Source organism: Pseudonocardia oceanicola, assembly GCF_047200735.1.
GTDB lineage: Bacteria > Actinomycetota > Actinomycetes > Mycobacteriales > Pseudonocardiaceae > Pseudonocardia.
In genome coordinates this window covers 54,049-110,743 of the sequence record NZ_JBJZON010000004.1, presented here as the reverse complement: position 1 = coordinate 110,743, position 56,695 = coordinate 54,049, and the positions used below count along the sequence as shown (strand labels likewise).

54 protein-coding genes, 2 tRNA genes and 2 pseudogenes (2 of these 58 running past the window's edge) are annotated in these 56,695 nt (G+C 72.4%); 34 read left to right on the top strand and 24 right to left on the bottom strand.

What is annotated here, in order from left to right; translation table 11 throughout:
* The 3 genes in view from ACL02T_RS08630 to ACL02T_RS08620 are tightly spaced (at most 44 nt apart) and all read left to right on the top strand, a layout consistent with a single transcriptional unit that may run on beyond the window.
* Positions 1-2,256, top strand: the 3' portion of a protein-coding gene (locus tag ACL02T_RS08630) for a cation-translocating P-type ATPase (RefSeq protein WP_412830085.1). Its footprint begins 543 nt before the window's first position; only the last 2,256 of its 2,799 coding nucleotides appear in the window; its start codon lies beyond the left edge, outside the window; the stop codon is at positions 2,254-2,256.
* Positions 2,257-2,282: 26 nt separating this feature from the next.
* Positions 2,283-2,981, top strand: coding sequence for a response regulator transcription factor (locus tag ACL02T_RS08625; protein WP_412830084.1), 699 nt, complete (start codon positions 2,283-2,285; stop codon positions 2,979-2,981).
* A gap of 44 nt (positions 2,982-3,025) precedes the next feature.
* On the top strand, positions 3,026-4,408 hold the full coding sequence (locus ACL02T_RS08620; RefSeq protein ID WP_412830083.1) for a sensor histidine kinase: 1,383 nt from the start codon (positions 3,026-3,028) through the stop codon (positions 4,406-4,408).
* An 18-nt stretch (positions 4,409-4,426) separates the two neighbouring features.
* Here the strand turns inward: ACL02T_RS08620 and ACL02T_RS08615 are convergent, their stop codons facing one another.
* Both ACL02T_RS08615 and ACL02T_RS08610 read right to left on the bottom strand, forming a co-directional pair.
* Positions 4,427-6,310 carry a sensor histidine kinase gene (locus ACL02T_RS08615; protein ID WP_412830082.1) on the bottom strand — a complete coding sequence of 628 codons (1,884 nt, stop codon included), beginning with the start codon at positions 6,308-6,310 and terminating at the stop codon, positions 4,427-4,429.
* Positions 6,311-6,754: 444 nt separating this feature from the next.
* Positions 6,755-7,036 (bottom strand): DUF1876 domain-containing protein, encoded by a 282-nt coding sequence (locus tag ACL02T_RS08610; RefSeq protein WP_412830081.1) that lies wholly within the window; start codon positions 7,034-7,036, stop codon positions 6,755-6,757.
* Between the two features lie 236 nt (positions 7,037-7,272).
* On the opposite strand from ACL02T_RS08610, the gene ACL02T_RS08605 reads away from it, so the two are divergent.
* Positions 7,273-7,485 (top strand): hypothetical protein, encoded by a 213-nt coding sequence (locus ACL02T_RS08605; protein ID WP_412830080.1) that lies wholly within the window; start codon positions 7,273-7,275, stop codon positions 7,483-7,485.
* A complete protein-coding gene (locus ACL02T_RS08600; RefSeq protein WP_412830079.1) occupies positions 7,482-8,636 on the top strand; it encodes a CapA family protein in 1,155 nt (384 codons plus the stop codon). Before ACL02T_RS08605 ends, ACL02T_RS08600 begins: the two co-directional genes overlap by 4 nt.
* Before the next feature lie 80 nt (positions 8,637-8,716).
* On the opposite strand, the gene ACL02T_RS08595 is transcribed toward ACL02T_RS08600, so the two are convergent.
* The 3 genes from ACL02T_RS08595 to ACL02T_RS08585 all read right to left on the bottom strand — a co-directional run bounded on the left by ACL02T_RS08595 (position 8,717) and on the right by ACL02T_RS08585 (position 11,426).
* Positions 8,717-10,057, bottom strand: a complete 1,341-nt coding sequence (locus ACL02T_RS08595) for a phosphoribosyltransferase family protein (RefSeq protein ID WP_412830078.1) — start codon at positions 10,055-10,057, stop codon at positions 8,717-8,719.
* Between the two features lie 124 nt (positions 10,058-10,181).
* Positions 10,182-11,069 carry a class I fructose-bisphosphate aldolase gene (locus ACL02T_RS08590; protein WP_412830077.1) on the bottom strand — a complete coding sequence of 296 codons (888 nt, stop codon included), beginning with the start codon at positions 11,067-11,069 and terminating at the stop codon, positions 10,182-10,184.
* Positions 11,070-11,255: 186 nt separating this feature from the next.
* Entirely contained in the window at positions 11,256-11,426 is a 171-nt protein-coding gene (locus tag ACL02T_RS08585; protein WP_412830076.1) for a DUF6307 family protein, read from the bottom strand.
* A 328-nt stretch (positions 11,427-11,754) separates the two neighbouring features.
* On the opposite strand from ACL02T_RS08585, the gene ACL02T_RS08580 reads away from it, so the two are divergent.
* Positions 11,755-12,438, top strand: coding sequence for a DUF2267 domain-containing protein (locus ACL02T_RS08580; protein WP_412830075.1), 684 nt, complete (start codon positions 11,755-11,757; stop codon positions 12,436-12,438).
* Positions 12,438-13,235 (top strand): ribosome hibernation promotion factor, encoded by a 798-nt coding sequence (locus tag ACL02T_RS08575; protein WP_412830074.1) that lies wholly within the window; start codon positions 12,438-12,440, stop codon positions 13,233-13,235. The genes ACL02T_RS08580 and ACL02T_RS08575 overlap by 1 nt, the downstream gene beginning before the upstream one ends.
* Positions 13,236-13,284: 49 nt before the next feature.
* On the opposite strand, the gene ACL02T_RS08570 is transcribed toward ACL02T_RS08575, so the two are convergent.
* Positions 13,285-13,893 carry a CBS domain-containing protein gene (locus ACL02T_RS08570; protein WP_412830073.1) on the bottom strand — a complete coding sequence of 203 codons (609 nt, stop codon included), beginning with the start codon at positions 13,891-13,893 and terminating at the stop codon, positions 13,285-13,287.
* A 283-nt stretch (positions 13,894-14,176) separates the two neighbouring features.
* Here ACL02T_RS08570 and ACL02T_RS08565 point away from each other — a divergent pair, with 283 nt between their 5' ends.
* Together ACL02T_RS08565 and ACL02T_RS08560 are read left to right on the top strand one after the other, a co-directional pair.
* The gene (locus ACL02T_RS08565) at positions 14,177-14,419 is read left to right on the top strand and encodes a hypothetical protein (protein WP_412830072.1); all 243 of its coding nucleotides are present in this window, start codon (positions 14,177-14,179) and stop codon (positions 14,417-14,419) included.
* Positions 14,420-14,623: 204 nt separating this feature from the next.
* On the top strand, positions 14,624-15,553 hold the full coding sequence (locus ACL02T_RS08560) for a tyrosine-type recombinase/integrase (RefSeq protein WP_412830071.1): 930 nt from the start codon (positions 14,624-14,626) through the stop codon (positions 15,551-15,553).
* Positions 15,554-15,615: 62 nt separating this feature from the next.
* Here ACL02T_RS08560 and ACL02T_RS08555 read toward each other — a convergent pair whose 3' ends face one another.
* Positions 15,616-16,050 carry a hypothetical protein gene (locus tag ACL02T_RS08555; RefSeq protein ID WP_412830070.1) on the bottom strand — a complete coding sequence of 145 codons (435 nt, stop codon included), beginning with the start codon at positions 16,048-16,050 and terminating at the stop codon, positions 15,616-15,618.
* A 438-nt stretch (positions 16,051-16,488) separates the two neighbouring features.
* On the opposite strand from ACL02T_RS08555, the gene ACL02T_RS08550 reads away from it, so the two are divergent.
* The 12 genes from ACL02T_RS08550 to ACL02T_RS08495 all read left to right on the top strand — a co-directional run bounded on the left by ACL02T_RS08550 (position 16,489) and on the right by ACL02T_RS08495 (position 26,287).
* Positions 16,489-16,785, top strand: a complete 297-nt coding sequence (locus ACL02T_RS08550; RefSeq protein WP_412830069.1) for a hypothetical protein — start codon at positions 16,489-16,491, stop codon at positions 16,783-16,785.
* Positions 16,786-16,991: 206 nt separating this feature from the next.
* Positions 16,992-17,603, top strand: coding sequence for a helix-turn-helix domain-containing protein (locus ACL02T_RS08545; RefSeq protein WP_412830068.1), 612 nt, complete (start codon positions 16,992-16,994; stop codon positions 17,601-17,603).
* A gap of 273 nt (positions 17,604-17,876) precedes the next feature.
* Complete coding sequence (locus tag ACL02T_RS08540) at positions 17,877-18,689, top strand: hypothetical protein (RefSeq protein ID WP_412830067.1); 813 nt, start codon at positions 17,877-17,879, stop codon at positions 18,687-18,689.
* Positions 18,690-18,964: 275 nt separating this feature from the next.
* A complete protein-coding gene (locus ACL02T_RS08535) occupies positions 18,965-21,319 on the top strand; it encodes a phage tail protein (protein WP_412830066.1) in 2,355 nt (784 codons plus the stop codon).
* An 86-nt stretch (positions 21,320-21,405) separates the two neighbouring features.
* Positions 21,406-21,624, top strand: a complete 219-nt coding sequence (locus ACL02T_RS08530; protein WP_412830065.1) for a helix-turn-helix domain-containing protein — start codon at positions 21,406-21,408, stop codon at positions 21,622-21,624.
* Between the two features lie 393 nt (positions 21,625-22,017).
* Positions 22,018-23,034, top strand: coding sequence for a hypothetical protein (locus ACL02T_RS08525; protein WP_412830064.1), 1,017 nt, complete (start codon positions 22,018-22,020; stop codon positions 23,032-23,034).
* Between the two features lie 455 nt (positions 23,035-23,489).
* Positions 23,490-24,197, top strand: coding sequence for a VG15 protein (locus tag ACL02T_RS08520; protein WP_412830063.1), 708 nt, complete (start codon positions 23,490-23,492; stop codon positions 24,195-24,197).
* Positions 24,190-24,384: a hypothetical protein gene (locus tag ACL02T_RS08515; RefSeq protein ID WP_412830062.1), complete on the top strand. Its 195-nt coding sequence runs from the start codon at positions 24,190-24,192 to the stop codon at positions 24,382-24,384. Before ACL02T_RS08520 ends, ACL02T_RS08515 begins: the two co-directional genes overlap by 8 nt.
* On the top strand, positions 24,381-24,734 hold the full coding sequence (locus tag ACL02T_RS08510; RefSeq protein WP_412830061.1) for a hypothetical protein: 354 nt from the start codon (positions 24,381-24,383) through the stop codon (positions 24,732-24,734). The genes ACL02T_RS08515 and ACL02T_RS08510 overlap by 4 nt, the downstream gene beginning before the upstream one ends.
* On the top strand, positions 24,735-25,043 hold the full coding sequence (locus ACL02T_RS08505; protein WP_412830060.1) for a DUF5403 family protein: 309 nt from the start codon (positions 24,735-24,737) through the stop codon (positions 25,041-25,043).
* Between the two features lie 74 nt (positions 25,044-25,117).
* Positions 25,118-25,615: a hypothetical protein gene (locus ACL02T_RS08500; protein WP_412830059.1), complete on the top strand. Its 498-nt coding sequence runs from the start codon at positions 25,118-25,120 to the stop codon at positions 25,613-25,615.
* A 144-nt stretch (positions 25,616-25,759) separates the two neighbouring features.
* On the top strand, positions 25,760-26,287 hold the full coding sequence (locus ACL02T_RS08495) for a hypothetical protein (protein ID WP_412830058.1): 528 nt from the start codon (positions 25,760-25,762) through the stop codon (positions 26,285-26,287).
* Positions 26,288-27,353: 1,066 nt separating this feature from the next.
* On the opposite strand, the gene ACL02T_RS08490 is transcribed toward ACL02T_RS08495, so the two are convergent.
* The 7 genes from ACL02T_RS08490 to ACL02T_RS08460 all read right to left on the bottom strand — a co-directional run bounded on the left by ACL02T_RS08490 (position 27,354) and on the right by ACL02T_RS08460 (position 32,171).
* Positions 27,354-27,427, bottom strand: a tRNA-Ile gene (locus ACL02T_RS08490).
* A gap of 203 nt (positions 27,428-27,630) precedes the next feature.
* Positions 27,631-27,691, bottom strand: a tRNA-Ile gene (locus tag ACL02T_RS08485).
* 177 nt (positions 27,692-27,868) lie between these two features.
* The gene (locus tag ACL02T_RS08480; RefSeq protein ID WP_412830057.1) at positions 27,869-28,306 is read right to left on the bottom strand and encodes an SRPBCC family protein; all 438 of its coding nucleotides are present in this window, start codon (positions 28,304-28,306) and stop codon (positions 27,869-27,871) included.
* A gap of 3 nt (positions 28,307-28,309) precedes the next feature.
* Positions 28,310-29,146 (bottom strand): phosphoenolpyruvate hydrolase family protein, encoded by an 837-nt coding sequence (locus ACL02T_RS08475; protein WP_412830056.1) that lies wholly within the window; start codon positions 29,144-29,146, stop codon positions 28,310-28,312.
* Positions 29,143-30,327 (bottom strand): Tm-1-like ATP-binding domain-containing protein, encoded by a 1,185-nt coding sequence (locus tag ACL02T_RS08470; protein ID WP_412830055.1) that lies wholly within the window; start codon positions 30,325-30,327, stop codon positions 29,143-29,145. Before ACL02T_RS08470 ends, ACL02T_RS08475 begins: the two co-directional genes overlap by 4 nt.
* A 21-nt stretch (positions 30,328-30,348) precedes the next feature.
* Complete coding sequence (locus ACL02T_RS08465) at positions 30,349-30,612, bottom strand: DUF8847 domain-containing protein (RefSeq protein ID WP_412830054.1); 264 nt, start codon at positions 30,610-30,612, stop codon at positions 30,349-30,351.
* 287 nt (positions 30,613-30,899) lie between these two features.
* The gene (locus ACL02T_RS08460; protein WP_412830053.1) at positions 30,900-32,171 is read right to left on the bottom strand and encodes a DoxX family protein; all 1,272 of its coding nucleotides are present in this window, start codon (positions 32,169-32,171) and stop codon (positions 30,900-30,902) included.
* 101 nt (positions 32,172-32,272) lie between these two features.
* Here ACL02T_RS08460 and ACL02T_RS08455 point away from each other — a divergent pair, with 101 nt between their 5' ends.
* Genes ACL02T_RS08455 through ACL02T_RS08445 form a run of 3 tightly spaced genes read left to right on the top strand, consistent with a single transcriptional unit; the run spans position 32,273 to position 35,466 of the window.
* Entirely contained in the window at positions 32,273-33,238 is a 966-nt protein-coding gene (locus ACL02T_RS08455; protein WP_412830052.1) for an ROK family protein, read from the top strand.
* Between the two features lie 9 nt (positions 33,239-33,247).
* Complete coding sequence (locus ACL02T_RS08450; RefSeq protein ID WP_412830051.1) at positions 33,248-34,903, top strand: alkaline phosphatase D family protein; 1,656 nt, start codon at positions 33,248-33,250, stop codon at positions 34,901-34,903.
* Positions 34,904-34,905: 2 nt separating this feature from the next.
* Complete coding sequence (locus tag ACL02T_RS08445; protein WP_412830271.1) at positions 34,906-35,466, top strand: GNAT family N-acetyltransferase; 561 nt, start codon at positions 34,906-34,908, stop codon at positions 35,464-35,466.
* Here the strand turns inward: ACL02T_RS08445 and ACL02T_RS08440 are convergent.
* A complete protein-coding gene (locus ACL02T_RS08440) occupies positions 35,438-36,154 on the bottom strand; it encodes a TetR/AcrR family transcriptional regulator (protein ID WP_412830050.1) in 717 nt (238 codons plus the stop codon). The two genes, ACL02T_RS08445 and ACL02T_RS08440, sit on opposite strands and share 29 nt — an antisense overlap.
* Before the next feature lie 76 nt (positions 36,155-36,230).
* Complete coding sequence (locus tag ACL02T_RS08435) at positions 36,231-37,019, bottom strand: maleylpyruvate isomerase family mycothiol-dependent enzyme (RefSeq protein ID WP_412830049.1); 789 nt, start codon at positions 37,017-37,019, stop codon at positions 36,231-36,233.
* A 104-nt stretch (positions 37,020-37,123) separates the two neighbouring features.
* On the opposite strand from ACL02T_RS08435, the gene ACL02T_RS08430 reads away from it, so the two are divergent.
* The 7 genes from ACL02T_RS08430 (at position 37,124) to ACL02T_RS08400 (ending at position 47,627) form a co-directional block, all read left to right on the top strand.
* Entirely contained in the window at positions 37,124-37,573 is a 450-nt protein-coding gene (locus ACL02T_RS08430; protein WP_412830048.1) for a hypothetical protein, read from the top strand.
* A 295-nt stretch (positions 37,574-37,868) separates the two neighbouring features.
* On the top strand, positions 37,869-37,997 hold the full coding sequence (locus ACL02T_RS08425) for a hypothetical protein (protein ID WP_412830047.1): 129 nt from the start codon (positions 37,869-37,871) through the stop codon (positions 37,995-37,997).
* A 192-nt stretch (positions 37,998-38,189) separates the two neighbouring features.
* Positions 38,190-40,955: an ABC transporter ATP-binding protein gene (locus ACL02T_RS08420; RefSeq protein ID WP_412830270.1), complete on the top strand. Its 2,766-nt coding sequence runs from the start codon at positions 38,190-38,192 to the stop codon at positions 40,953-40,955.
* A gap of 34 nt (positions 40,956-40,989) precedes the next feature.
* Positions 40,990-41,952 (top strand): serine/threonine-protein kinase, encoded by a 963-nt coding sequence (locus tag ACL02T_RS08415; RefSeq protein WP_412830046.1) that lies wholly within the window; start codon positions 40,990-40,992, stop codon positions 41,950-41,952.
* Between the two features lie 175 nt (positions 41,953-42,127).
* A complete protein-coding gene (gene icmF / locus ACL02T_RS08410) occupies positions 42,128-45,373 on the top strand; it encodes a fused isobutyryl-CoA mutase/GTPase IcmF (protein ID WP_412830045.1) in 3,246 nt (1,081 codons plus the stop codon).
* 141 nt (positions 45,374-45,514) lie between these two features.
* A complete protein-coding gene (locus tag ACL02T_RS08405; RefSeq protein WP_412830044.1) occupies positions 45,515-46,849 on the top strand; it encodes an NAD(P)/FAD-dependent oxidoreductase in 1,335 nt (444 codons plus the stop codon).
* 31 nt (positions 46,850-46,880) lie between these two features.
* Positions 46,881-47,627, top strand: coding sequence for a helical backbone metal receptor (locus ACL02T_RS08400; RefSeq protein ID WP_412830043.1), 747 nt, complete (start codon positions 46,881-46,883; stop codon positions 47,625-47,627).
* A 69-nt stretch (positions 47,628-47,696) separates the two neighbouring features.
* Here the strand turns inward: ACL02T_RS08400 and ACL02T_RS08395 are convergent, their stop codons facing one another.
* Positions 47,697-49,214, bottom strand: coding sequence for an AMP-binding protein (locus ACL02T_RS08395; protein ID WP_412830042.1), 1,518 nt, complete (start codon positions 49,212-49,214; stop codon positions 47,697-47,699).
* Between the two features lie 108 nt (positions 49,215-49,322).
* Between ACL02T_RS08395 and ACL02T_RS08390 the strand changes: the two genes are divergently transcribed.
* Positions 49,323-50,114, top strand: coding sequence for an IclR family transcriptional regulator (locus ACL02T_RS08390; RefSeq protein WP_412830041.1), 792 nt, complete (start codon positions 49,323-49,325; stop codon positions 50,112-50,114).
* A 9-nt stretch (positions 50,115-50,123) separates the two neighbouring features.
* Here the strand turns inward: ACL02T_RS08390 and ACL02T_RS08385 are convergent.
* The 4 genes and pseudogenes from ACL02T_RS08385 to ACL02T_RS08370 all read right to left on the bottom strand — a co-directional run bounded on the left by ACL02T_RS08385 (position 50,124) and on the right by ACL02T_RS08370 (position 53,474).
* A pseudogene (locus ACL02T_RS08385) lies at positions 50,124-51,129 on the bottom strand (aromatic ring-hydroxylating oxygenase subunit alpha).
* Complete coding sequence (locus tag ACL02T_RS08380) at positions 51,126-52,532, bottom strand: glycine cleavage T C-terminal barrel domain-containing protein (protein ID WP_412830269.1); 1,407 nt, start codon at positions 52,530-52,532, stop codon at positions 51,126-51,128. The pseudogene ACL02T_RS08385 and the gene ACL02T_RS08380 overlap by 4 nt, the downstream one beginning before the upstream one ends.
* 31 nt (positions 52,533-52,563) lie before the next feature.
* Positions 52,564-53,193: pseudogene (locus tag ACL02T_RS08375) on the bottom strand (FAD-dependent oxidoreductase); the annotation flags it as partial.
* The gene (locus ACL02T_RS08370) at positions 53,190-53,474 is read right to left on the bottom strand and encodes a bifunctional 3-phenylpropionate/cinnamic acid dioxygenase ferredoxin subunit (RefSeq protein WP_412830040.1); all 285 of its coding nucleotides are present in this window, start codon (positions 53,472-53,474) and stop codon (positions 53,190-53,192) included. The gene ACL02T_RS08370 and the pseudogene ACL02T_RS08375, both read right to left, overlap by 4 nt.
* A gap of 631 nt (positions 53,475-54,105) precedes the next feature.
* Between ACL02T_RS08370 and ACL02T_RS08365 the strand changes: the two genes are divergently transcribed.
* A complete protein-coding gene (locus ACL02T_RS08365; protein ID WP_412830039.1) occupies positions 54,106-54,603 on the top strand; it encodes an NADPH-dependent FMN reductase in 498 nt (165 codons plus the stop codon).
* The gene (locus tag ACL02T_RS08360; RefSeq protein WP_412830038.1) at positions 54,600-54,983 is read left to right on the top strand and encodes a hypothetical protein; all 384 of its coding nucleotides are present in this window, start codon (positions 54,600-54,602) and stop codon (positions 54,981-54,983) included. The genes ACL02T_RS08365 and ACL02T_RS08360 overlap by 4 nt, the downstream gene beginning before the upstream one ends.
* On the opposite strand, the gene ACL02T_RS08355 is transcribed toward ACL02T_RS08360, so the two are convergent.
* From ACL02T_RS08355 to ACL02T_RS08345, 3 genes are all read right to left on the bottom strand, one after another.
* A complete protein-coding gene (locus ACL02T_RS08355) occupies positions 54,967-55,644 on the bottom strand; it encodes a pentapeptide repeat-containing protein (protein WP_412830037.1) in 678 nt (225 codons plus the stop codon). The two genes, ACL02T_RS08360 and ACL02T_RS08355, sit on opposite strands and share 17 nt — an antisense overlap.
* Before the next feature lie 32 nt (positions 55,645-55,676).
* Positions 55,677-55,961 carry a hypothetical protein gene (locus ACL02T_RS08350; RefSeq protein WP_412830036.1) on the bottom strand — a complete coding sequence of 95 codons (285 nt, stop codon included), beginning with the start codon at positions 55,959-55,961 and terminating at the stop codon, positions 55,677-55,679.
* Positions 55,962-56,131: 170 nt separating this feature from the next.
* Positions 56,132-56,695: the 3' end of a peptide chain release factor 3 gene (locus ACL02T_RS08345; RefSeq protein ID WP_412830035.1), read on the bottom strand. Its footprint extends 1,047 nt past the window's final position; the window shows 564 of its 1,611 coding nt (coding positions 1,048-1,611); its start codon lies beyond the right edge, outside the window; its stop codon occupies positions 56,132-56,134.

Here is a 56,695-nt window from a genome sequence, read left to right as displayed (position 1 = left end):
GGCGAGTCGGTACCGGTGGAGCGCGACGCCGCCGTCCCGGACACCGCCGGCCGGAAGCTGGACTCCCCGGTGCTCGTGTTCAGCGGCACCGCCTGCGTCGCGGGCTCGGCGGAGGCGGTCGTCCACGCGACCGGCCGGCACACCGAGATCGGCCGGATCGCGGCGCTGACCGGACGCCGGGGCCACGACGAGAGCCCGCTGGAGCGTCAGGTCCGCCGCGTCGCCTACCTGATCGCCGCGGTCGCGCTCGGGGTCGGGGCGGCGTTCCTGCCCCTCGGCGTGCTCGCCGGGCTGAGCTGGGCCGAAGCGGCTGTGTTCGCGGTCGGTCTGCTGGTGGCCAACGTGCCGGAGGGGCTGCTGCCGACCATCACCCTCGCCCTCGCCGGCGGGGTCCGCGCCATGGCCCGCCGCGGTGCCCTGGTCAAGCGGCTGTCCGCGGTGGAGACCCTCGGCTCGACCACGGTGATCTGCACGGACAAGACCGGCACGCTGACCCTCGGGCGGATGACGGTGCAGGAGGTGCGCGACGGCGCGGGGCGGCCGGTCGCCGCGCCCGGCCCGGACCTCGCCACCGCGGTCGCCCGCTGCGCGACCGCCGACCCGGCGACCGGGACCGGGGACCCGACCGAGCTCGCGCTGCTGGCGATGGCGGCCGGGGCGGGTGCCGACGTCCGCGTCGGGACCCGCGACCGCGACCGCCGGGCCCTGTTCGCCTTCGAGGCCCGGCGGCGGACCATGGCCACCCTCGACGACGTCCCCGACGACGACCTGCACGGGGACGACCTGCACGGGGACGACCAGCACCGGGACGACCAGCACGGGGACGACCAGGACGGGGAGCGGCCCCGGAGCCGGTGGATCCATGTCAAGGGCGCCCCCGAGGTCCTCGTCCCGCGCTGCCGGCTCGAGCCGGACGACACCGCCGCCGTGGAGGCCGCCGTGACCGGGTTGGCCGACCGCGGCCTGCGCGTCCTCGCCGTCGCCCGCCGCGCCTGGCCCGCCGACACCCCACCCGACCGCGAGGTCGCCGAAGGGCCCGGGCTGGAGCTGCTCGGCCTCGTCGGGCTGCTCGACCCGCCCCGCCCGGAGGTGCCCGCCGCCGTCGCCGCGTGCCACTCCGCGGGCATCCGCGTGCACGTGGTGACCGGCGACAACGGCCGCACCGCCGCCGAGGTCGCCCGCCGGGTCGGGCTGCGGGCCGACCGCGTCGTGGAGGGCGACGAGCTCGACGCCATGCCCGATCCGGCCCTGCACCAGCTGCTGGCCACCGGGCAGGAGATCGTCTTCTCCCGGGCCGCGCCCGAGGCCAAGCTGCGCATCGCCGACGCCCTGCGCGCCGACGGCCAGGTCGTCGCGATGACCGGCGACGGCGTCAACGACGCCCCCGCGCTGCACCATGCCGACATCGGGGTGGCCATGGGCCGCGAGGGCACCGAGGTGGCCCGCGAGGCCGCCACCATGATCCTCACCGACGACAACTTCGCCACGGTCGTCGCCGGGGTCGAGGAGGGCCGTCGGGTCTTCGACGACGTGCGCAAGTTCGTGCTCTACATCTTCGCCCACCTCGTCCCCGAGGTCGTGCCGTTCCTGCTGTTCGCCCTGTCCGGCGGCCTGGTCCCGCTCCCCCTGACCGTGCTGCAGATCCTCGCCGTCGACCTGGGCACCGAGACCCTGCCGGCACTCGCCCTCGGCCGGGAGAGGGCCGAGCCGGGGCTCATGGCCCGCCCGCCGCAGCACCGCGGCCGCGGTGTGATCGACCGGCGGATGCTGCTGCGCGCCTGGGGGATCATGGGCGTGGTCTCCGCGGCCCTCGGCCTCGCCGTGTTCCTGCTCGTCCTCCACCAGGGCGGTTGGACCCCCGGCGCCGACACCGGCCCCGGAGCACCGCTGCACCCGCTGTACCTGCAGGCCACCACGGCCAGCTTCGCCGCGATCGTCGCCTGCCAGATCGGTACCGCCTTCGCCGCCCGCACCGATCACACCTCGTTGTGGCGCATCGGGATCGGCAGCAACCGGCTGCTGCTCGCCGGCATCGCCTTCGAGGTCGCCTTCGCCGCCGCCGTGATCTACCTGCCCGTCCTGCAGACCGTCTTCGGCACCGCCGCCCTGCCCGGTTGGGTGCTGCTGCTCCTGCTGCCGATGCCGGTGGTCGTCTGGGGCGTCGACGAGATCTACCGGTGGGCGGGCCGCCGGAGCGGGAGCGGCTCGGCCCCGCCCGCCCCCGCCGGGCGGGCCGGAACGGACGCGGGCCGATGACCGGGCCGTCCGCGGACGATGCCCCCGTGGGCGCACGCATCCTGCTGGTCGAGGACGACCAGGGCCTCGGGGAGGGCCTGGTGGACAGCCTGACCCAGCACGGCCACGACGTGTCCTGGGCGCACACCGGCCGTGCGGCGCTCGAGGCGGTCGAGACCGGCGGACGGATCGACCTGGTCCTGCTCGACCTCGGGCTCCCGGACGTGGACGGGATCCGGGTCTGCCGGTGGCTGCGCGACCGGTCCGTGGAGGCCGTCGTCGTGATCCTGACCGCCCGCGGTGCCGAGATGGACGTCGTCGTCGGCCTCGACGCCGGCGCCGACGACTACCTGACCAAGCCGATCCGGCGCGACGAGCTCCTCGCGCGGGTGCGCGCCCACCTCCGGCGCGCGCAGCCCTCGGGTGGCGGCGAGCCGGTGCGGCTCGGCGACCTCGAGCTCGACCTGCGGCAGCGCCGGGTCTTCGTGCACGGCCGGGAGCTCGTCCTGCGGGCCAAGGAGTTCGACCTGCTGGAACGCCTCGTCCGCGACGCGGGGGCCGCGTTGAGCCGGCAGACCCTGATGGCCGACGTGTGGGACGACCGCTGGGGCGGTGCCAGCAAGACCCTCGACGTCCACGTCGCGGCCCTGCGCAAGCGGCTGTCCGGCTTCCCGGCCGGGACGCTGGTGCCCCGGATCCGCACGTTGCGCGGCCACGGCTACCGCCTCGAACCCCCGACGGCCTAGCGTGCACCGAGACCCTGTCCCGGGCGACGGGAGGTGACGCCGGCGTGCGCACCCGGATCGTCTCCCTCGCGGTGGTCATCGCAGCGATCGCGGTGACGCTGTTCGGCATCCCGCTCGCCGCCGGGCTCGCCCGCTACGCCGAGGCGCAGGAGGGCGTCACCCTGCAGCGGATCGCCGACCTCACGGCCGCGGCCGTGCTCAACGACCTCGCCCACGACCGGATCCCGCCGGCGCTGCCCGCCGCTCAGGGTGGCAGGCACGACAGGCAGGTCACACTCTTCGACGAGGACGGCGTGCGCCTCCTCGGCGGTGGGCCCCCGGTGGGCGACGAGCACATCGCCGCCGCCCTGCGGGGTGCGGGTCCCGGCATCGTCGAGAGCGGCGGCACCGTGATCGCCACGGCCCCGGTCACCGGCGAGCACGAGATCATCGGCGCGGTCCGGGCCGCGCGGCCGGTGTCGGCGGTGCACGCGGAGCTCGTGCCGATCTGGGCGGCCATGCTGGGCCTGGCGGGTCTGGTCCTGGTGGCGGGCTGGGTGATCGCGAGGCGCCAGGCGCGACGCCTCTCCCGTCCGCTGGAGGACCTGGCGGTGCTCGCCGAGCGGCTCGGGGACGGGGACTTCAGCGTCCGGGCACCCCGGGCCGGGGTCGCCGAGGTCGACGCGGTCGGCACCGCCTTCACGGCCACCGCGGCCCGGCTCGACGACCTCCTCGCCCGCGAACGGGCGTTCTCCGCGGAGGCCTCCCACCAGCTGCGGACACCGCTGGCGGCGCTGCGGCTGCGGCTGGAGAACGCGCGGGCCGGGCCGAGCACCGACGTCGACGCCGCTCTCGACGCCGCGATCACGGAGACCGAGCGCCTGGCGCGGACCGTCGAGGAGCTGCTGCACCTCGCGCGGGCCCGGGGCGGCGGGGGAACCGGGCCGGTCGAGCTGCGCGCCCTGCTCGACGACGTGGCCGAGACCTACCGGCCCCGCTTCCTCGCCGAGGGCCGGAGCCTCGTCGTCGACGTCGGCCAGGACGGCGACGAGCCCGGACCCGCGTCGGACGCGCACCCGGTGCGGGCGGATCCCGGCCCCGTCGTCGGGGGTTCGCGGGCCGCGCTCCGCCAGGCGCTCGCGGTCCTGCTCGACAACGCCCTGCTCCACGGGGCCGGACGGGCCCGGGTCGGGGTGCGGGAGGTCGGCGAGGCCGTGGCGGTCGACGTCGAGGACGAGGGCCCGGGCTTCGACGGTGCCCCCGACCCCGAAGACGTGCCCGACCGGGACGGGGCCGACCGGGACGGGGCCGACCGGGAGGGCGCGGGCGGAACCGGACTCGGCCTGCCGCTCGCGACGCGCCTGGTCGAGGCCCAGGGCGGCCGGCTCGTCCTGACCCGGGAGAGACCCCCGGTACTGACGATCTTCCTCCCGCGCGATCACCGCTGAGGTGGTCGGGCCGCCACGTCAGCTCGCGGGGCGCGCGCCGGGGTCGCCCGGCGTCAGGGGGACCGACCACTCCACCCGGGTGCCGTGGGGGGCGACCCGGGTGATCGTCAGGTGTCCGCCGTGGCGTTCGGCGCGGCGGCGCAGGTTGGCCAGCCCGCTGCGGCGGCCGGAGTAAGGGATGCCGAGGCCGTCGTCGGAGACGACGAGGCTCAGGAGCGCGTCGGGGCCGGGATCGTCGGGGCCGGGATCGTCGGGGCCGGGATCGTCGGGGCCGGTGACGCGGAGGTCGACCTCGACACGGGTGGCGTGGGCGTGCTTGGCCACGTTGGTCAGGGCCTCGCGGACGACGGCGCACAGGTCGTCGACCAGCTCCCTGCGGTCGGTCGGGTCGAGGCCGGCCAGCACGGTGTCGACGGGACCGGAGAACCGCAGCTGCGGGGCCTGCCCGAGGACCGTCGCGGCCTCGGTGACCACGGCGAGCACCGTGGAACGCACCTCGTCGGCGGGCCCGGCGCGGGTGTGCCGGATGGCGAAGACGCTGGTACGGATCTGGGCGATGGTGTCGTCCAGGTCGACCACGGCCGACCGGAGGCTCTCCGCGTGCGTCGGGTGGACCCGCGCGGCGAGGCCCTGCAGAGCCAGCCCCGATGCGAACAGACGCTGGATGACGTGGTCGTGCAGGTCTGCGGCGATGCGGTCGCGTTCGTCGAGCATCGCCGCCCGCTCGCGTTCGGTACGGGCGTCGTCGAGCTCCAGCGCCACGGCGGCCTGAGCGGCGAACCCGGCCGCCATGGTCAGGTCCTCGGGGTCGAACGGGGCACGGCCGGCGAGCCGGGTGACGGCCAGCACTCCCGCGTTCTGGGCGTTCCCGGTGAGCGGGACCACCAGTACGGGGCCGATCTCGACGGCATCGGCCGGCTCCGGAGGCGGCAGGCCGGGATGGTCGCGGGCGTCGGCCAGCCGCAGCGACCGGCCGGTGCTGAACACGTGGCCGCAGAGGCTGCCGTCGACCGGGCTGCGGTACCCGACCAGCTCGACGGCCGCGACACCGAGGGTCGGCCCGCCGACGGCCGTGTCGACCTGCAGGCTGCGCCGTTCCTCGTCGGGCAGCAGGACCGCGACCAGGTCGGCGTCGGCGAGCCGCCGGGCGTGTTCGGCGATCGCACCCAGCGGCCGGCCGACGTCCGGGGTCAGCATCCGCCGGGTGACCGCGGCGGTCGCGGCCGACCACTCCCCGCGGCGGCGGGCGGCGGCGTACCGGCGCGCGTTGTCGATCACGACGGCGGCGGTCGCCGCGAGCGACAGGGCCAGTTCCTCGTCCTCGGCACTGAACCCGCCGCGGGTGCTCTCGGTGAGATAGAGGTTGCCGAACACCTCGTCCCGGATCCGGATCGGCACCCCCAGGAAGCCGCCCATCGGCGGATGCCCGGGCGGGAACCCCGAGGACCTCGGATCGGCCGACAGGTCCTCGATCCTGAGCGGGCGCGGATCCGCGATCAGCGCCCCGAGCAGACCCTTGCCCTGCGGCAGGTGCCCGAGCGCGTCCACGAGCACGTCCGGCATCCCGACGTGGACGAACTCCGCCAACCCGCCCTGACCGTCGAGGACACCCAGAGCGGCGTAGCGGGCGCCCACCACCTCGCGCGCGGCTGTCGCGATGTGTTCCAGCACCGCCGTCGGCGCCAGATCGGCGTTGATCGTCTGGCTCGCCCTCAGCAGCTCGCGCAACCGCTCCTGGGTCGCGATCATGTCCCGAGCGCGGCCGAGCAGTTGCGCCAACAGCCGGTCCAGCTCGGTCCGTGGCCGGTCCGCGAACGTCAGCGCCGGCTCGTCCGGCGCCTCGATCCACTCGGCTTCCCGGTCGCGCGCGCGCTTCCGCCGGGAGTCGGGCTGCTCGCCCATTGGTGTCCTCAGTCGGTCGATCCGCCCCCGGAAGGACGACTGCCGGCCCACCGGCCACGCCGTCCTCCCCTGTCCTCCGACCGGGGCGAGTCCGACTCTTGCCACCCGGCCCGCGGAGGAAGCGAGCCCCCTGACTCTGCCTTCTCCCCGCGCGACGCCGCTCCGACGTCGGTGCTCTGTGTAGCCGGGACCGTCGACACACGGAAGAGCAGAGCCGATTTTGTCGCCACTCGGATCAAGCCGGTACCTCCGATCGCGAGGTCGTTGCGAGCAGAACCAGGCCTCCGCAACCTCCCGGAGACACCGAGTTCACGAGAACCTCTCGAACGCACCGTGTTCACGAATTCCCCGGGTTCGCCGGGGGCTCCCGCGGCTCGCGCCGCGACCCGGCGACCTCGCGGGCCCACCGGCCGTCGTGCGGTCGGCGTGGCAGGTCCCGCCCGCTCAGCCACGCACCCGCGCGGTCGCGTCCACCCGCTCCAGGTCCTCGGCCGCGATCTCGAGCAGGCGGTGGCCGAGCTCCGACAGCGCCCGGGCGACCGCCAGCTCGTCACCGATCTCCGGCACGTCGCGGTCGGTGGGGTTCAACCTCGCCAGGCCCACCCCCACCACGGAATCGGCGTCCCGGGTGTGCAGCCGCGCCACCGCACGCGTCCTCCCGTCGTGCTCGTCGATGTCGATCGCTACCGTCCACCGCTTCGCCTCGTGCACGACGTCCTCCTCCATCGCTCGTCTCCGGTGCCCCCGACGGTCCTCCACGGCGCGCACCAGGACGAGGGCCCTCCTTCCCGGGCCGGGAGGGCCGATGAGCCCGCCGCCGCAGAGCCTTCACGAGGCTGCGCCGACCTCGGCCACTCGACCCGGCCCGACCGGGGCGCGGCGAGCATCGGACCCGCGGGCCACCGACCGCGTGCGGACGTTCGGCCCTGGTCGCCGCCGACCTGCCCGGCGAGCGTCGGGGGATGGACGAGCGGCTCCGCAGCCCCGACACCACGCGTATTGACGCACGGCGTGACCTCCACGGGGCGGACGGCCCCTTCGCCACGGTGTACGTCGACACCCGCGCGACCTCGGTCGAGGAGCTCCTGCCCCGGTGGCGGGCGGTGCAGGCCGACCCCGCCGAACCCGCCGGCCGGCCGCGGGACGGCAGCGGCGCGCTCTGCGGGTTCCCGTGACCTCCCGCGGGCGGGAGCGCCGGGGACACGGCGGGGCCCCGGCACGCGAGGACCTCACGATCTTCCTGAGCGGCGACGTGATGCTCGGGCGCGGGATCGACCAGATCCTCCCCCACCCCGGGGACCCGCAGCTGCGCGAGCGGTCCGTGCGCGACGCGCGGACCTACGTCCACCTCGCCGAGGCCGCCGGCGGCGCCGTGCCGCAGCCGGTGGAGCCGGGGTGGCCGTGGGGCGACCTGGCCGCGGTCCTGGGCGAGACCGCGCCGGACGCGCGCGTCGTGAACCTGGAGACCGCCGTCACGACGTCGTCCTCGTTCGCCCCGCACAAGGCCGTGCACTACCGGATGCACCCGGCCAACCTGCCCACCTTGCACGCCCTGCACCCCGACGTGTGCTGCCTCGCCAACAACCACGTCCTGGACTTCGGCACCGAGGGCCTGCGCGAGACGCTCGACGTCCTGGCCGCGGCCGGGTTGCGGACCGCCGGGGCCGGGCGGGACGCGACCGAGGCGTGGCGGCCGGCCGTGGTCCCGTTGACGGGCGGCAGGCGTCTGGTCGTGCTCTCGGTCGCGCACACCTCGAGCGGGGTGCCGCCGGGCTGGGCGGCCACCGCCACGCGACCCGGGGTCGCCCTGGTCGCCGACGACGTCGACCGGTCCGTCGACGAGGTGGTGGCGAGCCTCGCCGCCGTGCACACGCCCGACGACATCGCGGTCGTGTCGGTGCACCGGGGGTCGAACTGGGGCTACGAGGTCGGCGCCGAGCAACGGCGCTTCGCCCACGGCCTCGTCGACGCCGGCGTCGACCTGGTGCACGGGCACTCCTCGCACCACCCGCGCCCGGTGGAGGTCCATCGCGGCCGGCTCGTCCTCCACGGCTGCGGCGACCTCGTCGACGACTACGAGGGCGTCAGCGGGTACGAGGAGTACCGGGCCGATCTGCGGCTGGCGTACCTGGCCACGCTCGACCCGACGACCGGCGCCCTCCGCCGGCTCCGCATGGTTCCCCTCCGCTCCCGCCGCCTGCGGCTGCAGCGCGCCTCCGCCGAGGACGCCGAGTGGCTCGCCGCGACGCTCGACCGGGCCGGTCGGCCGTACGGGTCCCGGGTCCGGACCGGAGCGCACCACCTGCTCGACCTGGCCACCGTCTGAGGTCGCCACGATCGCCGCACCGCCACGGCTCCTGCAGCGCGCTCACCGGCCGGCAACCCGGTCGACCTGCGCCGGGGGCGTCAGGCGACGGGGTGCGGTGCGGCGACGAGGTGCTCGCCGAACCAGTCCCGGGCCAGCGCCGCGGCCTGCCCGAGGGCGCCCGGTTCCTCGAACAGGTGGGACGCGCCGGGCACGACGGCCAAGCGGCTCGGGCAGCGCAGGAGCGCCTGGGCGCGGCGGTTGAGCTCCAGGACCAGCGTGTCGGCCCCGCCGACGACGAGCAGGGTGGGCGCGCGGACCTCGCCCAGCCGCACTTCCGCCAGGTCCGGGCGCCCGCCGCGCGAGACGACCGCGCCCACTGCCGGGTCGTCCGCCGCAGCCCACAGCGCGGCCGCCGCGCCCGTGCTCGCCCCGAAGTAGCCCAGCGGCAGCCCGCGGCACTCCGGCAGTCCGCGGGCCCACCGGCCGAGCTCGGCGAGCCGGCCCGCGAGCAGTTCGACGTCGAACACGCGGGCGCGGTCGAGCTCCTCCCGTGACGTCAGCAGGTCGACCAGCAGGGTGGCCAGGCGCGCCCGCTGCAGCACCGTCGCCACGTACCGGTTGCGCGGGCTGTGCCTGCTGCTGCCGCTGCCGTGCGCGAACACGACCAGCCCCGTCGCCCGCTGCGGAACCGTCAGGTGCCCGGCCAGTCGCGCCCCTCCGGCGGCCGTCTCCACGTCCTGGTCGACGGCGCCGTCCGGGGCGGGCGAGTCCCCGGCGGCCGGCTGCACCGGCGAGGTCACCGGCGCCGCCCGCTCGAGGAGGTCCACGACCTCCTCGTCGGAGGTCTGCCGGAAGTCGCGGTAGAACTGCCCGACCGCGCCGAACCACTCCGGGACGTCCAGGCAGACCAGCTCGTCCACCTCGTGGCGCAGCGCCCGGGCCGCGTCCGGCGCGCACACCGGCACCGCCAGCACCACCCGTGCCGCCCCGTGCGCCCGCGCCACCCGGCACGCCGCCTGCGCGGTCGATCCGGTGGCGACCCCGTCGTCGACCAGGACCGCGGTGCGGCCCTGCAGCGGCAGCCGCGGCCGGCCCCGGCGGAACCGCGCCGCACGGCGCTCCACCTCCGCCCGCGCCCGCCGCTCCACCTCGGCCAGCTCCGACTCGCTGACGTGCATCGCGTGCACGACGCGCTCGCCGAGGACGAGAACGCCGTCCTCGCCGACCGCACCCATCGCCAACTCGGGCTGGAACGGCACGCCCAGCTTGCGCACCACGATCACGTCCAGCGGCGCGTCGAGCGCCCGGGCCACCTCGTAGGCGACCGGCACGCCTCCCCGGGGCAACCCGAGGATCACCAGATCCTCCCGGTCCGTCCGCAGGTGCCGCAGCCGCGCCGCCAGCCTGCGCCCGGCGTCCACCCGGTCGATGTACGACATGGCGCCCCTCCCCCGCTCCACCGTCGACGGTCTGCCGCTACCGCGCCGCGGCATCAGCCACGGCCGTGACCGGCGGCCGGCGGGGCACAGGTGCCGAAGGACCCGCCCGGCGCCGCAGCGGCCCTCAGGACGGATACTTCGCCAGGATCTCGCGGAGCCGGTCGACGAACCGCAGGGACTCGTCGTGCCCTCGCTGCCAGACGTTGCGCCCGAAGATCAACCCGGTCGCGCCGGCCTCCATCGCCATCCGGGCCTTGTCCAGCATGGCCTCGTCGCCCGTCCGGGAGCCGCCGGAGACCAGCAGCAGGGTGCGGTTCGCCGACCGGACGACCGCGTCGATCGCCTCCTGGGCCTCGACCGGGTGCCGGTACTCCTCGGGCACCCCGGTGTGCTTCTCGGGGTGCGGGAAGTTCACCTTGACCACGTCGGCGCCGAGCTCCGAGGCCACCCGCGCGGCGTAGTCGACCTGGTAGAACGAGTCCTTCCCGCCCTTCTCCGCCACCACCCAGCCGCGCGGGTAGGCCCACACGATCAGCGGCATCCCGAGCCGGTCGGCGTCCGTGCGCACCCGGCGCAGCTGCGCGTAGTCCGCCTCGGCCGACGGGGTGCCGACGTAGAGGGTGTAACCCACCGCATCCGCGCCCAGCCGCACCGCGTCCTCGACCGAGGCGTGCAGCGGCGAGAGGGCGGCGTCGTCCGGCGGGATGTCGGTCTTCCCGTTGAGCTTGAGGACTAGCGGAACCTCGCCGGCGTACTCCCAGGCGAACTTCTCGGCCAGGCCGATCTGGAGCACGATCCCGTTGAAGCCGCCCTCCACGGCCAGCCGCAGCACGTACCGGGGATCCGACGCCGCCGGGTTGACGGCGAAGTCCCGCGGGCCGTGCTCGAGGCCCTGGTCGTAGGGCAGGAACAGGCCGGTCCCGTTGCGCAGGCCGTGCTCGTGCAGGATGCGGTGCAGGCGGGCCCGCTTGCCCGCGGACAGGCCGATCTCGGTCACTCGGGGCCGCGTCATGGCAGGCCTCCCGTCGTGGTGGTGGTGGTGGCGTCGGAACGATCGCGGGCACCGAACCGGCCGCCCACGTCGAGGAGGTGTTCGGCGCAGACCCGCGGAGCGCACCGCGAGGCGCGGCACCCCGGTCGAGCACGGCGGCGGTACCCCGGAGTCCGCCGGTGCGGGCCCGGTCGCGGCGCAACCGCGTCAGCGGATGTGCTCGGGCACGTGGTCGAGGACCTGCAGGATGTGCGTGGCCAGGGCGACCGCGGCGTCGTGGTCGAGCTCCGAGTGATCCGTGATCGCCGATGCCACGAGCTCGACGCGCCGCTCGTGGGGGGTGACGGGGGGCCGGGTGGTGGTCACTGTGGTCGTCATGGGCGGTGACGCTAGGAGGAGCGACGCGCCCGGAGCAGGGGCGGAGGACCCGGCCGCCGAGTGCCCGACGACCCGTCGACGGGTCGCGTCACGAGGCCGGAGAGGGTGGCGACGACCTGGGGAAGGACGCGCCGCACGACCGGCGAGAGCCGGTCATCGAAACCGAACTCCACCCCGGTGACCGTGCCCTGCCCGACGGGGGACACACCACCGATCGTCCCGGACGGCGGGTGGCATTCGGCCCTGTCGTGCTCGGGGAGGTCGGGCCAGGTTCGCGGTACCGCCGGTCCACCCGACCGCCCGGGTCCGTCCCGAGAGGAGCACCCCCATGACCACGGACACCACCCGGCACGTCGACTCCGGCGTCGTCGCCCTGGCCGAGGCCGAGCGGATCGCGCTCGAGTGGGTCGACACCGTCGCCGAGGCCCTCGGGACCACCGACCGCGACCACGCCTATCGGCTCCTGCGGGCCTGGCTGCGCGCGGTGCGCGACCGGCTGGAGATCGACGGCGCGGCCCACCTCGCCGCACAGCTGCCGCTCCTGCTGCGCGGCGTGTGGTTCGACGGGTGGCGGCCCGCGCAGGTGCCCGTCAGGTACGGGCCCGAGGACCTCGTGGCCGTGGTGTCCCGCGAGGCGCGGGTCGCTCCGTCCGAGGCGCGCCGGGCGATCCCCCTGGTGACGCGCGCCCTGGACCGACGGTGGGCCACCGAGCAGACGGACCACCTGCTGGCGCAGCTGCCCGGATCACTGCGCGAGCTGCTCGCGTCCGGCGCCGGGGCACGGCACGACCAGCCCCTGGCCGACCGGTCCGGGGAGCCGGACGCCTCCGGGACCACCGAACCCGCCGACCGGCTCGAGGCCCTCGAGCGGAAGGTCGACACCGTCGTCGAGGCACTGCGCGCGCTGCTGCACGGGTTCGAGAGCCCACCGACGGAGGAGCCCGCGGGCGGGCGCACGGTCGAGGCCGCACACCGCGCGCACCGGATCCTGCTCGGTCCGGGGGCGCAGTGATGACCCGCCCGGCCATCGCCGTCCTCGTGCAGCTGACGGGCGACCACCTGCCGGGCACGCGGGAACGGGCGGAGGAGAAGATCCGCGCAGCACTGCGGCACGCCCGCGGCCCGGTCCTGCACACCCGCGTCCGGATCGGCCGCCACCCCGATCCGGCGGCGCACCCGCCGGTGGTCGCCGAGGCCACCGTCGACGTCGACGGACACCCCGTCCGCGCCCGCGTCCACGCCGGCGGCGACACCGAGGCCGTCGATCTGCTGGCGGACCGGCTGCGCAGGCAACTCGTGCGCGACCGCCACCGCCACTCCGCCCACTGGGAGGACCGCCGCGGGGAACAGCCCGCGGCGGACCCGCAGGAATGGCGCCACGCTCAGCTCGTCCCGCCGCGGCCCACCTTCTTCCCGCGGCCTCCGGAGGACCGGCGCATCGTCCGGCACAAGACCTTCACCGTCGGGCGGGTCGACCTCGACGAGGCCGCGTTCGACCTCGAGGTCCTCGACCACGACTTCCACCTGTTCACCGAGGTGGGGACGGGCCTGGACGGCGTGCTGTACCGGACCGGGGACGGGCTGCGGCTCGCGCTCGTCGAGCCTCGACCCGAGGCACTGGCCCCGCACTCGGTCCCGGTGGACGTCAGCCCCCACCCGCCCCCCGCCCTGACCACCGTCGAGGCCTGCGAACGGCTGGGGCTGCTCCTGCTGCCCTTCCTGTTCTTCCTCGACGCCGACCGCGGGCGCGGCGCCGTCCTCTACCGCCGCTACGACGGCCACTACGGTGTGATCACCCCGGCCGGCTGAGACCTCCGCCGACGATCCGGGTGGTAAGGCCGCGGCGGCGGTCCGGGCCTCACCCGCGTGCCGGAACGATCCGCACGTCGACCACGCCGGGTACGTTCTGTGCGATCACGGTGGCGACGTGCCGCTCCGTCGCGTCCTCCGTGTCGTCGGCGAGGGTCACCACGCCGTCGTGCACCGACACGGTCCAGCGGTCCCGGCCCGCATAGTTCCGCAGGCCGCGTCGCACCGCGTGCTCGATGACCTCGTCCGGGCGCCCGACCGCCCCGAGGACGTCCCGGCGGCTGACGATGCCGACCAGCCCCCGGCCGGGCTCGACGACGGGCACCGACCGGATGCCCCGTGCGCGCATGGTCTCGACCAGGTCGGCGGCGTCGGTCCAGGGCAGCGCGGTGACCACGTCGGTCGTCATCACCTCCCCGACGGCCGGGGAGGGGGGGCCCGCGGCGAGCTCGGCCGCCAGCCGCGGGGAGCGCGCGTCGTGTCGCAGGCGCCCGGCGAGCAGGTCCGCCTCGGTGACGATGCCCAGCAGGTCGTCCCGCTCGTCCACGACCGGCAGGGCGGTGAACCCGTGGCCGGTGAGGACGCGCGCCGCCTCGCGGACGGAGGTGTCGCGCCGGACGGTCACGACGTCGCGGGTCATCACGTCCCGGGTGAGCACGGGCCCGTCCTTCCGGACGCACACCCCGGCGCGGCGCTCTCGTCCCCGACCCGTCCACGCCGACCGCGGTCGGTGGTGCCTGCTGCCGTCTGGTCATCCTTGTCCACGTTCCCGGGCCCCTGCCGTCGTCACCGTCCGTCCGTCCGTTGTAGGCCGAACCCGCCGTGATGGGCAGGGCCGCTCGGCCCGACCCGGGCCGAGTCCCGGCCGGGAACGCGGGGCCGTTCGGCACTGCGCGCCCGGCCGGCCGGCGGCGTACACAGACGGGGAGCCCGAGGAGGTCATGATGTCCTGCTGGTGCGGACACGGCCCGTGGCACCACTACGGCCACGCCTACCCCCCGCCCGCCTACCCCCTGCCCGGCTACCCGGCCCCGGAGTACGCGCGCCCGTACTGGGAGCCCGGTGGCCGGCGGCGGCGGACGGACGAGGAGCTCGAGCGGCACCTCGCCGCGCTGGAGGAGGAGATCGCCCGGCTGCGCGAGGAACTCGCCGCGCAGCGCCGGAGCGGGGACCAGCCGGGCTGAGTGCGTCCGGCGCGGCGGACGGTGCAGTTCGTGCCGCCGCGGCCGACGGGTGGGGCAGGTCGGGCTCGAACCGACGACCTGACGGATTATGAGTTCCGAGACGCTGATCAAGTCTCTGACCTGCGGAAACGTGCCGCATTTGCGGCAGCAGGAACCGGAATCCGGTAGGGTCTACGCCCCCAAGAACCGATCTTGGGAGGCAGTGTGCAGACCAACATGGACGATCTCGCCGAGGTGGTCCGAGACTTCCGCCGGGCGTTGTTCGCCCGCGGGCGACAGCCGTCCACGGTGAACGACTACACCGACAGCGCCAACGCGTTCCGTGACTGGTGCGTCGCCGAGAACATCCCGACCGACGTCACCATGATCCGCCGCCGCCACATAGAGGCGTACCTCGCGGATCTCGGTCAGCGAAAGCAGCTCCGGTACACGCACAAACGCGTCTCCCCCGCGACCGTCGCGAAGCACTATCGGAACCTGCGGCAACTCTTCCGGTACGTCCACGAGGAAGAGATCATCACGGATAACCCGTTCGACAAGATCCGACCGCCGAAGGTCGACACGAAAGCCGTTCCGGTCATGCCGCACGACGAGATTAAGCGGTTGCTGAGCGCGTGTGCCGGACGGGACTTCCTCGCTCGCCGGGACACCGCGATTATCCGTCTCCTGCTCGACACCGGGATGCGGGCCAGCGAGCTGACCGGGATCATGCTCGATCAGATCGACTGGAACACCGATTCGATCCTGATCACCGGCAAGGGTCGCAAACAGCGGATCGTAGGGTTCGGAGAGAAGCCGGGAGAGGCGTTACGCCGGTACCTCCGCGTCCGACAGCGGCACCCGCGTGCCGCGCTCCCGAACCTTTGGCTGGCCGAGAAGGGTGGGTTCACCCACCACGGCGTGCGGGACATGCTCACCCGGCGCTGCCGAGAAGCCGGGATAGAGAGGATCAACCCGCACAGGTTCCGGCACACGTTCGCTCACGAATGGCTCGCGGCTGGGAACGGAGAGACCGACCTTATGCGTCTCGCCGGCTGGTCGTCTCGTCAGATGCTTGACCGCTACGCAGCGAGCGCAGCGTCCGAACGGGCGCTAGCCGCTCATCGCAGAGCCCGGCTCTCAGACAAGTACTGACCTCGATATGAAACGGCCCCGGCGCCTGGTGCGCCGGGGCTTCCTGCTGAGCGGCAAGGGTTCTAGCCTTGATCGGCAACGATCTTCCGGGCTTCCTCGGTGGCCGCACCTCCACCCCGGCCCATTCCGGTAGGGGACAGAAACCCTGCCTTCCGAGCCCTCAGCACGTGACCCTTGACGGTCCCGACAGGACGCCCGATCGCGTCCGCCAGGGTCTCGTTCACTGCCCGGTGTCCGGGCACTCGGGAGACCTGCTCGTACGCCACGGCGAGGTGTGCCAGGTAGCGGTCTGTGATCTCCCCGCCGGACTCATCCCACGCCCTGGCAAGCGCGACCAGGCCATCAGCCTGACCGGCGGCCCGGCGCTGCTGGACCGCCGAGCGGCGCAACGGTTCCATGATCGTCCGGAACGCGGCGTTCAGGGTCTCTAGCGTCAGCTCGCCGTCTCCGACGGCCTTGACGGTCACCTCGACCAGACGGCCGTTGTCGCGGCCCACCACGACCTCGAACGGGCTCGTGATCGTCTCTCGCTCTAGCGCCATAACCGCAGCTTACACCCGTGACACTGTCGCAGTGTTGCGCGACAGTCGACCGTCGTGCTACTGTCGCACCACTCGATCAGCTGATCGGACAGGGAGACCAGTAACGGACCGCAGAGCGGGCCGGTGGCCCCGAGCCGGACGCGCTACCCGCCCGCCACGCGGGGCCGCGCTGGACAACCGAACAGACCGTGAGCGTGGGGATCGACCCACGGCTCTACCTGCCAGGACGTGAGCGCGTCGGGAGTCTCCCCTAGCTCACCGAGCGGGACGGGGATCGTGCGGCCGGTCTGGCCGCCACCCCCACCGAGCCAACAGGAAGACGAACGCGGATCACGGAACCAACAAACAACGGCGTACAGCCGTCCAACCTACCCGCAAAGGAAGCACGCACTGATGTTCAGCACGCTCCCCGCCGGTCGCGAGATCCTGGCTATCCCCTGCTGGATCTACGCGATCGTCACCGCGAACACCCCCGAAACGTACGCGCTGGTCGTCTACTCCTCGCCACTGATCGGCGAGACAGACGAGATGTTTCGCCCGGTCAATGACTACCTGGCCGGGAAGTGCTATTGGCTCCCGATCAACTACTACGTAGAGGATCCGGAGATGATCGGCGGCGCGGATCATCGCGTCTACTCGATCTACCCGCGATGCCCGGGCGTTGACGTTCCGCACGTCTGCGCCGAGTAATACGACCAGGAAGAAGAATCAGTGAAATCGAACGAACGTGTGCCGCTCTGGCACATCTGCCACAACACGGGAATAGACCGTGCGGACCTTGTCCCCCTGCTCGATCAGATCGGGATGACCGTCTACGCAGACCCGCTCGACGGCCGGGTCTACGTCTCCCGGCAAGAACTCGGTGACCTGCTCCGGTCGGTCGCCGAGGGGGCCGTGTGAGCGCCGGGTTCGGCGCCGCGGTCCGCGATCGGCTCGGCGACCAGGCGACGCCCGACGTGATCGCGCTGGCGACGGCGATCAGCGAGCGGGCCGAGGACGATGGCAGCCTCGCCCGCACGAAAGGGCTGTTCTCCGAGGCGGGGCTATCCCACCCCGAGGGTGCTGTGGCCTTGGGCGTGATCCGGGATGCCGGCCTGTTCGGCCAGGGCGAGGACGGCCGGTGGCGGATCGAGGTATCCGCCGAGCCACGGTTCGAGTGGGACCGGGGCCTTCAGTCTGCGAAGGAGTGGTCGCTAGAGCTCGCGGCGTGCCGCGAGATCGGCCCTACCGCGAAGCTGGTCGGGTGGGTGCTGCGGGAGTACGCGCACACAGAGACCGGCACGGTCTACCTGTCCAGCGGTCGGCTCGCGGCCGACCTGGGACGCAACGAGGACAACGTCAAGACCTACCGCGAGAAGCTGCAGACCGCCGGTTGGCTCGAATGGACCGGCGAGTATCGGTATCACCCGGGCTCGCCAAACAGGATGAAGCTCTGGCGACTCACGGTTCCGGACTGCCCGTGCGGACACCACGGGCGAGGGGGTAATCCCGCAGAGCCTAGGGGGTAATCCTGGTCTGCGGGGGGGGTAGTTTTGTAGTGCGAGGGGGTACCCGGGTACCCCACATACAGCCAAGTACTTATACAGCCGAGGCTTATACAGCCGAGGCTGGTACAGCCAAGCCGATCAGGACTTAGCACTACTGCGAGCCGTTCCGGCTTGGGGCCTCCACGGCTCTACTCAACTCATCCCTCGCCGCAACAATAGCCGAATAACCGAGGGGGTACCCGTCTACCCCCTCGTGTTGGGTCAATCCACCCCGCTAGGGGCGCAGGAGAGGTTATGTCTAGAATCATCACAGCTGATTGTGTCGTCTGCGAGACGACGTTTACGTATGAGTACCGTGGTGGCCGGTACCGCCGGTTCTGCTCGGACGACTGCGACCGAGCGAAGGGCGCGATCGACAAGCGACGCGAACGAAACGCGGAGCGACCACGCGAGAGACCGGACGGGACGGTCTACGTCCCGGATGAGTACCCGGTGACGGTGTCGGCGCCACCGCGTGATCTCGACTGGCAGGCCGGACGGGAACGCTCCCGCGCTCGCCGGGAGCGGGCGAGGTTACGGGCCGAGCCCGAGGGAACCACGGTTGATCGCCGCTACTCCGATCCCACCGACGATCAGGACGAGTCAGTCCCCGAGTCGCCCGAGACGGGGATTAGGGACCTCGTCCGCGCCGGGCACGGGTTCGGGATGGACGACCAGCGAGCGCACGACCAGGACGCTCTACGGTACGTCCCAGCGCGCCGTCGGGAAGCTGTGCGGGAATGGTTCCGGAACCCGCCCAACGCGGACCTTCCCGCCCCTCCGCTCGCGGGGCTGGCGGGCGTGCCCCACCGGCCGGGAGACCGGCAGACCCCGGTAATCGGCTCTGATCGGCCGTACGTCGACACGTACAGAAAGCCGGAGTACCAGCGCGGCACCGAGACGCCACGCCCGTCGATGTCCTGGCAGGACCACCGAGTCACGGAGATCGGCCGAGCGTGGCCGTGGGACGACATCGTGGAGTGGTCCGGGTTCGGTTGCTCGCGCTCGCCGCTGGCGCATCTCGCGCCGTTCGTGTCGATAAGCGAGCCCGCGCTACTCGCGGCGTGAGAGTGTCGCTTTTTCTATAAGAGTGGAGGGGTAAGGCATGGACTCCCTTGTCCCTCCCCACATTTTCCCGGGATCCTTCTCCCCGGGACGCCGGACGGCGATTAGGACCCGCCACGTCCGGCACGGATCGGCCCGACCCTGGCGGGGGTCGGGCCTTTCCTATTTCCGGCCTGCCATCGCCGGACGATCTTTGGCTCGGCGGGTCGGTCCGTTCCCCGCCGAGTCACCGCTAAGGAGATCGTCAAAGAATGGCAGACGCACAGACCGTAGGCAGGGTGGCCGTAAAGGTCCAGCCTGATACGTCCAAGTTCCGGGCTCAGCTCCGGAACGACCTAAACAAGATCACTCAGAACCTCCGGGCCGTGGTCGGCGTGGCCGCCGACGCACGAGGGCTCCGGCAGGATCTGACACGTTCCGTAGACCGTGCCTCCGCCGGTCTGAGCGCCACCGTGGGCGCCGCGTTCGGCGGCCGGGTGTCCGCGATGCGGGCTACGCTGCTTGCGCTCGTGACGCGGGCTCAGGCGGGAGTCTCGGCAGAGATCCCGGTCAGGTTCGATACCCGTCGTCTCGCCGAGCTAGGGAAGTCGCTCGGCGGTGGTGGCGGCGGTTCGCCGGGGAAGATCCTCGCGAACCTCACGCGCTCGATCGCCGCGCTCGCCGCGCTCGGCGGATCCGTCCAGACGATCACCGGCCTGACCGCCGCGCTGTCCCAACTCGCCCCCGCCGCTCTGCTCCTGCCCGGCGTGCTCGCCGCCGCGGGCGCCGGTTTCGCTGCTCTGAAGATCGGCATGTCCGGCGTCTCCGACGCCCTGTCCGGCGACGCCGAAGCGATGGCGAAGCTTGCCCCGGCCGCTCGTGAGACCGTGGCCGCGATCCGCGGGATGCAGCCCGCGTGGGACGGACTGAAGTCGTCCGTACAGGGTGCCCTGTTCGAAAACCTCGCCGAGCCGATCCGACAGCTCGGCGCCACGTACCTCCCGCTACTGAAGACCGGCCTTACCGGGATCGGTGGCGGACTAAACGAGATCGCCCGCGGCGCTCTGGCCGCGACGAACAACGAGTTCTTCCGCGGCGATGTCGTCCAGATTCTATCTAGCACCGAGGCGATGTTCCGGAACATGCGGAACTCGCTCGGCAACCTGCTCTCCGGTTTCACCGGGCTAGCGGCTGTCGGCTCGACCTATCTGCCCGCGCTCGGCAACGCCGTCTCTGACGTCTCCGCTCGCTTTAAGCAGTGGGTGGATGAGGGTATCGAGACGGGTCGTATCGAAGCACTGATCGATAACGCGATCCAGGGTTTCCGGGATCTCGCCGGGATCGTCGGCAACGTCGGCTCGATCCTCGACTCTTTGTTCTCCGGCCTCTCGGCCGGGAACGGTGCCGCTACCTCGTTCCTCGGTTCGATCCGCGAGACCACGGCCGCGGTCGCCGAGTTCATGGCGTCCGTCCAGGCTCAGGAGGCGCTAGGCGCGCTCGGCGAAACTCTCCGGGTCACCGGCGAGGTCGTCCGCACGGTGCTGCTGACCGCGCTTCAACAACTCGCCCCGGTGATCGTCGCGGCCGGTCCCGCGTTCCAGACGATGGCGCAGACGCTCGGCGGAGTGCTGGTCGGCGCTCTCCAGACGCTCGGCCCGATGCTGACCGGGTTCGCCACGTTCCTCTCGAACAACCTGCCTCTAGTCCAGGCACTGACGGTCGGTCTGGTCGGCGCGGCCGGCGCACTGAAGATCCTCGGGCCGCTGGTTTCCGGGATCACCGCTGTGATCCGAGCGTGGTCGATCGCTCAGGGCATTCTGAATATCGTTCTCGCGGCCAACCCGATCGGGCTGGTCGTCATCGCTATCGCTGCCCTGGTCGCAGCGATCGTGTACGCATGGAACAATAGCGAACGATTCAGAGAAATCGTCCTCGCGGTCTGGGCGGCGGTCAAGTCCGCCATCTCAACTGCGGTCGATACGATCAAGGGCATCCTGTCGTGGTTCGGACAGCTTCCCGGCCTGATCGCCGGATGGTTCGGCCAGGCGAAGGATTGGGCGGTCCGCAAGTTTACCGAGCTGGTCGATTGGGTGCGCGGGATCCCGGGCCGGATCCTCGGCGCTCTCGGCAACCTCGGCTCGCTACTGCTCGATTCCGGACGCTCGCTCGTGTCCGGCCTGCTGAACGGAATCAAGAATGCGTGGAACTCGGTAGTCGATTGGGTCAAGGGCGGACTGTCCCGACTCCGCGGGCTGTTCCCGTTCTCTCCCGCTAAGTGGGGGCCCTTCTCAGGATCCGGCTACACGACACACTCGGGTAAGGCACTGACGCGTGACTTCGGTGAGTCTATCCGCAAGGGTATGCGTGGCGTCGCCCAGATCGCCCGCGATTCGATGTCGGGCATCCACGATGTTCTGTCCGAACCGATCGATGTCGGAATCAACGCTCGGATGGACGCTCAGCTAGCGACCCTTCCGAGCGGGTCCTACTCGGCGGACGTTCGTTCCGCGGTCACGGCAGACGGCTTCGGCTCACTCGATGAAAAGGTTGCCGATGCCGTAGAGCGTGCCCTGAGCACCTGGGAATGGAAGATGAACGACCAGGCCGTCACTAAGGCGGTCAACAAGCGCAACACGGCGCAACGGCGCCGCTGATCTATGACGGGTGCCCCGGTTCGTCCGGGGCTTCCGTTCCTTCGTGTCCCATTTCGCTACTAACAACTACTCACAAGGAGGAAGCAATGCCGATCAGTATCGCGGACCCGCAGAAGGTCCGCGCCGCAATCATCGCGTCCGGACTGACGCATCGAGAGATCGCCCGCCGGGTCGGCGTTTCGGATTCGTCCGTGTCGCACTGGTTCACCGGATGGCGCCGTCCGTCGCCACGCAACATGGTTCGGCTCGCCCAGGCTATCGGCGTCGATCGATGGTCGCTCGTGTGGGACGAGATTCCGCGATGAGGCCGGTACTCCCCGAGCATGCCCCGCCACCGTGGGCGAGGTTCGATACCGACGCCGTCACCGACGACATGGTGAGGCTCTGTCGCATCGCCGCCGAGATGGCGATCGACCGGGGCTATACCGACCCGGAAGACGTATTCCAGTACGCGGTCTCTGTAACCGCGATGGCCGCAATGTGTAGTGCACAACGATACGACGGGAGAAACGATGGGTAAGACCCTCGCACAGGTCTTGACTGAACTACGGGAACGGGACGAGCAGGATCCGGCCGCCGCTAGAGCGCGGACGTACTACCGAATCACCGGTGACCGCCGATACTTGGACGAGACCGTCTCGTCCGTGGATGTCGTCCGCGACCCGGACACGAGTAACGATCGATAAGGAGTAAATCGAATGACCGACCTTAAGACGAGCCTCATGCAGATCACCCGGCTCCCTGACGTTCCGAGCCCGACCGGCTTCGATCCGGAGACCGGGAAGCTCACCGGCCCTAACGTTTTCGATCCGACCGCACAGTATCTCGCGATCCGCGATAGCGACGGTGCCGCGGTTCTGCATCCCGAGAGGCTGGAGGCGGAAGAGCGTGCCCGCTCGCTCAGTGCGCTGGAGCGTTTCGGGGCGGCGCTTCCACCGCGCATCGCCGAGCTGCGTAACCTGTCGGCGGCGATCGACCAGGCTCGGTATATTCCGGACCCGCTGAGCATTTCTGACCTCACGGCGGACAACGCGGCCGACAAGATCCGGGAGTTTGCGACCGCCAAGGCACTGGCATCCGCCGCACAGGAGGAACAGCGCAACCTAGGCGGACAGATCCGCCGAGAGATGACCAACCAGTTCCGACAGTCGATCGGGCATTTCCTCGGCGAGAAGCCCATTCGGGCCGCGTTCGATGACGCTGCTAAGCGGTTCGCACAGGCGTATCCGGTGGTGCGTGAGTGCCGTTCCCTGACGGACGCCGCCGCTATGGACGCGACCGGCGCCGGGGTTGTTGCCTGGCACGCCGCGACCCGCGCCGCCGCCGACCTCGACGCGGTGGTCGGTCTCCTGGTCGGGATCATCGCTCCCGCGTGGCAGGGCGTGCGAGAGGTCTCCCCGCGACTCCGCACCGAACCCGCCAGGATCCTCGGTCTCTCGGCCGACCCGACCGACGACGGGGTTGCGTACCTGAGTGCGCTCCGGGCTCACTCGATCGAGTCGCACGATCGACTCCAGATCATGGTCAACGGTCGGTACTCCCTGGCGACCGCCACCCCGGACGCTCTGCCGTTCGGTGTGTTCGGCGCCCAGGTGGATGCCCAGTGTGTCCTGTCCCTTCCTGCCGACGCTGCCCAGCTTCGAGACCGTGCCGAGCGGTTCAATCCGGGCGCTGTCCGGGACGCCGCGATCCTCGACGCGGTGGGGGGCCGCTGACATGAGCGGCGACGCGAAACGGGCGCTGCTCGCCCACCTCTTCCCGGAGCCGACCGACGAGACGCCCAACCAGAAGCCACCCGCCCGCGCTGTCGACCCGTCGCAGGGGAAAGGCAGCGAGAACCCGCCGGAATCCGGCGCTGCGTTTCTCGCCTCTCGGCTCGGCGGTCGAGTGGGAGAGTCGCGCACTCGGTGGCGGAACCCGTGGTGATTAGAAAGAGGTGCCGTGATGAGTAGGCGGAAGCCGTGCGCCCGGTACGGGTGTCCGGCGACCAGAGAAAAGGGCCACACGCACTGTTCGGCGTTGTGCGCCGGGCTCGATCGAGAGTTCGACAAGATCCGCCAGGCGTGGGAACGAAACCCCGACCAGGCCGAGCGATTAGAGCGAGAGTGGGATCTGCTCTCCACGGTCGCTATCGAACTGTCGTGGTACCGGTACGAACGGGAGCAGGCTCGTGTCTCTGCTGACTGACTACGTCGCCGGTAACCGGCGGATCGTGCTGCCGGTCGCCGAGGCGTTGCTACGGGTCGTCTGGCCGTACCGGGTCCCCGGCGCTAGTACTTCGCTGGAGCAGACCGGCACGGCCGTGCTCGCCGCGTTCTGGCCGCTGGTAGAACAGGCGCACCGGGAGACCGGTGAGCTGGCCCGGGAGTATTACGACGCTGAGCGAGAGGCGCGTACGGGGCTCCCACCCGTGCCGTTCTTCCTCGCCGAACACAAACGCGATTGGCTCGCCGAGAAGCTGGCCGAGCCGCTGATAGCGCTGCACCGGGATCCTTCCGACGCCCGGGCCGCGGACCTCGCCGGGGCGGCGGTCCGGGAAGTCCAGGCGGGCGGACGCCGCACCATACAGCGCGGAGTAGAGGCAGACCCGGTCGCGCTCGGGTGGGCGCGTGTGGAGACCGGGGGTTCCTCGTGTGCGTTCTGCACTCTGTTGATTTCCCGCGGGCCGGTCTACAAAGACGCGGAATCCGCGGGGGAGTCGAACGCGTACCACCGAGGGTGTGACTGCCGGGTGGTCCCGGTTTTCGACCGGGCTAGTTTCCCCGGCCGGGATCAGTACCTCGCCGCAGAAAAGGAATGGGTCAAGGCTACCCGTGCTGCCAAACAGAACGGGACCGACCCGATCAACGAACTACGAAAGAGGTTGCAAAGTGAGTGAGTACAATCTGATCCGTGAGACGGCCGTTCAGGAGGACCTGACGACGCTTCGTATCGAACTCGCGAGGATCGCGGGAGAGCGTTTCGTGGCAAATCCGACCCTTGCTAAGCCGTACGCAGAGCTGCTGGCGGACCGGCTGACAGCCGATTTCGGCGACTTTCACGTCCTCGATCGGGAGGGCGTGTGAGCCTGCTCGATCGGGGAACAGACGTAGTGACAGTGTTTCCCGAGGAACCGGCGACGGACCAGGACGGTAATCCGATCGTCCGGGCGTCGGCGGTCGGGATCGTGGCGCGTGCGACGGTTCAGCCGCTCGGGACCAGTACCGAGGATCAGAACGCGGTCGGGTACGTCCCGAACGCCCCGACCCGCTACCGGGTCCGTTTCAGCCGGGCGGACGAGCAGAACCTAGGCACGCTCGGCCGCGCTACGGAGATCGAATGGAACGGGGAACGCTGGTCCCTGCTCGGCGATCCTGTCCGGTACGGCGGTTCTCGCCGTACCGCCCACACTGACTACACGATAGGCCGGCTCTGAATGCGCCGGGTAGATCTGTACTCAGACAAAGTGATAGGTCGGATTCTCGCCGACCACGACGACGTCAGAGGCGCTGTGAAGGACGCCGCGGACGAGATCGGGGGACGAGCGCGGGGTGTGCTCTCAGGGCACACGCACGCGGGTGATGCGCGGATCGTCGTAGAGCACGGCGATACGGATTCGCTGGTCTCTCTGGACGACCAGCGCGGGCAGTGGGGCGCGCTGTCTATCGAGTTCGGTCACCACGCCGAGGACGGAACGCACGTTGAAGGCGTTCACGCCCTGTACATCGCTGCTGGGCTGCTCTAGCGGAAGGTCAACATTTCGAGCAGACTGGTCGTGTGTCGGATGACGCTAAGACGAGTCGTCGTATCCCGGAATCGGTGACCGCTGCACGTATCGCAGCGGTCGCCGCTGTCGGCGGTGCATTGGTCGGAGTGATCGGCGCGGGCGTTCCTGCTCTCATTCAGTCGCAAGCGACGCGTGAGCAGTTCCTCAGGGAACAGCAGAGGGCTGCGTATACTGAATTCGTAAACGGCCTGAGCTTTCATGGCCGTCTAATCGATGACCTTCAGTTCGGTCCTCCGAGTGGAACTACAGAGGGAGAGTTGGATAAGGCTCTGGATGAAGCGCAGGAGGGGGCCTCGGCGCTACTCCTTGTAGGCTCAGTCGAGGCAGCGCAAGCTGCTCGCAACATATCTGCCATGCTTCCCTCGTACACGAGGACAGCTTGGCTGGAAGCGCAGCAGAAAGATCTTCCTATCGGCACTAAACCGTCCTACGAGTGGGAGGAAGAGATCGATGATGGCGTCAGAGAATTTGTTGAGATCGCACGTAATGACCTAGGCGTAGGGGGCAATCCCCTCCCGCCACCTGATTGACCGCCGCGTAATGCGGCTGCCCGGCCGTGTACGGGTTCTGAAGTCGATGGGACGGCCGGCCTGGCTCTACATGTACGGGTTTCGCGGCCTCCGGCCCATACCTGCGACACGAACGGGTGGCGCCTACCAGTACGCTCACGCACTGTGACTAATCAGGGTTTGGTCAAGTTCGTCGTGGAGACCGACGGACGAGACCCACAAGAAGTCTTCTCGCTCTGCAAGATCACGTTCGACTCGCTGAACGTACGCAAGGCGGATTTCAACGGCGCTCCCGCGATGACTCAGGCAGCGAGCAACCCGAGGCCGGAGACGGTGAACCTGTTCCTCACGATGCTCGCCGACTCGGACGACGAGTTCGTGGAGTCGGTGGGGGCCGTTCTTAGCGCCCTCTCCAACTTCGGGCTGCGAGTCGTAGGAAGTCCAGAGATCCGCAGCGTCAAGCCGGTCGAGCCCGTCACGGTGAAGACCGACGGTGTTGCCTACGACGAGGAAGCACAGGAACTCGTGATCGACACGTGGGCGCCCTCGTGGCACGACCTGGAGATCGAGGTGTGGAAGGACGGTGACCGAGTCACCGCGATGATCACTGACCGCGAGTCGGGCCGTCCGCTTCAGCAGGTCGTGAAGCTGAAGAAGCTCACCATCAAGCGCCCGGCAGGCATGGCTGACTGAGCCCCGTTGCCCGGTCAGCGTGGCCCGGGCTCAAATCCGTAGGGAGTCCTGGCTCCGCGGCGCCTCTCGCCCGGCCGCAGTGACCCGGCCGCAGCCGCAGCACCGATCGCCCGTAGTGCGTCGTCCCGAGTCGAGGCGTACCCCTCCGACGCGTCGCCGCTGTCGGGCGTGTACCGCCAGTGCCAGCCTCTCCGCTCTACCCACTCGATTGATCCCCGGTCGCTCACGGGTGCAGTCTTTCGGATTTCCGAAAGGCTGTCCACCTAGCGTCACCTCGTGGCGGATGACCTGGACGACCTGGCGCGCCTGCTCGCTGCGCCGGTCTCCGGGCTCAGTCAAGACGAACTAGTCGACGCGGTGAAACAGGCGGAACGGATCCGACGTGCGAGCAGAGAGCGGACTGGGCGCCTGCTCGCCGAGCTACACGCACGCGGGCTCTCGTGGCCCGCTATCGCTCGCCTGACCGGGATTAGGCAGACCACTGCCTACGAATGGGCACAGGACTACTCGCGCCCCGAGTAGCGGTGTGATTCGTCAACCCGCCGGGCTCTGAGCGTTGGTTGTCAATACCGTCTCGTGTAGCGTGGTGTGTGCACGCTACGCGTGAGAATGGCACCGGAACCGGGATCCGTCCCCGCCAAGAGTCGAACCCGGCCCCGGCGCCCAACGGGTTAGTCGTGGTCGCTCAGGTGCAGCAGCACGTGAACGATCACGGCTCCCACCCGCACGAACAGACCGAGCACGTCCCAGCGGGACGGCTTGTCAGTGCGCTTGCGTCTGGCCAACGAAACCTCCTCTCGCGCTCCCGGTGAGTCCCAGCGTTGCCGGACCCCCGACCATGCGAACAACGACAACACTGATCGTATAGGTCCGGAAGGACAGAACTGCGGCTAGGACACGTCCAGGATCGTCACCCGGGGTCTTCTATCGGCCGAACGGCCCATTACCTTCTCCCATACGGGAGACACGCGACGACGACCGTGCGTCGTATAGAGACCGCCTAGCGGGACTGTTTCTGCCGCTAGTCGCCGTGAGAGAAACTTCCCCCGATCAGGTAACCGGTGTGTGCCCCGGGCAGGATTTGAACCTGCGACCTGACCGATTATGAGTCGGCTGCTCTAACCGCTGAGCTACCGGGGCCTGCCTGGACCTTAGCGTCTTGCTGGACGTTGGTCAGAGCACCCCGGAGGGCGACGGGCTACCGCACCGGCGGGACGAACCGGAGGCAGCGAGCTGCCCCGGCGTGAGACCTCCGGTCTCCGTAATCCGTAAGGCTGTCGGGGCTCGAACCACCAGACTGATCAGCGATCAGGCTGCTGACCTGCTATGATGGTGACATCTAGCGGGGCAGGACGACCTGACGGATTATGAGTCCGCTGCTCTGACCAACTGAGCTACTGCCCCGTGCGGGACAGGCTAGCGGCCGCCCCCGACGGGACCACCCCACCCGTGCGTGCGCGCGACCCGCGAGCGCGGCGCTCACAGGGCGCAGGGACCTCGCCGGAGATCCTGGACGGTCGGAGCACCGACGCCGTCGGCCGGGCCCAGGTCGTCCCGGGCTCGGCCACCGCGGGCCGCTGATCAGGCGAGCTTCTTGCGCAGCCCGTCGATGCCGCCGGCGTAGACGCCCTGGGCGAAGGTCTGGTTCAGCTCCGCCTCCTGCCCCGCGTCCGCGTCGTACTCCGACCACCACTCGACGAAGCTCTCGCCGGTGTCGGTGATCGGAGCGACGCGGACCGTCGACACGTAGCGGCGCGCGTTGAAGGGGTTCGCGCCGGTGAAGGCGTAGGTGAGGGTGCGGTCGGCGTCGTCCATCGAGAGCAGCTTCTCGTCGAAGGGGTCGCCGCCGTCGGCGAGGGTCAACCGGCGCACGGCCCCGACCGCGCCGTCCGTGCCCTCGACGATCTCGCTCCTCGCGACCGCGGGCAGGAAGGCGGGCAGGTCGTTGAAGGCGCGCAGCAGCGCCCAGACCTTGTCGGCGGGCGCGGCGACGACTCCACTGGCGTACGGACGCGGCATGGTTCAGTCCTCTCGGTGCAGGGCGTTCTTGAAGGCGCGGGTCTGCTCGACCAGCGCGGTCTCGGTGGGCAGGCGCTCCATGGAGGACGCGCCGTAGAACCCGTGACAGGCCGTGGTCCGGCCCAGGACGTAGGCGGCGTCCTCCGGCATGGCGATCGGGCCGCCGTGGCAGAGGACCAGCACGTCGTCCCGCACCTCGAGCGCGGCGGCGGACCACTCGTCGATCAGCGCGACGCAGTCGTCGAGCGTCTTCGCGGTCTCCGCGCCGATCGAGCCGCCCGTGGTGAGGCCCATGTGACACACCACGATGTCCGCCCCGGCGCGGGTCATGGCGCGGGCGTCGTCGGCGGAGAAGACGTACGGCGTCGTGAGCAGCTCCTGGGCCCGGGCCGCGGCGACGAGGTCGACCTCCGGCCCGTACCCCATGCCCGTCTCCTCGAGGTTGGCCCGGAACACGCCGTCGATCAGCCCGACGGTCGGGAAGTTCTGGATGCCGGAGAAGCCGAGGTCGGCCAGCTCCCGCAGGAACCGGTCCGTCAGCATGAACGGGTCCGTGCCGTTGACGCCGGCGAGCACCGGAGTGCGCCGCACGACCGGCAGCACCTCGGCGGCCATCTCGACGACGATCTCGTTGGCGTTGCCGTAGGCCAGCAGGCCCGCCAGCGAGCCGCGCCCGGCCATCCGGTAGCGGCCGGAGTTGTAGATCACGATGAGGTCGATCCCGCCGGCCTCCTCGCACTTCGCGGAGAGCCCGGTGCCGGCGCCCCCGCCGACGATCGGCTCTCCCCGGCGGGCCATGTCGTGGAAGCGCTCCATCAGCTCGGAGCGGGCGAACCTCATGCCGTGACCTCCCGCCACGCGGCGACGACCGCATCGGCGAACTCGGGGTCGTTGATCGCCACCGGGATCTTCCGGAGGACGGCGTGGTGCTCCAGATCGGACTCCAGCGCGGCGAGCAGCGCCGCGTCGGCCTCGGGGTCGTGGAACGGCTGCCCGGGCACGTCGAGCAACGAGACCCCGCCGGTGGGCACGAGGAACAGCGCGGGCCCGGTGAAGGCATTGATCTTGCGGGCGAGGAAGGCGCCGATCTCGGCGTTCTCCTCCGGTGTCGTCCGCATCAGCGTGACCTGGGGGTTGTGCTCGTAGAACAGCCGGTCGGCGAAGCGCGGCGGCACGGTGTCCCGGGCCCCGAAGTTGACCATGTCGACGGCCCCGACCGACCCGACGTACGGCACCCCGGTGCGGGAGATCACGTCGAGCCGGTCCTCCCCCGCGGCCATGACTCCGCCGACGAGCAGGTCGGCCACCTCGGTGGTGGTCAGGTCGAGCACGGAGGACACCAGGCCGTCGTCGACGAGCTTCTCCATGGCCTTCCCGCCGGTGCCCGTGGCGTGGAAGACCAGCGGGTCCACCTCGAGCCCCAGCCGCTCGACGACGGCGCTGACCAGGGGCGTCGTCACGCCGAACATGGTCAGTCCGACGGCCGGGCGGTCCTCCCCCGCCGGGATCTCGTGGGTCATCGCCCCGGCCAGCATGTGCGCCGCGTTGCCGAGGACGAGCCGGGAGATGCGGGTGATCCCGGCGACGTCGGTGACCGAGTGGAGCATCGCGATGTCCGCGGCGCCGACGTACGGGGCGGTGTCGCCGGAGGCGACGGTCGAGACCATCACCTTGGGCACGCCCACCGGTAGCGCGCGCATCGCCGGGGTGACCAGTGCGGTCCCACCCGATCCGCCGAGGCCGAGCACACCGCCGACGTCCCGGGCGGGCAGCCAGCGCTCGAGCGCGAGGGCCATCGCCGCGACGGCGCTGCCCCGGTCCCCGGTGAACACGGCCGCGGCGCCGTCCGGGTGCGCGGCGGCGATCTCGGCCGCCGGCACGTCGGCGAGCGCGGCCGTCTCGTCGGAGGTGGACACGTCCACCGAGGTCACGCTCACGCCCGCGGCGCGGAGCAGCTCCGCGACGTGGCGCAACTCCGCGCCCTTGGTGTCGTGCGTGCCGATCACGTACGCAGGACCCACGACTGGAGTCCTACCGCACGATCACTCCTCGCGCAGCCGGTACTCGCCGCCGTGCCCCGCGACCTCGTACAGGTCGTAGTGGTGGACGATCTTGGGTCCGCCGTGCAGGTGGACGTGCCGGACCACGGCCGGTGCCTCCTGCTCGGCGGGGCGCGTGCGGATCCGGCCGTCGAGCGGGCCGCCGACGAACCAGTAGGTGTCGGGCGGGGGCTCGTCGGCGGGGTCCGGCCGGGGCGAGCGGGAGGCGACCCAGTCGTCCCAGTCCTCCTCCGAGGCTGCGGGCATCCGGCCACGGTACGTGACCGTCCGGGGACGGCGCACGATCGGCGGGATCACGGAGGGCGCGACTCGCCGAAGCCCACAGCGCGACTCGCCGAAGCACACAGCGCGACTCGCCGAAGCACACAGCGCGACTCGCCGAAGCACACAGCGCGACTCGCGGAAGCCCACAGCGCGACTCGCGGGTCACGGCGCGCGGCGGGGACACGGGACGGCCCCGCCACCGGGGCACGTCGGTGGCGGGGCACGTCGGTGGCGGGGCCGGGGTCGTCCGGTCGTGCGGGTCGTGTGTGTCAGGCGACGGCCTTGGCGCGCTTGCGCGCGTCCCGGGCGATCCCCTCGACGGCCTTGGCGCCGGCGACTCCCGCGGTGGTGCCGGCCTCGGCGGCGCGGTGGGCGACGTCGCTGCCGAACTTCGACACCTGCTCGCCGGCATGCGCGGCCAGCGCGGTCAGCTGGTCGACGTAGCCGGGTGCCTGGGTGCGTGCCTTCTTCGCGGCCTTGCGGGCGGTCTTCTCCCACTCGGCGCGCTTCTTGTCGGCGGCCTTCTCCCACTGGGCGCGCTTCTTCGTGGCGGCCTTCGCCCACGCGTCGCCCTTCTGCTCGGCGAGCTTCTCCCACGCCCGGCCGCGCCGATCGAGCTCCTTCTGCCAGTCCGCGCCGCGCTTGTCGACCTCCTTGCGGAGGGCTGCGCCGCGCTTCTCGGCCCGCTTCGCGGCCTTGGCGGCCCGCTTCGACAGGTCCTCGCCCCACACCGACGCGTGGTCCGAGGCGGTGGTGGCCCAGCCGGAGGCGCGGTCGGACGCCGTGGCGCCGAGGGCGGCGGCCGTGGCGGCCAGGGCGGCGGCCCGCTCCGAGGCGGTGGAGCCGAGCTCGGTGGCCCGCGCCCTGACGACCGGCGCCTTCTCGGCCGTCGCCGCCGAGAGCTGGTCGGACAGGGCGGACGCCCTGCCGGCCAGCTCGGCTCCCCTGTCCCGCAGCTCGTGTCCCTTGCCGGCCAGGTCCGACCCGCGCGACGAGCCCGAGCCGGCGAGCGCCGGCACCAGCCCGGTCACCGCCCCGGTGGCGGTGTGCGCAACGCCGGAGACCGCCTCGACCTGCTTCTCCAACGCGGTCGTCGCGGCCGCGGCGGCCTTGCGGCTGCGCCAGGCGACCGAGGGCTTGCCGTGGGTGTCGGCCGCGGCGATCATCAGACCGCCGAGCAGGCTGACGTTCTTGAGGAAGTGGATCTGCTGGGCCTGCTTGGCCTCCGGGTCGGACTCCTCCCAGAAGCGGTGCGCGGCCAGCGTGGTCGGGATCAGGGTCGCGGCGAGCGCGGCCGACGAGGTGCGGGGCAGCTTGCCCAGCGCGAGCAGCGTCCCGGCAGCGACCTTGACGCCGGCCTCGGCCTTCACCAGTGTCTCGTTGTCGGGGCGCCTCTCCAGCGGGGACAGCTCCACGGCCTTGTCGATCGCGGGCGAGGCGTAGTCCAGGACGGGCTTGGCGGCCTCGGCGTGCGCCTGGGGTTGACGCAACGCGTTGATTCCGCCCGAGATGAAGATGGCGGCCAGCATGGGGCGGGCCACACGACGCAACAGAGGCATGGGGCGGCTTTCCCCACGCCCGCCCGTGGCAAACACGCGGGTACCGCTGGCGGGTGGCCGGTGCGGTTCGGAATCATGCCGGAGTGGCGAGATATGCGATCGGGTTGGACATCGGCGGCACCAAGGTCGCCGGAGCCGTGGTGGCCGGGGACGGGTCGGTCGTCGACGAGCTGACCGAGCCCACCCCGGCGATCTCGGACGCCGCGACCATGTCGCGCCTGCTGCTCGGGATGATCGAGGCGCTCCGCGCCCGCAACCCCGAGGTGCTGGCCGTCGGCGTCGGCGCGGCGGGCACGGTCGAGTGGCCCGGCGGGAAGATCCTCTGGGCGCCGAACAACGAGTACCGCGACTGGGCCGTGCGGGCCGAGATCGAGCGGGCGACCGGCCTGCCCGCCGTGGTCGACAACGACGCGAACGTGGCCGGGCTGGCCGAGGCGCGCCTGGGCGACACCCTCCACCAGGAGATGGTGCTCGTCACCGTCGGCACCGGGGTGGGCAGCGGGATCGTGCTCGGCGGGCAGATCTACCGCGGCCCGCGCGGGCTGGGCGCCGAGCTGGGCCACATCATCGTCGACCCCGGCGGCCCGCTCTGCGGCTGCGGCAACCGCGGCTGCCTCGAGTCGCTGGCCTCGGGCACCGCGCTGACCCGCACCGGCCGCGAGGCCGCCGCCGCGGAGCCCGACGGGCTGATCGCCCGCCTGGCCCGGGACAAGAACGTCGAGGTCACGGGCCAAATCGTGACGGAGGCGGCGCTCCAGGGCGATTCCACGGCGCGGCGGCTGTTCCAGACCCTCGCCCGGTGGCTCGGCATCGGGATCGCCTCGGTCACCACGATCTTCGAGCTCGACGCCGTGGTGATCGGCGGCGGCGTGGTCGACACCGGGGAGCTGCTGCTCGCGCCGCTCCGCGAGGCCGCCGCCGAGTTCGCCTACGCGAAGGAGGTCCGCCCTCTCGTCCCGGTCCTGCCGAGTACGTTCGGCAGCGCCGCGGGCAAGATCGGCGCGGCCCTCCTGGCGCTGGACCACGCGGACGACCCGGTCACCCGATAGCGTGCCCCGGTGACCCTTCTCCTCGGCCCCGTCCTACGGCACGTCGGCGAGACCACGGCGCTCGTCTGGGTGCAGACCGCGGCCCCCGCGACGGTGGAGGTCCTCGGCAGCAGCGCCCGCACCTTCGAGGTCGCCGGGCACCATTTCGCGCTGGTCACCGTGACCGGCCTCGAGCCGGACTCGCGGATCCCGTACGAGGTGCACGTCGACGGCCAGCGGGTCTGGCCCCTGCCGCACAGCCCGTTCCCACCCAGCGTGATCCCGACGCGCGGGCCGCGCACCGCCGGGTCGGCGCGGATCCTGTTCGGCTCCTGCCGCTACGTCAAGCTCTCGGACCGCAAGCAGGCGGCGCTCTACGGTCTCGACGCCCTCGACGCCTACGCCGCCCGCATGGCCGGCTCGCCCGTCGAGGAGTGGCCGACCGCGCTGCTGCTGCTCGGCGACCAGGTCTACGCCGACGAGCTGACCCCGCAGACCCGCCGCCGGATCGCCGGCCGGCGGGACCGGCACCCGGACTGGCCGGACGACGAGATCGTGGGGTTCGCCGAGTACGTCGGGCTCTACCGAGACTCCTGGATCGACCCGGAGATCCGCTGGGTGATGTCGACCGTGCCCACCGCGATGATCTTCGACGACCACGACGTGCGGGACGACTGGAACACCTCGGCGGCCTGGCGCGCGCAGATGGCCCGCAAGCCCTGGTGGCGCGACCGGATCCGCTCCGCGCTCGCCTCCTACTGGGTCTACCAGCACCTGGGGAACCTCTCCCCCGAGGAGCTGGCCGAGAACCCGGACTGGTCGAAGGTGCAGGCCGCGGAGGGGGACGTCTGGCCGCTGCTGGTGGACCTCGCCGACCGCGCCGACACCGAGACCGACGGCAGCAAGGGGCTCCGGTTCAGCTTCCGCTGGGACATGGGGCGCAGCCGCCTGGTGATGATCGACTCCCGCAACGCACGGATCCTCGAGGAGGGCGAGCACCTGATGCTCGGCGAGCGGGAGTTCGCCTGGGTGGAGGAGCAGGTGCTGGCCCCCGCCGCCGACGGCGGCGAGCTCGACCACGTGCTGCTCGGCACCTCCGTGCCCTGGTTGCTCGCCCCGGCCCTGGGCGACCTGGAGACGGTCAACGAGATCGCCGCGGACCGGCCCGGGTTGCGCGGCCGGATCGGCGAGGCCTTCCGGCAGGGCGCGGACATGGAGCACTGGCCGGCCTTCCGCGCCTCCTTCGACCGGCTCAGCGAGCTGGTGGGGCGGGCGGCGCGGGGCACGGGCGCACGGCCCCCGGCGAGCGTGACGGTACTGTCCGGTGACGTGCACCACAGCTACACGGCCCGGGCGGAGCTGCCCGGCGTGCCCGCCGGCGCGGCGCGCGTCCACCAGGTCGTCTGCTCCCCGGTGCACAACCACGTCCCGGCGGTCATCCGGGCCGCGTTCCGGCTGGCCTGGTCGAGGCCGGCCGCGGCATGGGCCCGGGCCTGGGCCGACCACCAGGGCGCTCCGGCGCCGGGCCTGCGCTGGGACCGCGTCGGCACTCCCCTCTTCGGCAACCACATCGCGACCCTGCTCGTCGACGGCCGCCGCGCCGAGGTGCTCTTCGAGAAGCCCCGGTCGGCCTCGGCCCTCGACGAGCGGGCCCGCGTCACCCTCAGTGCGAAGGACCAGATGTGAGCATGCTCGGACATCCCGGCCCCGGCGCGGTGCCGCTGCGCGGCGACGAGGCACCCGGGACGGACGGCACCGGGGCGCTGGCCGGGCAGACGGTCGTGCTGCGGCCCACCGAGCCGCGCCACGTCGGCGAGTTCCTGCAGGTCCTGCAGCACCCGGAGGTCGCCCGCTGGTGGGCCGGCTACGACCTCGAGCGGGTGCGCCGCGAGCTGCTCGGCCCGCACTGCTACGCAGTCGAGGCCTACCGCGCGACCGTCGGGCTGATCATGTTCCACGAGGAGGAGGACCCGGACCACCGGCACGCGGGCATCGACGTCGCCCTGCACCCGGACGCGCAGGGGCAGGGCTTCGGGGCGGACGCGGTGCGCACCCTGGCCCGGTACCTGTTCGACGTGCGCGGGCACCACCGCATCGTGATCGATCCCGCCGCGACCAACGAGCGGGCGATCCGCAGCTACGAGCGGGTCGGCTTCCGCCCGGTCGGTGTGCTGCGCGAGTACGAGCGGGGCGCCGACGGAACCTGGCACGACGGGCTGCTCATGGACCTGCTCCCCGGGGACCTGTAGCGAGCGCGGTCAGGCCGCCCACCAGCAGGTCGAGGCCGAACCGGAACCGTTCCTCGTCCGTCCCCGAGCTCAGCCGGGGCAGGAGTGCGACGAGGGTGGGGAACCGGTCGGCCGGCAGCGCCGCGACGTAGTCCTGCAGCTGCCGGGACCGGTCGTCCCACCGCCCGTACGCCTCGTCCCGGGCCCGCCCCGACCCCTCGACCGCGCTCGCGCTGACGTAGAGCCCCACGACGTCCGCGGACCACGCGACCGCGTCGTCCGGGATCCCCCCGAGGCGCAGCAGCCGCATGGTCGTCTCGGTGACCCGCAGCGCGTTCGGCCCGGGCGGGACCGACCGCAGCGCGGCGCGGGCGATGTCCCGGTAGCGCATCAGCACCGCCCGCGTGTCGACCCACAGCTGCGTGACCTGCTCCCGCCAGCGCTCCGGGTCCGGCTCGGGCAGCGGGATCTCCGCGGCCACCTCGTCGAACAGCAGCTCCACGAGCTCGTCCTTGTTCGCGACGTGCGCGTAGAGCGAGGCCGCGCCGGTCGCCAGCTCGGTCGCGACCCGGCGCATGCTCACCCCGTCGATCCCCTCCTTGCCCAGCACTCCCATCGCGGCCTCGACGATCGCCTCCCGGGACAGGGAGCGACGCGCCGACTGCTTCCGCGGGGTACGCCACGGCGGCTCGGGCAGGTCGTGCTCCACGCACCCGATTCTATGGACACGAACGGTGTCCGAAGGGAGGACATCGTGCGCTCCGAACGCCGTTCGTGCCGCGGGGTCAGTACGGGGTGGCGGCGAGCCAGGCCTCGAAGACCGCCGCGTCGCCGAACACCTCCAGCCGCGGATCGTCGGCAGGCAGCCGGCGCACGCTCGCGAGATAGAGGACGGAGGCGGGCCCGCGGACGGCGACGGTGCCCTTCGCGTGCCCGTGCTCCCAGGCGATGCCGGCCCGCTCACCGGTGCCGTCGGGGCGGATCGTCCACTCCCCCGCCGCACCGAGGTCGCCGTCCGTGGCGTGCAGATGCAGGGTGACCCCCTCGGGCAGCAGCGCCGTGCCGCGCCGGGCGGCCAGGAGGTCGAGCCACTCGGACAGCCCGTCGGCGGCGAGCGCGGGATCGAGGTCACTGTCCTGCCCCAGCGCGAGCTGCGCGTCGGCCCGGTGTGCGGTCTCCTCGTGCAGCCGCCGGCGGATCCACCAGGCGGCGGGCCGCGGCCCGGTGAAGGTCCAGGTCGGCGCGTCGGAACCGACCGCGTCGACGGCGTCGAGCACGGCCTGCGCGCCCTCGCGCAGCCACGACACGGTGCCGTCGAGGTCGGCGGGCGGCTTCCCGCCCGGGACCTGCCGCGGGTCGAGCGGCTCGGTGACCCGCTCGGTGATCATCGTCGCCGCCCACCGGTGGCCGCGTCCCACGTGGCGCAGCAACTGGCTCAGCGTCCACCCCGGGCAGGTCGGGATCTCCGTGCCGTGGTCGGCGGTGCGGACCAGCTCGGCCAGTCGCGCGTTCTCGGCGAGGAGGGCGGACCGGAGGTCGAGCGCCGGGGTGGTGGGGGCGGCGTCACTGCTCATGACCGGAACCTAACCCACGCCGCAGGAGTGCGCCGAGGCCACGCACACGGGCGGATTTCGCGGCCACGGGCATGATCCGTGATCGCCCTGGGTAAAGGGTCGACATGGCTCCCGAGCATCACGACTGGACGCGCCATGGTGCGGGACGCTCCCTGCTGTGGTGGCCGCTCTCCTCGTTCGTGCTCATGGCACTCTTCCCCGACGCCGGGATCCTCCCGATCGTGCTCTCCGGCGCCGCCCTCGCGGCGATCGGTGCCACCGGGGCCGTGGCCGCGCGGGTGCTGCAGCGGCGGGTCCGCGCCCGGCGAGCCACCGGGGCGCCGGCCGCGCTCACCGGGACAGCGCTCACCCGGGCAGCGTTCACCGGGGTCGTCGGGTCCGGGGTCGTCGGGTCCGGGGTCGTCGGGTCCGGGGTCGTCGGGTCCGGGGTCGTCGGGTCCGGGGTCGTCGACACCGTCAAGGAGACCGTGTCCGAGGTGTCCGACGCCGTCGGTGAGGCTGTCGACGCCGTGGAGACGGTCGCCGACCCCGTGGCGGAGCGCCGCGCGGCCTGACGTCCGCTCCCCCGCGCAGAGTGACGACCGGCGGAACCCGGCGATCGCCGAATTGCCGGTGATGCCGTTCACGTCACGCCCCCGAGCCTCCGTCGGCGCACGGTGACCGATCACGACACGATCACATCACCCGATCGAACAGGCCTCGCCCGGAACGTCGGACATCTCGCCCACACCGACCGTTCCACCCGATCGAGTGGGCTGTCGAGAACGTCGCAACCTCTTCCCCGCTCGCGCTTTAGGCGAGATACGCGGTCTGCACTCGCGGCCGTGTCCGAGGAGAAGGAGAAGCGACATGGACCTTTTCGGTCTCATGGGCGGCGGCCCGCGCAAGCCCAAGAAGCACGACAAGTGCTCACACTCCAAGAAGTCGTGGAGCAAGTCCCACGGCAAGAAGATGCACAAGAAGCACGGGCACAAGTGACCCGGTTGCGCTGAGCGGCGTCCGTGGCGGCGGCCCCTCCCGCGCTGCGGTGGGAGGGGCCGTCGCCGTCTCGGTCACCGCCGCCGCCCTCGCCGCCTCCCCGCGCGGCTCGCGTCCCGTCCGATCTTCCCGCCCGACGTTCCGGCCCCCGCACCTCCCCGACCTCTCCCGGACCACCGGAGGCACGTGAAGATGCCGTCCCCCACCCCACGCCACCGCGCGACGAGGCGCGGATCCCGCGCGACGCGGCCCGTCACCGGGACCGACCCCGGGCCCGGCGCCCCGCCGGCCGACGACACCCGCCCGGGCCCCGTCGAGCCACCGGGCGAGGTCGCGACCGGCGCCGACGTCGAGACCGGTCCCGACACCGACACCGGTCCCGCGGCCCGGGCCGGCGACGCCGGAGCCCTGCTGCCCGAAGCCCCCCACCTCACCGTGCGGCAGATCTTCCGCCGGTTCTGGCCCTACACCGCCGGCTTTCGCGGCCGCTTCGCACTCGGCCTGCTCCTCTCCGCGGTCGGCCCGCTGACGGTCGCGGCCAGCCTGTGGCTGTTCAAGATCCTGATCGACGACGTGCTGGCCCCGCAGGACTACGCGCTGCTGCCCTGGGTGATCGGCGCCTATCTCGTCGTCTCCCTCGTGGGCGCGATCGTCGACTATTTCGACTCGTACGTCTCCGCATGGGTCGGTGAACGATTCGTCCTCGTCCTGCGCACGCGCGTGTTCGCCCACCTGCAGCGGCTCTCGCTCGGATTCTTCGAACGGCGCCAGCTCGGCGACGTGATGTCCCGCTTGTCCGGCGACGTCGGCGCGATCGAGGAACTCGTCCTGACCGGTGTCGCGATGGCCGTGACGTACGGCGTCCAGGTGGTCGTCTTCACCGCACTGCTCTTCCACCTCAACTGGCAGCTGGCGCTGATCGCGGTCGCGGCCGCGCCGGTGTTCGGCCTGGCGTCGCGCTACTTCGCCCGCCGGATCAAGAGCGCGTCGCGGGAGAAGCGGCGGCGCACCGGAGGGATCGCGGCGGTCGCCGAGGAGAGCCTCGGCAACGTCGCCCTCGTGCAGGCCTACGGTCGGCAGGCGAGCGAGACCGAGCGGTTCCACCGGGAGAGCCGGGGGGCCTTCGCCGCGCAGATGGTGGCGGTGCGGCTCAAGTCGTTGTTCGGGCCGCTGGTCGGGATGCTCGAGGTCGTCGGCGTGCTGACGGTGCTCGGCGTGGGCGTCTGGCAGATGGCCAGCGGCAACCTGACCCTCGGCGGCCTGCTCGTGTTCACCGGCTACCTCAGCCAGCTGTTCGGCCCCGTCCGCGGCTTCGGCGAGATGGGCAACACGATCTACGCCGCGGCGGCCGGCGCCGAGCGCGTCATCGAGCTGCTCGACGAGAAGCCCCGGGTCACCGACCGCCCGGATCCCGTGCGGATCGAGCGGGCCCGTGGTGACCTGCGCCTCGAGGACGTCACCTTCACCTACCCGGGCACCACCGGGCCCGCGCTGGAGCGGGTGTCGATCCTCGTCCCGCGCGGACACACCGTGGCCGTGGTCGGCCCCAGCGGGGCCGGCAAGACCACGTTGACGAAGCTCCTGCTGCGCTTCTACGACCCGGACGCCGGCTCGGTGGTGCTCGACGGTCACGACCTGCGCGAGCTCGCGCTGGCCGACATCCGGCGCAATGTGGCGGCGCTGCTGCAGGAGACCCTGGTGTTCGACGGCACGGTCCGCGACAACATCCTGTGGGGCCGTCCGGACGCGAGCGAGGCCGAGATCGTCGAGGCCGCCCGGGCCGCCGACGCGCACGAGTTCATCACCGCGCTGCCGGACGGCTACGACACCCGGGTCGGCCAGCGCGGCCGGCTGCTCTCCGGCGGGCAGCGGCAGCGGCTGGCGATCGCGCGGGCGATGGTCCGCGACGCGCCCGTGCTCATCCTCGACGAGCCGACGACGGGGCTCGACGCCGCCGCCACCGAGCGCGTCCTCACGCCGCTGCGTCGGCTGATGGCGGGCCGCACCACCCTCGTGATCAGCCACAACCTGCTCACGGTGACCGACGCGGACCAGATCGTGTACCTCGAGCACGGGCGGATCACCGCCACCGGACGGCACCGCGAGCTGCTCGCTCGCAGCCCCGGCTACGCCGAGCTGTACCGGTTGCACCACCCCGGCGAGGCGCTCGGCGCCGAGCCGCTGCCCGGCGCGCTGCGCGACGGGTTCGACGGAGCCGACGGGCTTGCGCGGGCCGACGGGCTCGCCGGGGCCGACGGGCTCGCCGGGGCGGACGGGTTCCACGGCGGCCTCGACGCCCGTTTCGGCGACCTCACCGCGGATCTCGCCGCACTCGACACCGCCTCCTGGCCCGCGGACCCGTGGGCACGAACCACCCTGCTGCCGGCCTTCCGGGCCCCCGGTCCGCACGTCGGGCTCTCCGAGCTCGCCCCCGTGTCGGGTCCGGAGACGCCGTGGCGCCGGGCCCTCCCGGCGCGCCGTAGTGTGATGGTCGAGCCGGCGGCCGCCGCGGAACCGGGCGGACCGGACGCCGCACCCACGGAGCGGTTCGCCGCCGTCCACCGGTCCTCCGAGGTGCTCGGCGGGCGGCATCGCGCGAGGATCGACCGGGCGGGGTCCGACCCCGTGGGAGGTGACCCCGTGGGAGGTGACCCCGTGGGAGGTGACCCCGTGGGAGGTGACCCCGTGGGAGGTGGCCCCGTGGCGTTCGCGGCGCTGGGGTTCGCTCCGGCCGGGTTCGGCGCGACGGGGTCCAGCGGTGCCGGGCTCGGTGGTGGTGCTGGGCTCGGTGGTGGTGCTGGGCTCGGTGGTGGTGCTGGGCTCGGTAATGGTGCGGAGTTCGACGGTGCGGGGGTCGAGGAGATGCGGGCGACGACGGGGACGGAGCGTGCGGACGGCTGGGCGGACGAGTTCGGTGCGCGCACCGGCTGGAGCGCGCACCAGGGCGGTCGCCGGTGAACCACCGCCGGGCGGCCCGGGTCGCGGACGCGCGATGAGTGCCGCCGCGCTGGAGCCGGATCCGCACCCGGATCCGGCTCCCGGCGGCCTCCACGAGGCCGGTCCCCCCGTCGACCCCGACCTCGACGGCCCGCCCCCGCTCGCCCCCGGCCGGGAGGTCGCGCCGGGCTACAGCGTGGTCCAGCACCTGCGCCGCGGCGAGGACTACGACACCTACGACGCGTGGAGCGCCGTGCACCACTGCCACACGGTGGTGAAGGTGCTGCGCCCCGACCTGGTGGGCGACGCCCGCACCCGCCGGGCGCTGCTGCGCGAGGCCCGGTTGCTGCGCAGCCTGCGGCACCCCTACATCGTGCGGCTGCTGGATCTCGTCGACGAGCGGGGCCCGGCCCCGGTCCTGGTGCTGGAGTCGCTGCCCGGCGGCACGCTCTCCGACGCGCTCGACGGCTACGGCCGCTTCCCCGAGACCGCCCTCGCGCACCTCGGGCAGCAGCTCGGCGCGGCACTGCGGTACCTGCACGAGCACGGCCGGGTGCACTGCGACGTCAAGCCCAGCAACATCGTGGTCAGCGCGGGGGTCACCCGGGTGATCGACCTGGCGCTCGCCCGGGCACCCGGTCCCGCCCCGGCCGAGGTCGGCAGCGCGCGGTACATGGCGCCCGAGCAGATCCTCGGCGGGATCGTCACCCCCGCCACGGACGTGTGGGCGGTCGGGGTCGTCCTGCACGAGGCCGCGACCGGCGTCCGCCCCTTCCCCGACGGCGTGGCGGACCCCGAGCAGACCGGCTCGCACAGCCTCTCCCGCACCGACTCCACGCACCCGCGGGCGGCCCTGGCCCGGCTCTACCCCCAGCTGCTCAAGCCGGCCCCCCGCCTGCGGTCGCGGCGGCGCCTGCCGGTCCGCGTGGCCTCCGTGCTCGACGGCTGCCTGCTCACCGATCCCGCCGCCCGGCCCGGCCTCGCCGAGGTCCACGCCGCCCTCGACACCCTGCTCTGACCGGCACCGCTCCGGTGCCCATCGCCACTCGTCGAGCGGCGGGAACGACCGTTCACCGGGTCGCGCGTGCCGGCGCGGCGGACGGACGGACGTCACATCCTGATCTCTTGTACGTCCGATACTAGGATGTCAAACTAAATGTGCGGGGTACGTCGTCGTGCAGGAGGTCCGATCCATGGGTGACAGCGAGCTCTACGTCCCGAAGAATCCGATTCGCTTCGTCACGGCGGCGAGCCTGTTCGACGGGCACGACGCGGCGATCAACATCATGCGGCGCATCCTGCAGCGGCAGGGCGCCGAGGTGATCCACCTGGGTCACAACCGCTCGGTCGACGAGGTCGTCACCGCGGCGATCCAGGAGGACGTGCAGGGCGTCGCCATCAGCTCCTACCAGGGCGGGCACGTCGAGTACTTCTCCTACCTGGTCGAGCTGCTGCGCGAGCGCGGCGCCGGGCACGTGAAGGTGTACGGCGGCGGGGGCGGCGTGATCGTCCACGAGGAGATCGAGCTGCTGCACTCCCGCGGCGTCGCGCGGATCTTCTCCCCGGACGACGGCCAGCGCCTCGGCCTGCCCGGCATGATCAACCTGATGATCCGCGAGTGCGACACCGACCTCGCGACCGAGCCCCCGGCGTCGTACGACGGGGTGTTCACCGGCGAGACCGCCACCCTCGCCCGCGCGCTCACCCTGGCCGAGTCCGGGAGGCTGCCGGCCGAGGTGCTGGAGCGGGTCAAGGCCTCCGAGAAGCAGGTCCCGGTCCTGGGCATCACCGGCACCGGCGGCTCCGGCAAGTCCTCGCTCACCGACGAGCTGGTCCGCCGCTTCCGCCTCGACCAGGAGGACAAGCTCCGCATCGCGGTGCTGGCCGTGGACCCGACCCGCCGGAAGGGCGGCGGCGCGCTGCTCGGCGACCGGATCCGGATGAACTCGCTTTCCGGGCCTGCCGGCGCTGGAGGCCATCACGTCGACCAGGTCTACTTCCGCTCCCTGGCCACCCGCGGCAACGACGGCGTGATCCCCGAGAACCTCGGCGACGTCATCTCCGTGCTCAAGGCCGCCGGGTTCGACCTGGTCATCGTCGAGACCCCGGGCATCGGCCAGGGCGACGCCGGCATCGTGCCCTTCGTCGACCGCTCGCTGTACGTGATGACGCCGGAGTTCGGCGCCGCGTCGCAGCTCGAGAAGATCGACATGCTGGACTTCGCCGACGTCGTGGCGATCAACAAGTTCGAGCGCCGCGGGGCGGAGGACGCGCGCCGCGACGTGGGCCGCCAGCTCGTGCGCAACCGGGACGCGTTCGGCGAGAGCTGGGAGGACATGCCGGTCTACGGCACCTCCGCCGCCACCTTCAACGACGACGGCGTGACCGCGCTCTACCAGGAGCTCGGCGCGCTGCTGTCGGAGAACGGCCTGACGCTGCACGACGGCCGGCTGCCGAAGGTGGACCGCAAGACCTCCACCGAGTACGCGGCGGTCATCCCGCCGGAGCGGGTGCGCTACCTGGCCGAGATCGCCGAGACCGTGCGCGGCTACCACGAGGACACGGAGTCCGAGGCGACCAAGGCCCGCGTCCGCCAGCACCTGCGCACCGCCCGCGAGCTCGTGGGCGACGGCGTCGACGAGGCCCTGCAGAAGGCCGAGCAGGACCTGTCGAGCGACTCCGCGCAGCTGCTCGACACCTGGCCGCAGGTCGTCGAGGACTACTCGGGTGACCAGCTCGTGGTGAAGGTCCGCGACAAGGAGCTGCGTACCCAGCTCACCCGGGAGACGTTGTCGGGCAACAAGGTCCCGCGTGTCGCGCTGCCGCGCTACACCGAGGACGCCGAGCTGCTGCGCTTCCTGCGCAAGGAGAACCTGCCCGGGAAGTTCCCCTTCACCGCCGGGGTGTTCCCGTTCAAGCGGGAGGGCGAGGACCCGGCGCGGATGTTCGCGGGCGAGGGCGACCCGTTCCGCACCAACCGCCGGTTCAAGTACCTGTCCGAGGACTCGGAGGCCAAGCGGCTCTCCACGGCGTTCGACTCGGTGACCCTCTACGGGCACGACCCGGACACCCGCCCGGACATCTACGGCAAGGTCGGCACGTCCGGCGTCTCGATCGCGACGCTCGACGACATGAAGGAGCTCTACGCCGGCTTCGACCTCTGCTCGCCCACCACCTCGGTGTCGATGACGATCAACGGCCCGGCGCCGACGATCCTGGCGTTCTTCCTCAACGCCGCGGTGGACCAGCAGGTCGAGAAGTTCCGCGAGGAGGAGGGCCGCGAGCCCGACGAGGCCGAGCGCGAGGAGCTGACCGCCTTCGCCTACGCCAACGTCCGCGGCACGGTGCAGGCCGACATCCTCAAGGAGGACCAGGGCCAGAACACCTGCATCTTCTCCACCGAGTTCTCGCTCCGGATGATGGCCGACATCCAGGAGTGGTTCATCCAGCACAAGGTGCGGAACTTCTACTCCGTGTCGATCTCGGGCTACCACATCGCCGAGGCCGGGGCGAACCCCATCAGCCAGCTCGCGTTCACGCTGTCCAACGGCTTCACGTTCGTGGAGAGCTACCTCGCGCGCGGCATGGACATCGACGACTTCGCGCCGAACCTGTCCTTCTTCTTCTCCAACGGCATGGACGCCGAGTACACGGTCATCGGCCGGGTCGCGCGGCGGATCTGGTCGGTGGCGATGCGCGAGCGCTACGGCGCCAACGAGCGTTCGCAGAAGCTGAAGTACCACGTCCAGACGTCGGGCCGGTCCCTGCACGCGCAGGAGATGAACTTCAACGACATCCGGACCACCCTGCAGGCCCTCTGCGCGCTCTACGACAACGCGAACTCGTTGCACACCAACGCCTACGACGAGGCGATCACCACTCCGACCGAGTCCTCGGTGCGGCGCGCGATGGCGATCCAGCTGATCATCAACCGCGAGTGGGGCCTGTCGATGAACGAGAACCCGCTGCAGGGCTCGTTCGTCGTCGACGAGCTCACCGACCTCGTCGAGGAGGCCGTGCTGGCCGAGTTCGACCGGATCGCCGAGCGCGGCGGCGTGCTGGGCGCCATGGAGACCGGCTACCAGCGCGGCAAGATCCAGGACGAGTCGATGCTCTACGAGCACCGCAAGCACGAGGGCACGCTCCCGATCGTCGGCGTCAACACCTTCCGCAAGCCCGGCGCGGACGACGAGGAGCCCGTCGAGATCGAGCTGGCCCGCGGCACCGAGGCCGAGAAGCAGTCCCAGCTCGACCGGCTGGCGGACTTCCAGGCCCGGCACAAGTCCGAGGCCGAGCAGGCGATCCGCCGGCTGCAGGACGTCGCCACCGGCGAGGGCAACGTGTTCGACGAGCTGATGCGGGCCGCCCGGGTCTGCTCGCTGGGGCAGCTCACGGACGCCTTCTTCGAGGTGGGGGGCCAGTACCGGCGCAACATGTAGCGCGGCTGCGCGGCCGGTGCGTGGTCGGTGGTGCCCGGTACCACCGACCACGCACCGGTGCCGGAAGCGCACCTCCCCCGGCATGCACCGGCGGTGTGCCGGGTACGCGCCGTGGTGAAGCGTGCGCGAAGGAGGAATCGGATGGCCCGGCCGAAGGTCGTGGTGGTGGGCGGGGGCTTCGGCGGGGTCTACGCGGCCCGCCGGCTCGCCCGCGCCGACGTGGACCTCACCCTGCTGGACCGCACGACGACGTCGTTGTTCCAGCCGCTGCTCTACCAGTGCGCCACCGGGCTGCTGTCCGAGGGACAGATCACCACGCCGCTGCGCACCCTGATGCGCCGGCACCGCAACGTGCGCGTGGTCCTCGGCGAGGCGTGCGACCTCGACGCGACCGCGCGCGTGCTCACCGCCCGCCGCCCCGACGACACCACCTTCGAGCTGGCCTACGACCAGCTGATCGTCGCCGCCGGCATGCGGCAGTCCTACCTCGGCCACCCCGAGTTCGCCGTCCACGCGCCGGGCATGAAGACGATCGACGACGCGCTCGCGATCCGCCGCCGCGTCCTCGGCGCGTTCGAGATGGCGGAGACCCTGCCGGATCCGGCGGACCGGGCCGAATGGCTGACCTTCGCCGTGGCCGGCGGCGGCCCGACGGGTGTCGAGCTGGCCGGGCAGATCCGCGAGTACGCCGTGCACGCCATCGAGCGGGAGTACCGCCACATCGACCCGACCGAGGCACGGGTGCTGCTGTTCGACGGCGGGGACCGGGTGCTCAAGTCGTTCGGGCACAACCTCACGGAGAAGGCGCAGGCGGTGCTCGACCGGCTGGGCGTCGAGACCGTCTTCGGGGTGCACGTCACCGAGGTCGACGAACGCGGGGTCGTCGCCACCGCGAAGAAGCCCGGACCGGACGGGACGCGGCAACGGACCCGCTACCAGGCCCGCACCGTGCTGTGGACCGCCGGTGTCGAGGCGGCGCCGTTCCTGGAGATGGTGGCCAAGGAGACCGGGGCGACCCAGGACCGGCAGGGGCGCATCCCCGTCGAACCCGACCTCACCGTGGCCGGGCACCCCGAGGTCCGTGTGGTCGGCGACGTGATGAGCCTCGACGACCTGCCGGGCGTGGCCGAGGTCGCGATGCAGTCCGGGCGGCACGCGGGCGAGGACGCCCGGCGCGTGCTGCGCGGGGAGCCCACCCGTCCCTTCCGCTACCGGGACCTCGGCAACGCCGCCTACCTCTGCCGCCGGCACGCCCTGCTGGAGAAGGGGCGCTTCCGGGCCGACGGGTTCCTCGGCTGGGTCCTCTGGGGAGTCATCCACATCGCCTTCCTGGCCGGCGTGCACAACCGCTTCACCACCCTGCTGAACTGGGCGATCTCGCTGGCCGCGGACCGCCGCGGCGAGCGGGCCTACCCGCTCGGCAACCCGACCACGGCCGTGCGCCCCTACACCGAGAAGTACGTCCGCCCGGACTAGTGAGGTGACCAGGCCGCACTACCCTGGAGGCATGGTGATCGACGACGAGGGCACCCCGGTCGACCTCCCGGCGAAGGTCGAGCGGATCGTGTCGATCGTCCCGTCGCTGACCGAGGCGGTGGGGGCCACGGACGTGTCCCGGCTGGTGGGCGCCACGGACTGGTGCACCCACCCCGGTGACCTCGACGTGGCGCGGGTGCGCGGCACGAAGAACCCCGACGTCGAGGCGATCGTCGCGCTCGAGCCGGACCTGGTGCTGGCCAATCAGGAGGAGAACAAGCCGGGCGACCTGCAGCGGCTGCGCGACGCGGGGCTCGCGGTCTACGTGACCGACATCCGGACCGTCGACGGCGGGCTCGACTCGCTCGGCCGCATGCTCGCCGCGTGCGGGTTCGACGAGCCGGCGTGGCTCACCGAGGCCCGCCGCCTGTGGGCCGCGTTGCCGGAGCCGGCCGAACGGCGGCGCGCCGTGGTGCCGATCTGGCGCAAGCCGTGGATGGCATGCGGCTCGGACACGTTCACCGGCGCGGTGCTCGCCCGTCTCGGAGTCGACAACGTGCTCGCCGACTCCCCCGAGCGCTACCCGCGTGTCGACCCGGCCGACCTGCCCGCGCACGACCTCGTCGTGCTGCCGGACGAGCCCTACGTCTTCACCGCCGACGACGGCCCCGAGGCCTTCACCGCGCCGTCCGTGCTGGTCAGCGGGCGGCTGCTGACCTGGTACGGACCGAGCCTGGTCGAGGCGGCCCGGGTGTTGCCGCAGGCCCTGCGGCGCTAGGAATCAGGCCCCGGGGATCTGGCCCGGGGATCGGGCCCGGGGATCGGGCCCGGGGGTCGGGCCCGGGGGTCAGGCCCCCGGGGGTCGGGCGCTGCGCGGCGGGGATCCCTGCGGGAGGCGGGCCTGCCGCAGTGCGCTGCGCCGGATCTTGCCCGCGTCGTCCCGCAGGGGTTCGGTGGTGAGCTCGACCGTGCGCGGCACCTTGTACGGGGCGAGCCTGGCGCGCACGAACTCGCGCAGCTCCTCCTCCGCGACGGTTCCCCCGCCGTTCCCGCCGGCGGGACCACCGACCTGGACGATCGCGTGCACCACATTGCCGTAGTCCTCGTCGGGCAGCCCGATCACCGCCGCCGAGAGCACCGCGGGATGCGCGCAGAGCGCGGACTCGACCTCCGCCGGGTACACGTTGGCGCCGCCGACGAGGATCATGTCCGTCTGCCGGTCGGCGAGGTAGAGGTAGCCGTCGGCGTCGAAGGAACCCATGTCCCCCAGCGACTCCCACCCGTCGCGCTCGCGCGCCTCGGCGCCGATGTACCGGTAGGTCGGCGCCTCGCCGTCGCCCCGCATCCAGATCTCGCCGACCTCGCCGGGCGGCAGCTCCCGGAAGTCCTCGCTCCGCACGCTCATCCGGCCGCGCTGCACCCGCCCGACCGAGCCGGGCCGGTCGAGCCACTCCCGGCCGTCGATCATGCAGTTGGCCTGGGCCTCCGTGCCCGAGTACAGCTCGATCACCGTCTCCGGCGACTCGACCCACTCCAGCCAGCCCCGCTTGACGTGCGGCGGGCAGGGCGCGCCGACGTGCAGCACGGTACGCAGCGAGGACAGGTCCGCCGCGGCCCGCACCTCTGCGGGCAGCCGCAGCATCCGGCCCATCATCGTGGGCACCACGTACAGCCAGGTCGCCCGGTGCCGGGCCACGAGGTCGAGCGCGCGGGCGGCGTCGAAGCGCCCCATGAGGACGACGTGGTGGCCCTGCAGCAGCGCCATCAGCGAGAACATGTACGGCGCGTTGTGGTAGAGCGGCGCGGTCGACAGGAACACCCCGTCCCGGTCGATCCGCAGCAGCGGGGCGCGGGCGAGCACGGCCTCGACGCTCGCCTCCTGCCCCGCGACGATCAGCTTCGGACGGCCCGTGCTGCCGCCCGAGGTCGGGGCCTTCCACGAGGGGCCGACCACGTCGGGCAGCGGGGTGGCGTCGCCGCTGGAGAGGTCCTCGTCGCCGGTCAGCCAGGCCCGCCCGGCGCCCGGGTCGAGCCCCACGACCAGCGCGGGATCGGCGATCTCCACGAGCGCGGCGAGCTCCGCGGGCGGGAGCCGGTGGGACAGCGGCTGCGGCACCGCCCCGAGCTTCCACGCGGCCAGCGAGCACTCGACGTGCCGGATCCCGTTGGGCAGCGCGATCGAGACGAAGTCCCCGTACCCGACCCCGTGCTCGGCGAGCCGCCGGGCCAGGCGGGTGGAACGCTCGTCGAGCTCCCGGCGGGTCACGCCGCCGTGGTCGTCGGTGAGCGCGGGGGCGTCGGGCGCGGCGGCGGCGAGCTCCCGCAGCCGGACGGCGAGGGCGGTGCGGTCGGCGCAGCTCGGCATCTCGCTGAGCATCGCTCACGACCTGGGCCCGCGGCAAGGTCGACGCTGCCTCGCCCCACCCTGTCGGGGCCGAGCACGCTCGAGTGGCGGAACACCTATAGTTCCGCCATGAGCAACACGGAGCGCACGCGAGACGGGGGCGTGCAGTCCGTGGACCGCGCCATCACCGTCCTGGAGATCCTGGCCCGCCGCGGCGAGGCCGGCGTGAGCGAGGTGGCCACCGAGCTCGAGGTGCACAAGTCCACCGCGTTCCGGCTGCTCGGCGCGCTGGAGGACCGGGGGCTCGTCGAGCAGGCCACCGACCGCGGCAAGTACACCCTCGGGTTCGGCCTGATCCCGCTGGCCGGGGCCGTCTCCGGTCGGCTCGACGTCACCCGGCTGGGCCGGGAGTCCTGCGAGCGGCTGGCCCAGGAGTTCGGCGAGACGGTCAACATCGCCGTGCTGCAGGACCAGTACGCCGTCAACGTGCACCAGGCCCGCGGGCCGTCGACGGTGCTGACCTACAACTGGATCGGCCGCATCACCCCGCTGCACTGCACGTCGAGCGGCAAGGCGCTGATCGCCTGGCTCGGGCCGGCGGACCTCGACCCGCTGCTCAAGGAGGCCCTCGACCACCCCGAACCCTTCACCGACCACACCCTGACCACCCGCGACGCGGTCGACGCCGACCTGCGCCGGGTCCGCGACGCGGGGTACGCGGTCGTCGTGGAGGAATACGAGCTGGGGCTGAACGCCGTGGCCGCCCCGATCCGCGACCAGTCGGGCGGGGTCGCCGCCGCGCTGTCCCTCTCCGGCCCCAGCTACCGCCTCCCGCCCGAGCGCCTGGAGGACCTCGCCCCGACGGTCGTCGAGGCCGCCCGCGCCATCAGCCGCAGGATGGGCTGGTGGAAGGACGGGTGAGGCGGCGCGTCAGCGCAGTCCGGCCCGGACCCAGTCGTGGAACTCGGCGATGTGATGCTCGCTGGGGACGAGGCTGCCGCCGCGGGCGTAGACGCGGCTGGACATCGCCGGCTGGGTGCGCTCGCAGGCCGCGAAGTCCTGGGCGTTGACCCGGTGGAACAGCTCGACCGAGCGGTCCAGGTCCACGCCGGACCCCACGACCTCGGGCAGGAACAGCCAGTCGCACTCCACCAGCGTCCGGTCCACGGCGACCGGCGTCATCCGGTGCACGACGACGTGATCGGGCACGAGGTTCACGAACACCCCGGGCCGGATCGTGACGGCGTAGTACCGGCGGTCCTGGTCCGCGGCGACCCCGGGGATGCGGGTGTGCCCCGCGGAGCCGTCGACCGTGAAGCCCTGCACCTGCCCGCCGAACTCGGCGCCGTGGCCCACGTAGTACTGCGCGGCGTAGCCGTCGGCGAACTCCGGGAGCACCTCGGTGAGCTCCGGGTGGATGGTCGCGCAGTGGTAGCACTCCATGGGGCTGGGGCGCCGCGCACACCCACACGTAGCCGAGCCACTCGCGGACAGCAACGGGCGCGAGCCCGTACCCGACGAGGTCGACGTCGGGCATCTCGGTCAGGTTCGGCGCGGCGATGAGCCTGCCGGTCAGGTCGTAGGTCCAGGCGTGGTAGGGGCACTGCAGCTTGTTGCGGACCGCGCCCTCCGGCTCGACGCACAGCCGCGCGCCCCGGTGCCGGCAGACGTTGAAGAACGCGCGGACGACCCGGTCCCGGCCGCGCACGACGACGACGGACTCGCGGCCGACGTGCACGGTCCGGTAGGAGCCGGGCCCGGTCAGGTCGGCGGCGAGGACGGCACACACCCATCCCGCCTCGACGATCCGTTCCTGCTCGGCCGCGAAGATCGCGGGATCGGTGTACCGGTGCCCCGGCAGCGTGGGCACGAGGCTGCCACCGGAGGCGGAGCCGGCCGCCGCGGCGGTGACCGGGGGTCGTCCGGGTGCGGTCATGGGCGGAGACGCTTTCCCTCGGGGTCGAACAGGGGCTCGGCGGCGACCACGCCGGGCAGGCGGGCACCGAAGTACTCGACGGCCACCGGCGTGCCCGGGGCGGCGAGGTCGGCCGGCAGCCAGGCGTAGGCGATGGCGGCGTCGATCGTCGGGCCGTAGGCCGCGCTGGTCACGTGGCCGACGGCGGTGTCGCCGGAGTAGACCGGCTCGGCGCCCATGACGACGTCCGTCGGGTCGTCCATGAGCACGGGAACCAGCCGGCGCCGCGGGTCGGCCGACACAGCCGCGGCACCCGGGTACTCCCCCGGCTTGACGGCGAAGGCGAGCCCGGCCTCGGTGGGCCGGTCCTCGCTGGTCATGTCGAGGCCGGCGGCCCGGTAGCCCTTCTCCAGGCGCAGGCTGGTGAACGCGTGCCGGCCGGCGGCGACCATGCCGTGCCCGGCGCCGGCCGCCCACAGCGCGTCCCACAACGCGAGGCCCCGGTCGGCGGAGGTGTACAGCTCCCAGCCCAGCTCGCCGACGCAGGACACGCGTAGCGCGAGCACCGGCACCGCGCCGACGTGGATCCGGCGGGCCCGGAAGTAGCCGAACGACAGGTCGTCGGTCGAGACCGCGGACAGGACGTCGAGCGCCCGCGGGCCCCACAGCCCGACCCCGCAGGTCCCGGCGGTCACGTCCCGGACCGCGACGCCCGCGGGCGCGACGCGCCGCAGCCGGTCCACGTCCACCTCGCCGTTGGCCCCGACCCGGAACAGCTCCTCGTCGAGCCGGGTCACGGTGAGGTCGGAGAGCACGCCCCCCGCCTCGGTGAGCATCAGGGTGTAGACGACCCGGCCCACCGCCACGTCGACCTCGTTGCTGGTCAGGCCGTCGAGGAAGGCACAGGCACCGGGTCCGGACACCTCGACGCGGGTCAGCGGCGTCATGTCGTAGAGGCCCACGCGGTCGCGCGTCGCGAGCGCCTCGGCCCCGGCGGCCGGCGACCAGTGCCGGGCGGCCCACTCCCCGCGCCGCGGGATCCGGGCGACCTCGCGCAAGCCGGCGTTGGACTCGAACCACAGCGGCCGCTCCCAGCCGCCGATCTCGGTGAACACCGCGCCGAGCTCCTGCTGGCGCAGGTGGAAGGGGCTGGTCCGCATCGGACGCGGTCCGGCCGGGGGGTCCAGCGGGTGCACGATGTCGTACACCTCGGCGAAGTTCCGCGACGCGCGCTGCTCGACGTAGGCCGGGCTGCGCTGGGCCTCGGTCACGCGGTTGAGGTCGCAGCCGTGGACGTCGAGCGAGGGGTGCCCGTCGACGAGCCACTCCGCGAGCGCCCGCGCCACCCCGCAGGAGTGGGGGACCCACACGGCCTCGGCCACCCAGTACCCCCGCAGGTCGGGGTGCTCGCCGAGCAGCGGCATGCCGTCCGCGGTGAACGAGAACACGCCGTTGAAGCCGTGCTCGATCCGCACGCCCTCCAGCGCCGGCAGCAACGCCTGCGCGTCGGCGAAGGCCGGCGCCCAGTCGCAGCACCTCCACCACCCGCTGCCCGCCGAGGAACCGCGCGCCCCGGGCGATCGCCCGGCGCGCCTGGGCCTCCACGGCCCGCGGTGCCTTGGCCAGCCCGTCCGTCGGGACGTGCAGGCCGGCCAGGACGCGGTCGGCCGGCAGGAGCGGGTGCAGCGCGGCGCACTCGTCCGGCCCGACGACCGTCGACTCCACGCCGACGGAGCTGAGGAACCCGTGCCGGCGCCACAGCTCGTCGACGCGGGCGGGCTCGGTCGCGACCTCCAGGCCGCCGACCTGGTCGAAGCACCAGCGCCCGGCCGGATCGGGACCGTCGAGCTCGAGCGCGCCCAGCTTCTCGACGGTGTACGTCGCGAACCGCGCCAGGGTGCGCGAGGGGTTCGCCTGGAACACCAGCCCCTGCGCGTGCGAGGAGGACCCGCCGGGCAGGGACCGGGCTCCCCGGTCCAGCACGGTCACGTCCGTCCAGCCGCGCCCGGTCAGCTCGTCGGCGACCGCGGCCCCGACGACACCGGAGCCGATGACGACGACGCGGGGGGATGCCGGCCGGCTCATGAGGCGACGTACCGGCGCGCCCCCGCGGGCAGGTGCGGGCTCTTCTCCGACAGCTGGACGTGGACCGCGCCGTCCTCGACCACCACGGTGTGCGTGCGGATCGGGTACTGCGCCAGGAGGCCGTCGGCCTCACCGGTGCGCAGGTCGAAGACCGCCGCGTGCAGCGGGCACTCGACGGCGCAGTCCTCGACGAAGCCGTCGGCGAGCGAGGCGTCGGCGTGCGTGCAGGTGTCGTCGACGGCGAACAGTTCCCCGTGAGGCCAGTCACCACCCACTGTCAAGGGCGGGAGAACGCACGGAACAGAGATGTCCGGATTCGATCCGGGGGCGAAACGACCCGGTAACAGGAGCTACGCCGGACGGCCGAGCATCGCGCAGCGGTGGGGGCCCGACGTCCGGGGCGGGGACCCGGCGTGCCGCGAGGAACTGCGGCGGGAGGAGCTCGTGGGGGCGACGACCGGGAGGAGCCGCCCGGCCGGTCGACGGGCCGGGCCGGGCGGTCCCGCCGGGTCAGCGGGCGCGGCGGCCCCGGTTCCAGCCGCCCAGGATGCCGAGGGCGTCGAGGAGGCCCGAGCTGAACTTGCCGAGTGCGCGTCCGAGGTTCTTCACGTGCGTCTCCCTGAGGTACGTGCGGACTGGGGGCGGACACCCACACGGTCTCAAAAGGGTGACGGCCGTGCGCGGCTGGGGGCCACGGGCGGGTGAACGCCGTGACCCGGGGTCCACGGAGGCGACGCCGCTGCTCACGGAGGACACCGACGGGCGGGTCGGCCGGCCCGGTACCGGTCGGTGCCGGCCGGCGGTCGGGGGGCGTGCGGTGGACGTGCCCCGCCGATCGGTGGGCGGCGGGGAGGGCCGCCGGGATGCGATGCTGGCCCCGGCACCGGAGAGATCGAGAGCAGGAGCGTGCACGTGACCGTCACCGTCGTCGTCGGGAACCCGAAGCCCGCGAGCCGGACCCTGCAGGCCGGCAGCGCGCTGGCCGAGAAGCTCACCGGCGCCGCGCCCGACCACGTGCTCGACCTCGTCGAGCTGGGCCCGGGCCTGCTGGGCTGGGGTGACGAGGCGGTGGCGGCCGCGGTGAGGACGGTCCGGGAGTCCTCACTGGTGGTCTTCGCCAGCCCGACCTTCAAGGCCACCTACACCGGCCTGCTGAAGCTGTTCCTGGACCAGTTCGCCGGGGGGACGGGTCTGCAGGACGTCGTGGCCGTGCCGCTGATGCTGGGGGCGGGGCCGGGGCACGCGATGGCACCCGACCTGACCCTCAAGCCGGTGCTCTCCGAGCTGGGCGGGACATGTGCGCTCCCGGGCCTCTACCTGATCGACGCGACCTGGTCGGAGGCACCCGAGCTCGATGCCTACGCCGAGCGCTGGAAGCCGGTGGCCTCCGCCCTGATGGCGCTGCGGTGACCGGTGCGGCCGGCGATCCGGCCCTGGCGGCCCTGCGGGCGCTGGGCGCCCAGCTCGACCGCACGATGGCCGGCCTGGCCGAGGCGCGCCGGCGCGTCCGCCACGTGGAGCGGCTGCGCGCCGCGGGGCTGAGCTGGCACGAGATCGTCACGCAGGAGGAGCGGCCCCTGGTCGTGGAGGCCCTCACCCGCGCCCTCGACGACCTCGGTGCGGCGGGTGGGGCCTTCCGGCGCGAGGAGGCGCGGGCGCTGCAGCGCGAGCAGGTGTCGATGACCCGGATCGGCAAGCTCTTCGGGGTCAGTCGGCAACGGGTCTCGGCGATCCTGCACGATCAGGCCCGGTCGCCGCGGCCGGACCGGGAGGTCAGCGCCGATCCGTGATCTCGACCCCCAGCGCGGCCAGGAGCAGGGCGCCGACCGGTACCAGCTGCTCGGGCCCGATCCGGCAGCCGCGCAGGGCGAGCGGTCCGCGGAGGCCGTCGACGGTGGAGCCGTGCAGGTCCGTGCCGGCCAGCCGGGCGTCCTCCAGGGAGGCCTCGCCCAGGTCGCAGCGCAGGAACGCGCAGTCCCGGGCGGTGAACCGGTAGAGGTCGGCGCCACGCAGCGAGGTGTCCTCGACGTGCAGGAACGTCCCGGTCGCCATCCGCAGGCGGGCCAGGTCGGCGCGGCAGCCGGAGATCCGCACGTCGTTCAGCCCGGCACCGTCGAGCACCGCGCCGGTGAACCGGCAGTCGGTGAACGTGACGCGGGTGAACACGGCGTCGTCGAGCACCGCGCCGGACAGATCGCAGCGGTGGAACTCGGTGTCGCGGCAGTGCAGCCCGCTGAGCGTGCGGCCCGCGAGGTCGAGGCCGGACAGGCGGCACTCGTGCAGCCGCAGGTCCGGGACGTGCTCGGGCACCTCGGTCCCCGGTCCCGCCTCGACCCCGTCCCAGAACGCCCCGGGGTCCAGCGCCGCGGGCGCCTGGTCGAAAGAGGTCGGCAGGTCCGGCCGGTCGGGACCGGCCTTGGTCGGGCGGGACGTCCGCGCTCTCCGGGCCACGGTGCGGACGCTAGCTCAGCGACGGCGTCTGCTCAGCGACGCCCCGCGGTCCGGCGGTGCCGCAGCACCGCGAGCGGCCGGACGAGCAGGGCGGCTACGCAGAGCCCCAGCACGAGGGTGGTCGGTGCACCGGCCGGGACGGCCGCGAGGATGCCCCCGGCGAGCACCACCATGACCACCGCGGCGACCACCGCGAGCCGCACGGAGGGCTCGTCCGCGGCCCGGGCGCGCAACCGCCGGACCGGGCGGGTGGGCGGTGCCAGGCAGGCCCGGCGGAGCACCCGGAACTCCCGGACCGCCGGCCTCGCGTTAGCCATGTCTCACAGCTACCCCTCGCCGCCTCTACCACACAAGACCGATCTCATTTTCGGACACCTCTCCCCCGCGGGAACGCCCAGCACACGGTCCAGATGGGGGTGGCGGAACAGGCCGCCGGGCCCGCTGGTTGCCGGCCCGGTTGCGCCAGGTCGCCGCGGACACGACCGACTCAGTCGACCGTGCCGGCCAGCAGGGGCTCGAACGAGACGTCGGGGAACTTGCGGATCACCACGTCCATCCGCCACTTGTTGCTGAACACCGCCAGCCGCATCCCGTCGCTCCGGGTCAACACCTCGCACTCCGACTGCGAGGACAGCGCCGCCTCCCCGGCCTCGTCGGTGACCCGCGCGACCTGGTAGGGCAGCTGCTCCAGGCTGATCGGGGCGGAGAACTCCGCGGCCATCCGCGCGGCCACCACGTCGAACTGCAGCGGCCCGACCGCGGCGAGCACCGGCGCCTGGTCGCCGCGCCGTTCCGAGCGCAGCACCTGGATCACGCCCTCGCCGTCGAGCTGGGAGATGCCGCGGCGGAACTGCTTGCTCTTGCCCGCGTCGGCGCAGCGGGCCACCGCGAAGTGCTCCGGCGCGAAGCTCGGGATCGCCGGGTAGTGCACCGGCTCGGCCGCGTAGAGGGTGTCGCCGGGGCGCAGTGCGTTGGCGTTGACCAGCCCCACGATGTCGCCGGGGAAGGCCTCCTCGACGGTGGTGCGCTGGTTGCCGAACACCGACTGCGC

Coding starts and splice junctions, on each gene's coding strand:
- ACL02T_RS08615 (WP_412830082.1), bottom strand. CDS start 6,310: ATGGGCGAGCAGCCCGACTCCCGGCGGAAGCGCGCGCGCGACCGGGAA.
- ACL02T_RS08610 (WP_412830081.1), bottom strand. CDS start 7,036: ATGGAGGAGGACGTCGTGCACGAGGCGAAGCGGTGGACGGTAGCGATC.
- ACL02T_RS08605 (WP_412830080.1), top strand. CDS start 7,273: ATGGACGAGCGGCTCCGCAGCCCCGACACCACGCGTATTGACGCACGG.
- ACL02T_RS08595 (WP_412830078.1), bottom strand. CDS start 10,057: ATGTCGTACATCGACCGGGTGGACGCCGGGCGCAGGCTGGCGGCGCGG.
- ACL02T_RS08590 (WP_412830077.1), bottom strand. CDS start 11,069: ATGACGCGGCCCCGAGTGACCGAGATCGGCCTGTCCGCGGGCAAGCGG.
- ACL02T_RS08585 (WP_412830076.1), bottom strand. CDS start 11,426: ATGACGACCACAGTGACCACCACCCGGCCCCCCGTCACCCCCCACGAG.
- ACL02T_RS08580 (WP_412830075.1), top strand. CDS start 11,755: ATGACCACGGACACCACCCGGCACGTCGACTCCGGCGTCGTCGCCCTG.
- ACL02T_RS08575 (WP_412830074.1), top strand. CDS start 12,438: ATGACCCGCCCGGCCATCGCCGTCCTCGTGCAGCTGACGGGCGACCAC.
- ACL02T_RS08565 (WP_412830072.1), top strand. CDS start 14,177: ATGATGTCCTGCTGGTGCGGACACGGCCCGTGGCACCACTACGGCCAC.
- ACL02T_RS08550 (WP_412830069.1), top strand. CDS start 16,489: ATGTTCAGCACGCTCCCCGCCGGTCGCGAGATCCTGGCTATCCCCTGC.
- ACL02T_RS08540 (WP_412830067.1), top strand. CDS start 17,877: ATGTCTAGAATCATCACAGCTGATTGTGTCGTCTGCGAGACGACGTTT.
- ACL02T_RS08530 (WP_412830065.1), top strand. CDS start 21,406: ATGCCGATCAGTATCGCGGACCCGCAGAAGGTCCGCGCCGCAATCATC.
- ACL02T_RS08525 (WP_412830064.1), top strand. CDS start 22,018: ATGACCGACCTTAAGACGAGCCTCATGCAGATCACCCGGCTCCCTGAC.
- ACL02T_RS08505 (WP_412830060.1), top strand. CDS start 24,735: ATGCGCCGGGTAGATCTGTACTCAGACAAAGTGATAGGTCGGATTCTC.
- ACL02T_RS08480 (WP_412830057.1), bottom strand. CDS start 28,306: ATGCCGCGTCCGTACGCCAGTGGAGTCGTCGCCGCGCCCGCCGACAAG.
- ACL02T_RS08475 (WP_412830056.1), bottom strand. CDS start 29,146: ATGAGGTTCGCCCGCTCCGAGCTGATGGAGCGCTTCCACGACATGGCC.
- ACL02T_RS08465 (WP_412830054.1), bottom strand. CDS start 30,612: ATGCCCGCAGCCTCGGAGGAGGACTGGGACGACTGGGTCGCCTCCCGC.
- ACL02T_RS08445 (WP_412830271.1), top strand. CDS start 34,906: ATGCTCGGACATCCCGGCCCCGGCGCGGTGCCGCTGCGCGGCGACGAG.
- ACL02T_RS08435 (WP_412830049.1), bottom strand. CDS start 37,019: ATGAGCAGTGACGCCGCCCCCACCACCCCGGCGCTCGACCTCCGGTCC.
- ACL02T_RS08430 (WP_412830048.1), top strand. CDS start 37,124: ATGGCTCCCGAGCATCACGACTGGACGCGCCATGGTGCGGGACGCTCC.
- ACL02T_RS08425 (WP_412830047.1), top strand. CDS start 37,869: ATGGACCTTTTCGGTCTCATGGGCGGCGGCCCGCGCAAGCCCAAGAAG.
- ACL02T_RS08420 (WP_412830270.1), top strand. CDS start 38,190: ATGCCGTCCCCCACCCCACGCCACCGCGCGACGAGGCGCGGATCCCGC.
- ACL02T_RS08415 (WP_412830046.1), top strand. CDS start 40,990: ATGAGTGCCGCCGCGCTGGAGCCGGATCCGCACCCGGATCCGGCTCCC.
- icmF (WP_412830045.1), top strand. CDS start 42,128: ATGGGTGACAGCGAGCTCTACGTCCCGAAGAATCCGATTCGCTTCGTC.
- ACL02T_RS08405 (WP_412830044.1), top strand. CDS start 45,515: ATGGCCCGGCCGAAGGTCGTGGTGGTGGGCGGGGGCTTCGGCGGGGTC.
- ACL02T_RS08400 (WP_412830043.1), top strand. CDS start 46,881: ATGGTGATCGACGACGAGGGCACCCCGGTCGACCTCCCGGCGAAGGTC.
- ACL02T_RS08395 (WP_412830042.1), bottom strand. CDS start 49,214: ATGCCGAGCTGCGCCGACCGCACCGCCCTCGCCGTCCGGCTGCGGGAG.
- ACL02T_RS08390 (WP_412830041.1), top strand. CDS start 49,323: ATGAGCAACACGGAGCGCACGCGAGACGGGGGCGTGCAGTCCGTGGAC.
- ACL02T_RS08380 (WP_412830269.1), bottom strand. CDS start 52,532: ATGCCGCTGCTCGGCGAGCACCCCGACCTGCGGGGGTACTGGGTGGCC.
- ACL02T_RS08350 (WP_412830036.1), bottom strand. CDS start 55,961: ATGGCTAACGCGAGGCCGGCGGTCCGGGAGTTCCGGGTGCTCCGCCGG.